42 protein-coding genes and 2 pseudogenes (1 of these 44 only partly in view) are annotated in these 57,671 nt (G+C 70.7%); 27 read left to right on the top strand and 17 right to left on the bottom strand.

The window, feature by feature from the left end:
- From IE321_RS03465 to IE321_RS03450, 4 genes are all read left to right on the top strand, one after another.
- On the top strand, positions 1–1,458 hold the 3' portion of the coding sequence (locus IE321_RS03465) for a sugar ABC transporter ATP-binding protein (protein WP_190221697.1). 105 nt of this gene lie to the left of the window's left edge; the window shows 1,458 of its 1,563 coding nt (coding positions 106–1,563); its start codon lies off the left edge, out of view; it ends in the stop codon at positions 1,456–1,458.
- Positions 1,455–2,570, top strand: a complete 1,116-nt coding sequence (locus tag IE321_RS03460; RefSeq protein ID WP_190221696.1) for an ABC transporter permease — start codon at positions 1,455–1,457, stop codon at positions 2,568–2,570. The genes IE321_RS03465 and IE321_RS03460 overlap by 4 nt, the downstream gene beginning before the upstream one ends.
- A complete protein-coding gene (gene yjfF / locus IE321_RS03455) occupies positions 2,567–3,565 on the top strand; it encodes a galactofuranose ABC transporter, permease protein YjfF (protein WP_190221695.1) in 999 nt (332 codons plus the stop codon). The genes IE321_RS03460 and yjfF overlap by 4 nt, the downstream gene beginning before the upstream one ends.
- A gap of 116 nt (positions 3,566–3,681) precedes the next feature.
- The gene (locus IE321_RS03450) at positions 3,682–4,752 is read left to right on the top strand and encodes an aldose epimerase family protein (protein ID WP_190221694.1); all 1,071 of its coding nucleotides are present in this window, start codon (positions 3,682–3,684) and stop codon (positions 4,750–4,752) included.
- A 75-nt stretch (positions 4,753–4,827) separates the two neighbouring features.
- Here the strand turns inward: IE321_RS03450 and mmsB are convergent, their stop codons facing one another.
- Genes mmsB through chvE form a run of 3 tightly spaced genes read right to left on the bottom strand, consistent with a single transcriptional unit; the run spans position 4,828 to position 8,818 of the window.
- Positions 4,828–6,072, bottom strand: a complete 1,245-nt coding sequence (mmsB, locus tag IE321_RS03445; protein WP_190221693.1) for a multiple monosaccharide ABC transporter permease — start codon at positions 6,070–6,072, stop codon at positions 4,828–4,830.
- Positions 6,069–7,712 (bottom strand): multiple monosaccharide ABC transporter ATP-binding protein, encoded by a 1,644-nt coding sequence (mmsA, locus tag IE321_RS03440; RefSeq protein WP_372470321.1) that lies wholly within the window; start codon positions 7,710–7,712, stop codon positions 6,069–6,071. The genes mmsB and mmsA overlap by 4 nt, the downstream gene beginning before the upstream one ends.
- Positions 7,709–8,818 carry a multiple monosaccharide ABC transporter substrate-binding protein gene (gene chvE / locus IE321_RS03435; protein ID WP_190221692.1) on the bottom strand — a complete coding sequence of 370 codons (1,110 nt, stop codon included), beginning with the start codon at positions 8,816–8,818 and terminating at the stop codon, positions 7,709–7,711. Before chvE ends, mmsA begins: the two co-directional genes overlap by 4 nt.
- 226 nt (positions 8,819–9,044) lie before the next feature.
- On the opposite strand from chvE, the gene IE321_RS03430 reads away from it, so the two are divergent.
- The 4 genes from IE321_RS03430 to araD all read left to right on the top strand — a co-directional run bounded on the left by IE321_RS03430 (position 9,045) and on the right by araD (position 14,542).
- On the top strand, positions 9,045–10,091 hold the full coding sequence (locus IE321_RS03430) for a LacI family DNA-binding transcriptional regulator (protein ID WP_190221691.1): 1,047 nt from the start codon (positions 9,045–9,047) through the stop codon (positions 10,089–10,091).
- Between the two features lie 412 nt (positions 10,092–10,503).
- Positions 10,504–12,210 carry a ribulokinase gene (gene araB, locus IE321_RS03425; protein WP_190221690.1) on the top strand — a complete coding sequence of 569 codons (1,707 nt, stop codon included), beginning with the start codon at positions 10,504–10,506 and terminating at the stop codon, positions 12,208–12,210.
- 65 nt (positions 12,211–12,275) lie between these two features.
- Positions 12,276–13,784, top strand: coding sequence for an L-arabinose isomerase (araA, locus tag IE321_RS03420; protein WP_190221689.1), 1,509 nt, complete (start codon positions 12,276–12,278; stop codon positions 13,782–13,784).
- Positions 13,785–13,828: 44 nt separating this feature from the next.
- Positions 13,829–14,542, top strand: coding sequence for an L-ribulose-5-phosphate 4-epimerase AraD (gene araD, locus IE321_RS03415; RefSeq protein ID WP_190221688.1), 714 nt, complete (start codon positions 13,829–13,831; stop codon positions 14,540–14,542).
- A 53-nt stretch (positions 14,543–14,595) separates the two neighbouring features.
- Here the strand turns inward: araD and IE321_RS03410 are convergent, their stop codons facing one another.
- From IE321_RS03410 to IE321_RS03390, 5 genes are all read right to left on the bottom strand, one after another.
- Entirely contained in the window at positions 14,596–15,609 is a 1,014-nt protein-coding gene (locus tag IE321_RS03410; RefSeq protein ID WP_190221687.1) for an RICIN domain-containing protein, read from the bottom strand.
- A 94-nt stretch (positions 15,610–15,703) separates the two neighbouring features.
- Entirely contained in the window at positions 15,704–17,152 is a 1,449-nt protein-coding gene (locus tag IE321_RS03405; protein ID WP_190221686.1) for an endo-1,4-beta-xylanase, read from the bottom strand.
- A 340-nt stretch (positions 17,153–17,492) separates the two neighbouring features.
- On the bottom strand, positions 17,493–18,968 hold the full coding sequence (locus IE321_RS03400; RefSeq protein ID WP_190221685.1) for a glycoside hydrolase family 43 protein: 1,476 nt from the start codon (positions 18,966–18,968) through the stop codon (positions 17,493–17,495).
- On the bottom strand, positions 18,965–21,184 hold the full coding sequence (locus tag IE321_RS03395; protein WP_190221684.1) for a beta-glucosidase: 2,220 nt from the start codon (positions 21,182–21,184) through the stop codon (positions 18,965–18,967). Before IE321_RS03395 ends, IE321_RS03400 begins: the two co-directional genes overlap by 4 nt.
- Before the next feature lie 10 nt (positions 21,185–21,194).
- Entirely contained in the window at positions 21,195–22,208 is a 1,014-nt protein-coding gene (locus IE321_RS03390) for a LacI family DNA-binding transcriptional regulator (RefSeq protein ID WP_190221683.1), read from the bottom strand.
- A 227-nt stretch (positions 22,209–22,435) separates the two neighbouring features.
- Between IE321_RS03390 and IE321_RS03385 the strand changes: the two genes are divergently transcribed.
- The 13 genes and pseudogenes from IE321_RS03385 (at position 22,436) to IE321_RS03325 (ending at position 39,279) form a co-directional block, all read left to right on the top strand.
- Entirely contained in the window at positions 22,436–23,725 is a 1,290-nt protein-coding gene (locus tag IE321_RS03385) for an extracellular solute-binding protein (protein WP_190221682.1), read from the top strand.
- On the top strand, positions 23,718–24,701 hold the full coding sequence (locus IE321_RS03380; RefSeq protein ID WP_190221681.1) for a carbohydrate ABC transporter permease: 984 nt from the start codon (positions 23,718–23,720) through the stop codon (positions 24,699–24,701). Before IE321_RS03385 ends, IE321_RS03380 begins: the two co-directional genes overlap by 8 nt.
- Positions 24,698–25,528 carry a carbohydrate ABC transporter permease gene (locus IE321_RS03375; RefSeq protein WP_190221680.1) on the top strand — a complete coding sequence of 277 codons (831 nt, stop codon included), beginning with the start codon at positions 24,698–24,700 and terminating at the stop codon, positions 25,526–25,528. The genes IE321_RS03380 and IE321_RS03375 overlap by 4 nt, the downstream gene beginning before the upstream one ends.
- A gap of 69 nt (positions 25,529–25,597) precedes the next feature.
- Positions 25,598–26,962, top strand: coding sequence for a glycoside hydrolase family 30 protein (locus tag IE321_RS03370; RefSeq protein WP_190221679.1), 1,365 nt, complete (start codon positions 25,598–25,600; stop codon positions 26,960–26,962).
- A gap of 32 nt (positions 26,963–26,994) precedes the next feature.
- Positions 26,995–28,047, top strand: coding sequence for an endo-1,4-beta-xylanase (locus tag IE321_RS03365; RefSeq protein WP_190221732.1), 1,053 nt, complete (start codon positions 26,995–26,997; stop codon positions 28,045–28,047).
- Complete coding sequence (locus tag IE321_RS03360; RefSeq protein WP_190221678.1) at positions 28,044–29,090, top strand: Gfo/Idh/MocA family protein; 1,047 nt, start codon at positions 28,044–28,046, stop codon at positions 29,088–29,090. Before IE321_RS03365 ends, IE321_RS03360 begins: the two co-directional genes overlap by 4 nt.
- Positions 29,087–29,947 carry a DUF6807 domain-containing protein gene (locus tag IE321_RS03355; RefSeq protein ID WP_190221677.1) on the top strand — a complete coding sequence of 287 codons (861 nt, stop codon included), beginning with the start codon at positions 29,087–29,089 and terminating at the stop codon, positions 29,945–29,947. Before IE321_RS03360 ends, IE321_RS03355 begins: the two co-directional genes overlap by 4 nt.
- Positions 29,941–30,660, top strand: a complete 720-nt coding sequence (locus tag IE321_RS03350) for a cupin domain-containing protein (protein ID WP_226653036.1) — start codon at positions 29,941–29,943, stop codon at positions 30,658–30,660. Before IE321_RS03355 ends, IE321_RS03350 begins: the two co-directional genes overlap by 7 nt.
- Complete coding sequence (locus IE321_RS03345; protein WP_190221676.1) at positions 30,657–32,132, top strand: non-reducing end alpha-L-arabinofuranosidase family hydrolase; 1,476 nt, start codon at positions 30,657–30,659, stop codon at positions 32,130–32,132. The genes IE321_RS03350 and IE321_RS03345 overlap by 4 nt, the downstream gene beginning before the upstream one ends.
- Positions 32,133–32,214: 82 nt before the next feature.
- Positions 32,215–32,322: pseudogene (locus IE321_RS03340) on the top strand (DUF1304 family protein); the annotation flags it as partial.
- Positions 32,323–32,421: 99 nt separating this feature from the next.
- Positions 32,422–33,972 carry a sigma-70 family RNA polymerase sigma factor gene (locus IE321_RS03335; RefSeq protein ID WP_190221675.1) on the top strand — a complete coding sequence of 517 codons (1,551 nt, stop codon included), beginning with the start codon at positions 32,422–32,424 and terminating at the stop codon, positions 33,970–33,972.
- 279 nt (positions 33,973–34,251) lie between these two features.
- Entirely contained in the window at positions 34,252–36,615 is a 2,364-nt protein-coding gene (locus tag IE321_RS03330) for a non-reducing end alpha-L-arabinofuranosidase family hydrolase (RefSeq protein ID WP_190221674.1), read from the top strand.
- A 39-nt stretch (positions 36,616–36,654) separates the two neighbouring features.
- Positions 36,655–39,279 (top strand): RICIN domain-containing protein, encoded by a 2,625-nt coding sequence (locus IE321_RS03325; RefSeq protein ID WP_190221673.1) that lies wholly within the window; start codon positions 36,655–36,657, stop codon positions 39,277–39,279.
- 117 nt (positions 39,280–39,396) lie between these two features.
- Here IE321_RS03325 and IE321_RS03320 read toward each other — a convergent pair whose 3' ends face one another.
- The gene (locus IE321_RS03320; RefSeq protein ID WP_190221672.1) at positions 39,397–40,518 is read right to left on the bottom strand and encodes a sensor histidine kinase; all 1,122 of its coding nucleotides are present in this window, start codon (positions 40,516–40,518) and stop codon (positions 39,397–39,399) included.
- On the bottom strand, positions 40,515–41,195 hold the full coding sequence (locus tag IE321_RS03315) for a response regulator (protein WP_190221671.1): 681 nt from the start codon (positions 41,193–41,195) through the stop codon (positions 40,515–40,517). The genes IE321_RS03320 and IE321_RS03315 overlap by 4 nt, the downstream gene beginning before the upstream one ends.
- A gap of 417 nt (positions 41,196–41,612) precedes the next feature.
- On the opposite strand from IE321_RS03315, the gene IE321_RS03310 reads away from it, so the two are divergent.
- Both IE321_RS03310 and IE321_RS41760 read left to right on the top strand, forming a co-directional pair.
- Positions 41,613–42,050 (top strand): hypothetical protein, encoded by a 438-nt coding sequence (locus tag IE321_RS03310; RefSeq protein ID WP_308076871.1) that lies wholly within the window; start codon positions 41,613–41,615, stop codon positions 42,048–42,050.
- 139 nt (positions 42,051–42,189) lie between these two features.
- Positions 42,190–42,527: pseudogene (locus IE321_RS41760) on the top strand (heparan-alpha-glucosaminide N-acetyltransferase domain-containing protein); the annotation flags it as partial.
- Positions 42,528–42,714: 187 nt separating this feature from the next.
- Here the strand turns inward: IE321_RS41760 and IE321_RS03305 are convergent.
- Both IE321_RS03305 and IE321_RS03300 read right to left on the bottom strand, forming a co-directional pair.
- On the bottom strand, positions 42,715–44,517 hold the full coding sequence (locus IE321_RS03305; protein ID WP_190221669.1) for an ABC transporter ATP-binding protein: 1,803 nt from the start codon (positions 44,515–44,517) through the stop codon (positions 42,715–42,717).
- Between the two features lie 26 nt (positions 44,518–44,543).
- Positions 44,544–45,404, bottom strand: coding sequence for an NAD-dependent epimerase/dehydratase family protein (locus tag IE321_RS03300; protein ID WP_190221668.1), 861 nt, complete (start codon positions 45,402–45,404; stop codon positions 44,544–44,546).
- Positions 45,405–47,296: 1,892 nt separating this feature from the next.
- Between IE321_RS03300 and IE321_RS03295 the strand changes: the two genes are divergently transcribed.
- From IE321_RS03295 to IE321_RS03280, 4 genes are all read left to right on the top strand, one after another.
- Positions 47,297–47,809: a 2Fe-2S iron-sulfur cluster-binding protein gene (locus tag IE321_RS03295; RefSeq protein WP_226653059.1), complete on the top strand. Its 513-nt coding sequence runs from the start codon at positions 47,297–47,299 to the stop codon at positions 47,807–47,809.
- Entirely contained in the window at positions 47,806–48,786 is a 981-nt protein-coding gene (locus IE321_RS03290; protein ID WP_190221667.1) for an FAD binding domain-containing protein, read from the top strand. The genes IE321_RS03295 and IE321_RS03290 overlap by 4 nt, the downstream gene beginning before the upstream one ends.
- Before the next feature lie 13 nt (positions 48,787–48,799).
- Positions 48,800–50,929 (top strand): xanthine dehydrogenase family protein molybdopterin-binding subunit, encoded by a 2,130-nt coding sequence (locus IE321_RS03285; RefSeq protein ID WP_190221666.1) that lies wholly within the window; start codon positions 48,800–48,802, stop codon positions 50,927–50,929.
- A 380-nt stretch (positions 50,930–51,309) separates the two neighbouring features.
- Positions 51,310–52,188, top strand: coding sequence for a MurR/RpiR family transcriptional regulator (locus IE321_RS03280; protein WP_190221665.1), 879 nt, complete (start codon positions 51,310–51,312; stop codon positions 52,186–52,188).
- 82 nt (positions 52,189–52,270) lie between these two features.
- Here IE321_RS03280 and IE321_RS03275 read toward each other — a convergent pair whose 3' ends face one another.
- The 5 genes from IE321_RS03275 to IE321_RS03255 all read right to left on the bottom strand — a co-directional run bounded on the left by IE321_RS03275 (position 52,271) and on the right by IE321_RS03255 (position 57,598).
- Entirely contained in the window at positions 52,271–53,560 is a 1,290-nt protein-coding gene (locus tag IE321_RS03275) for a cyanophycinase (RefSeq protein WP_190221664.1), read from the bottom strand.
- Positions 53,561–53,689: 129 nt separating this feature from the next.
- Entirely contained in the window at positions 53,690–54,907 is a 1,218-nt protein-coding gene (locus tag IE321_RS03270) for a M20 family metallopeptidase (RefSeq protein WP_190221663.1), read from the bottom strand.
- Positions 54,904–55,656 carry an amino acid ABC transporter ATP-binding protein gene (locus IE321_RS03265; protein WP_190221730.1) on the bottom strand — a complete coding sequence of 251 codons (753 nt, stop codon included), beginning with the start codon at positions 55,654–55,656 and terminating at the stop codon, positions 54,904–54,906. Before IE321_RS03265 ends, IE321_RS03270 begins: the two co-directional genes overlap by 4 nt.
- Positions 55,657–55,664: 8 nt before the next feature.
- The gene (locus IE321_RS03260; RefSeq protein WP_190221662.1) at positions 55,665–56,630 is read right to left on the bottom strand and encodes an amino acid ABC transporter permease; all 966 of its coding nucleotides are present in this window, start codon (positions 56,628–56,630) and stop codon (positions 55,665–55,667) included.
- A 2-nt stretch (positions 56,631–56,632) separates the two neighbouring features.
- Positions 56,633–57,598, bottom strand: coding sequence for an ABC transporter substrate-binding protein (locus IE321_RS03255; RefSeq protein WP_226653037.1), 966 nt, complete (start codon positions 57,596–57,598; stop codon positions 56,633–56,635).
- Between the last annotated feature and the right edge of the window lie 73 nt (positions 57,599–57,671).

Here is a 57,671-nt window from a genome sequence, read left to right as displayed (position 1 = left end):
GTGGACCTGCGCCTCTTCCCCGGCGAGGTCCACGCCCTGATGGGCGAGAACGGCGCCGGCAAGTCCACCCTCATCAAGGTGCTCACCGGCGTCCACCCACCCGACGCGGGAACGGTCTCCGTCGACGGCAGCCCCCAGGGATTCGCCGAACCACTGGAAGCGCAGCACGCCGGAATCAGCACGGTGTACCAGGAGGTGAACCTGTGCCCCAACCTCTCCGTCGCCGAGAACATCCTCATCGGCCGTGAACCGCGGCGCCTGGGGCTGGTCCACTGGTCGGCCCTCCACGAACGCGCGGCACGGCTCATCGCCGAACTGGAACTGGACCTCGACGTCCGCCTGCCGCTGAGCGCCCACTCCCTCGCCGTCCAGCAACTGGTCGCGATCGTACGGGCCGTGGACGTCAAGGCGAAGGTCCTCATCCTCGACGAGCCCACCTCCAGCCTCGACCGGGACGAAGTCGCCCAGCTGTTCACCCTGGTGCGCAGACTGCGCGACCGGGGCGTCGCGATCCTCTTCGTCACCCACTTCCTCGACCAGGTCTTCGACCTGTGCGACCGGGTGACCGTCCTGCGCAACGGGCGCCTCGAAGGCGAGTACCGGATCGACGAGCTGACACCCGTCACCCTCGTACACCGCATGGTCGGCAGTGAACTGCGCATCCTCGACGAACTGGCCGAGACGTCCCACACCGGCCCCACGGCCGGCCCCGGTTCCGGAGGCACGCCCTTCCTCAGCGCCCGTGGCCTCGCCCGGGCCGGGGCCGTCCAGCCCTACGACCTGGACATCCACCGCGGCGAGGTCATCGGCCTGGCCGGGCTCCTCGGCTCCGGACGCACCGAGGCGGCCCGGCTGCTCTTCGGAGCCGACCACGCCGACGGAGGCGAGCTGCGCATCGACGGACGGCGCGCCGTCCTGCGCTCGCCACGCGCCGCGATCGCCCACAAGATCGCCTTCTGCTCGGAGAACCGCAAGGCGGAGGGCCTCATCGGCGAACTCACCGTCCGCGAGAACATCGTGCTCGCCCTCCAAGCCGCACGCGGCTGGACCAGACCCCTTTCCCGCACCCGGCAGGACGAGATCGCCGCCCGCTGGACCGAGGTCCTCGACATCCGCCCGGCCGACCCCGAGGCGCAGGTCCGCAACCTCAGCGGGGGCAACCAGCAGAAAGTGCTGCTCGCCCGCTGGCTGCTCACCGACCCGGAGCTGCTGATCCTGGACGAACCCACCAGGGGCATCGACATCGGTGCCAAGACGGAGATCCAGAAACTGGTCACCAGCCTGGCCGCGGAAGGCACCGCGGTCCTCTTCATCTCCGCCGAACTCGAGGAAGTGCTGCGGCTGAGCCACCGCGTGGGCGTCCTGCGCGACCACCGGCTCGTCGCCACCCTCCCCAACGACACGACCCTGACGCCCGACCGGATCCTGGGCGCCATCGCCACCGGAGCCACCTCATGACACCACCCGACGACACCGGCACCGGGAAGCGCCCGGGCCGGGCGCCCGGCACCCGGCGGCTCATCGAGCACCGCCTGTTCTGGCCCGCCGCCGTGCTGGCCGCCCTGCTGCTGGGGAACGTCGTCTTCACCCATGACTTCCTCGCCGTCCGCGTCCAGAACGGACACCTGTACGGCAGCCTGATCGACATCCTGCAGTTCGGCGCCCCCCTGATCCTCGTCTCGCTCGGCATGACGCTCGTGATCGCCACCCGGGGCATCGATCTCTCGGTCGGCTCGACGGTCGCCATCGCCGGCGCCCTCGCGTGCGAGCACATCGCCACCGCGAAGGACCCGGGGAGCCTGTCCACCGTCCTGTCCGCGGTCGCGCTGGCGGTCGGCGTGGCCGCCGCGATCGGACTGCTGAACGGCTTCCTCGTCGCCCGGCTCGGCGTCCAGCCCATCGTCGCCACGCTGGTCCTCATGGTCGCCGGACGCGGCGTGGCCCAGCTGATCACCGACGGCCAGATCGTCAGCGTGTCCAGCAGCGCCTACAAGATGATCGGCGGCGGATACTGGCTCACCCTCCCCTTCGCCGTCCTCCTCGCCGCGGCCCTCGTCGCCGTCACCTCCCTCGTCACCCGGCGGACCGCGCTCGGGCTGCTCATCGAATCGGTGGGCGGCAACCCGGTCGCCAGCCGACTCGTCGGCATCCGGGCGGCCGGCCTCCTGATCATGGTCTACGTCGTCAGCGCCGTGTGCGCCGCGGTGGCCGGCCTGATGATCAGCTCCAACGTGTCCAGTGCCGACGGCAACAACGCCGGCCTGTGGATCGAACTGGACGCGATCCTCGCCGTCGTCATCGGCGGCACCGCCCTGACGGGCGGTCGCTTCTCCCTCGGTGGGACGGTCCTGGGCGCACTGATCATCCAGACCCTCTCGACCACGATCTACACCCTCGGCGTACCGCCCGAGACCACCCTCGTCTTCAAGGCCCTGGTCGTCATCGTCGTGTGTCTCGTCCAGTCGCCCGCGTTCCGCGCGCGGCTCTCACGCCGTCGCCGAACGGCCGCCCCGGACCCGGCATCCGCGGCCGGCGACCTGACGGCCCGCCGGCAGGAGGTCCACCCGTGAGCACCATCCTCACCAAGCCGCTCCACCGCCTCTCGGCACGGCACGCCTCCCGCCTGCCGCTCATGGTGACGGCCACGCTGCTGGTCGCGATGTTCTCGATCGGCTCCGTGCAGTACGAAGGCTTCTTCTCCGCGCAGGTCCTGCTCAACGTCCTGATCGACAACGGCTTCCTGCTCGTCGTGGCGATCGGCATGACGTTCGTCGTCCTCACCGGCGGGATCGACCTCTCGGTCGGCTCCATGGTGGCCCTGTCGACCATGCTGACGGCCTGGCTCGTCGAACAGAACGGCCTGCCGCTCGCCCTGGCGGTGCCGGTGGTCCTGCTGGTGGGAGCAGGAGGCGGCGCCCTCATGGGCTGGGTGATCCACGCCTTCGAGATCCAGCCCTTCATCGTCACCCTCGCGGGCATGTTCCTCGCCCGCGGCCTCTGCTACATGATCAGCACCGAGTCCATCTCCGTCACCGACCCGACGACCACCCGGATCGCCCAGACGCGGGTGCTCCTGCCCGGGGGTCTGTTCGTCTCACCCGCCGTGGTCATCGCCCTGGTCGTGCTGGTGCTCGCCTTCGTCGTCCTCCACCACACCCGCTTCGGCCGCACCGTCTACGCCCTGGGCGGCAACGAGTCCTCCGCCCGTCTCATGGGCCTGCCCGTGGGCCGCACCAAGGTCGTGGTGTACGCCGTGAGCGGCCTGTGTTCCGCCCTCGGCGGTCTGCTGCTGACCTTCTACATGCTGTCCGGCTACGCCCTGCACGCCGTCGGCATGGAACTCGACGCCATCGCCGCCGCCGTGATCGGCGGGACGCTGCTGACCGGTGGCTCCGGCTTCGTCCTGGGAACCGCCCTGGGCGTGACGGTCCTCGGTCTGATCCAGACCGTCATCAGCTTCCAGGGCACGCTCAGTTCGTGGTGGACCCGCATCGTCATCGGCGGTCTGCTGTTCGTCTTCATCCTCCTCCAACGCCTCTTCGGAAGGTCCCGCCAGGCGGAATAGCCGCCTTGCCAAGAGCGAACCCCGAGCCGTCCTCCGCGTACGAACGCGCCCAGGGAGGGGGCAGGGCCGTCCCTGCCCCCTTTCCGGCTGTCGCCTCTCGCCGACAAGGAACCTCCATGAACCCGCCACCGTCCCCCTTCGCCGGGGTCCCCCCGGTCTGCCGCCCCGATCCGTACGCCGGACAACGATGGACCTTCGGCTTCCCCGGCGGCCTCACGGCGGAGGTGCACACCCGCGGCGCCCGCCTCCACGGGCTGTGGACGCCGGACCGGGGCGGCACCTCGGCCGACATCGTCCTCGCTCCTCGCGACCCGGCCCGGACGGCCACCACCGCCCGGTACTTCGGCGCCACCGTCGGCCGCTACGCCAACCGCATCGCGCGAGGCCGGTTCTCCCTGGACGGTAAGCCGTACCAGCTGACCACGCAGGAGGAGGACGGCCACTCCCTGCACGGCGGAACCGACGGCTTCGACACCCGGCTCTGGGAAGCCGAGAGCGTACACACCCCGGAGTGGACCGGTGTGCTCCTGCGCCTCCGCAGCCCCGACGGCGACCAGGGCTTCCCGGGAAACCTGGACGTCACCGTCAGCATGCTTGTCGGACGCGACGACGAACTCGCCTTCTCCTACACGGCGGTCACCGACGAGGCGACCCTGGTCAACCTGACCAACCACGCCTACTTCAACCTCGACGGCGAGGGCGCCGGCGACATCCTCGACCACGAACTGACCGTCGACGCCCCCCACTACACACCGGTCGGCGCGGATCTCATCCCCTCCGGCGCCCACCGCGCCGTCTCCGGCACCGCGTTCGACCTCCGCCGGCCGCTCAGGATCGCCGAGGCCCTGGCCCGCCCCGGCGCGAATGGCGGGTACGACCACAACTTCGTCCTGAGCCCGCACGACAACGAAACACTGCGCCGGGCCGCCGTCCTGTACGCGCCGGCCACGGGCCGCCGCATGGAGGTGCTGACCACGGAGCCCGGACTCCAGGTCTACACCGCGGGGCAGTTCGATGGAACGGTCCTCGGCAAGAACGGTACGCACTACGGGGCGGGCGCCGGTATCGCGCTGGAGACCCAGCACTTCCCCGACTCCCCGAACCGCCCCGGTGACCCGTCCACGGTGCTGCGACCCGGCGGCGAGTACCGGTCGAGGACGGTCCTGCGGTTCGGTACCCGCGACTGATCGCGTACGGACACGTCGACATGGCTGTGCCCGCCGGGGGAGGAACCGGCGGGCACAGCCATGACCGGAGGGACGTCAGGCACCCGCCCTGCGCTTGTTCCAGACGTCGAATCCGACCGCCGCGAGCAGCACCAGGCCCTTGATGACCTGCTGCCAGTCGGTGCCCACCCCGACGAGGTTCATGCCGTTGTTGAGCACGCCGAGGACCAGGCCGCCGATGATGGCTCCCAGGACGGTCCCGACTCCACCGCTCATCGACGCCCCGCCGATGAACGCGGCGGCGATGGCCTCCAGTTCGAAGTTCACGCCCGCCTTCGGCGAGGCCGCGTTGAAGCGGGCGGCGAAGACGAGCCCGGCGAGCGCCGCGAGCATTCCCATGTTGAGGAACACCGCGAAGGTCACCTTCCTGTCCTTGACCCCGGACAGCTTGGCGGCCGGCAGGTTCCCCCCGATCGCGTACACGTGGCGGCCGATCACCGCGTTGCGCATCACGTAACCGAAGCCGACCAGCAGCGCGGCCAGGATCAGGAGGACCACGGGCGCGCCCTTGTAGCTGGCGAGCAGCAGGGTGGTGACCAGGACAGCGGCGACCAGTGCCGTCAGCTTCAGCGCGAACAGGCCCGTGGGGAGCGGCTCCAGAGCGAATTCGCGCTGCCGACGGCGGTCCCGTACCTCCTGGAAGACCACGTAGGCGACCAGTCCCAGGCCGAGGAGCAGGGTCCCGTTGTGGTAGTTGGTCTGCGGCCCCACCTCCGGCAGGAAGCCGTTGGCGACCTTCTGCAGTCCGTCCGGGAACGGGCCGAGCGTCTGACCCTTGAGGAAGATCTCCGTGAGCCCGCGGAACAGCAGCATGCCGGCGAGGGTCACGATGAACGACGGTATGCCGACGTACGCGATGAAGAAGCCCTGCAGGGCGCCGGCGGCGGCTCCCAGCAGCAGGGTGAGGAGCACCGCGACGGGCCAGGCCACATGGTGCTCGACCATGAGCACCGCCCCGATGCCACCGACCAGGGCCATCAGGGAGCCCACGGACAGGTCGATGTGCCCGGAGATGATGACGATCATCATGCCGATGGCCAGGATGAGGATGTAGCTGTTCTGCAGCACCAGGTTGGAGACGTTGCGCGGCAGCAGGAGGTCGCCCCCCGTCCAGATCTGGAAGAGGAGCACGATCAGGCCGAGTGCGAAGAGCATCCCGTACTGGCGCATGTTCCGCCGGACACCGTCCAGGAGAATTCGGACCAGCGGTGCCCCGGTGGACGGAGCCCCGCGGCCCGGGGGCGCCGGTGTGGTCGTTTGCGTGCTGACGTCGGTGCTCATGCCTGGTGTCCTTCGCTGGAGGCGGCGCCTGCGGTGACCGCCGGTGGTGCGGGGGTGTCCTGCGTCATGTGCCGCATCAGGACTTCCTGGGTGGCGTCCGCGCGGGCGACTTCGCCGGTCAGCCGGCCTGCGGCCATGGTGTAGACGCGGTCGCACATGCCGAGCAGTTCGGGCAGCTCGGAGGAGATGAGGAGGATCGCCTTGCCCTCGGCGGCGAGCCGGTCGATCACGGTGTAGATCTCGAACTTGGCTCCCACGTCGACTCCGCGGGTGGGCTCGTCGAGGATGAGGACGTCCGGCCCGGCGAGGATCCACTTGCTGAGGACGACCTTCTGCTGGTTGCCGCCGGAAAGGCGGCCGACCGGCTCGAGGACGTTCGGAGCCTTGATGTTCATGGTCCGCCGGTACCGTTCGGCCACCTTGCGCTCCTCATGCCCGTCGACGACGCCGCGGCGGGCGAGGGCGCCGAGGGACGCGAGCGAGATGTTCCGGCTCACGGAGTCCCCGAGGTTGAGCCCGTAGTGCTTGCGGTCCTCCGTGACGTACGCGATGCCGTGGGCGACCGCCTCGGGGACCGTGCGGGTCCGTACCTCGCGGCCGTCCTTGAGCACGGTGCCCTGCTCGTAGTGACCGTAGGAACGGCCGAAGACGCTCATCGCGAGTTCGGTCCGGCCGGCGCCCATGAGTCCCGCGACGCCGACGATCTCCCCGCGGCGGACCTGGAGCGAGACCCCGTCGACGGCCTTGCGGCCGCGGTCGAGGGGGTGACGTACGGTCCAGTCCCGGATCTCCAGGACAGGGGCGGCGTCGGCCGGGCCCTCGTACGGCGTGCGGTGGGGGAACCGGCTGTCGAGGTCCCGCCCCACCATGCCGCGGATGATGCGTTCCTCGGTGGTGGCGGGGTCCCTGACGTCGAGGGTCTCGATGGAGCGCCCGTCGCGCAGGATGGTGACGGAGTCGGCGATCCGGGCGATCTCGTTCAGCTTGTGCGAGATGATGATCGACGTGATGCCCTGGCTCTTCAGCTCCCGCATCAGCCGCAGCAGCTTCGCGCTGTCCTCGTCGTTGAGCGCCGCGGTGGGCTCGTCGAGGATCAGCAGGCGGACGTTCTTCGCCAGCGCCTTCGCGATCTCCACGAGCTGCTGCTTGCCGACACCGATGTCGGCGACCCGGGTCTCGGGGTGTTCGTCGAGCCCGACCCGCCTGAGCAGTTCGGAAACACGGCGCAGCGCCTCGTGCCAGTCGATGATCCCGCGCCGGGACGGCTCGTTGCCGAGGAAGACGTTCTCGGCGATCGACAGATGGGGAACGAGTGCGAGCTCCTGGTGGATGATGACGATGCCGCGCTGCTCGCTGGCCCTGATGTCCTTGAACCGGCACGGCTCGCCTTCGAAGAGGATCTCGCCCTCGTAGGTGCCGTGCGGGTGGACGCCGGACAGGACCTTCATGAGCGTCGACTTGCCGGCACCGTTCTCTCCGCACAGGGCGTGCACCTCGCCGCGCTCCACGGACAGGGTCACGTCGGACAGTGCTCTGACCCCGGGGAAGGTCTTGACGATGGACCGCATCTCGAGGACGGGGCCGGCCGGGGACGAGGCGGAGACGGGAACCTTGGGGGAGCGGGCCGGGGCGGGCGTCACCGCAGTTCCTCTGCGTCGATGTAGCCCGAGTCGACCAGGACCTTCCGGTAGTTCGTCCTGTCGACGCTGACCGGATCGAGCAGGAAGGCCGGGACCACCTTCTTGCCGTTGTCGTAGGTGGCGTCGTCGTTGATCTCGGGCTTCTTGCCGGCGAGGACGGCGGTCACCATGTCTGCGGCGACCTGCGCGAGTGCGCGTGTGTCCTTGTAGACGGTCTGCGTCTGCTGGCCCGCGATGATCGACTTCACGGAGGCGACCTCCGCGTCCTGGCCGGTGACGACCGGCAGCGGCTTGGCGGCGCTCCCGTAGTCGTCGGACTTCAGGGCGGACAGGATGCCGATGGAGATGCCGTCGTAGGGGGAGAGGACGGCGTCGACCCGGGCGGAGGCGTACGTGGAGGTCAGCAGGTCGTCCATGCGCTTCTGGGCCGTACCGCCGTCCCACCTGAGCGTGGTGACCTGGTTCAGCTGGGTCTGCCCGGAGCGCACGACCAGCTGCTTCTTGTCCATGTACGGCTTCAGCACCTTCATGGCGCCGTTGAAGAAGTACTTGGTGTTGTTGTCGTCGTTGGACCCGGCGAACAACTCGATGTTGAAGGGGCCCTTCTTCGGGCCGGCCTTCAGCCCCAGCTTCTCGACGATGTACGTGGCCTGGAGCTCGCCGACCTTCTCGTTGTCGAAGGAGGCGTAGTAGTCGACGTGCGGGGAGCCCAGGATGAGCCGGTCGTAGGAGATGACCGGGATGTGGGCGTCGGCCGCCTGCTGCAGGACGTTGGACAGGGCCTCGCCGTTGATGGCGGCCACGACCAGGGCGTCGACGCCCTGGGTGATCATGTTCTCGATCTGGGCGACCTGCTGGTCGGGGTCGTCCTCGCCGTACTGCAGGGTCGTGGCGAAGCCGGCCTTCTTCAGGCTCTCGGTCATGTTGCGGCCGTCGGCGATCCACCGCTCGGAGGACTTGGTGGGCATCGCGATGCCGATGGTGTGGTCCTTCGAGTCCTTCGACTCCTGGCTGCCGCCCTCGCTGTTCTGCCCGCAGGCTGTCAGGAGCAGGGCACAGCCGGTGGTCACGGCCAGGAGGGCGGATGCGGATCGGAACTTCTTCATGGGTTACCTGGCAATCCCGTCGTCGAGGGCGGCTCCGGCCGAGGGACGGGTTCGGCGGCGGCGCGCGACCTCGCACCACCGGGACGGCGCCGTTCCGGCTGGGTGGCCGGGACGTCGGCGCCCCGGTCGAGGTTGATTGTTAGCGCTCACAACAGCGTGATACAAGAGGCGCTAAGGTTTTTCTCGTATCGATACACAGCCGTAAGCAGGGAGAAGGGAGGCGAACGTGGCGCATCCCGCGGAAGACGTCCGCCCGCCGACGATGGCCGACGTCGCACGAGAGGCGGGGGTCTCCCACCAGACCGTCTCCCGGGTGCTGAGCGATCACCCCAACGTGCGCGCGGCCACGCGGGAACAGGTCACCCTGGCCATCGAACGGCTGGGCTACCGTCGCAACTCCGCGGCACGCGCCCTGGTGACGCGCCGCACGAGGACGCTGGGTGTCATCGCCGTCAACACCGCCCTGTACGGCCCTGCCAGCACCCTGACCGGCCTGGAGGAGGCGGCCCGGGAGCAGGGCTACCTCGTCTCGACCGTCAGCCTCCGCACCGGGGAGGGGCAGGGGCTCAAGGACGCCGTCGACCACCTCGCGTCCTGGGGTGTGGAGGGCGTCGTCGCCATCACCCCGCAACGCTCGCACGTGCAGGCGCTCGCCGAGCTGGACGCGCCCTTCCCCGTGGTCACCGTGGAGGGGGGCCACCAGCTCGACCTGCCCGGCGTCTCCCTGGATCAGGAGCTCGGCGCCCGCATGGTCACGGAACACCTGCTCGCCGCCGGGCACGAGACCGTGTGGCACGTGGCGGGTCCCGACGACTGGCTGGAGAGCGAGGCCCGCACCGCCGGCTGGCGTACCGTCCTGGAGGAGAACGGCATCCGCCCTCCGCGCGTCCTGACGGGCGACTGGAGCCCGCTGTCCGGGTACCGGGCGGGGCAGGAACTCGCAGGACTCGCCCTGGCCCGCCGCGGGGCGACACCGGTCACGGCCGTCTTCGTCGCCAACGACCAGATGGCGCTCGGCGTCCTGCGGGCGCTGCGCGAGACCGGGATCCGCACCCCCGGACAGGTCGCCGTCGCCGGCTTCGACGACATCCCGGAGGCCGAGTACTTCCCGCCGCCGCTGACGACGGTCCGCCAGGACTTCGCCGCCATCGGACGCCAAAGCATCGGACTCCTGGTGAACCACATCGAGGGCCGCGCCCGGAAGGCCGAGCACCTCCTGGTGGAACCGCAGCTCATCATGCGCGCGAGCACGCGCCCCTCGAACGAATCCTGACGCGGGGGACCGGGCTCTCGCTATGACCTCCTGACGGCCCTCACGCGGAGGCCGGTGACTGGTCTCCTGCCTGCTGTATCTGCTGTATCTGCTGTGTCGGCTGTCGGGGGCTGCCGTCTGCCGTCTGCCGTCTGCCGTCTGCCGCCTGCCGCCTGATGTCTGGCGTCCGGCGGCGCACGCGCGTCGGTCCGCCCGCGCCAGCGCTCCGTCGACCGTTCCGTCCGCTCAGCCCTCCCGCCGGGCCGGTCGAGACGCCGAAGCTGACTCTGGTAGCCAGGTGAGCGCTCACTTCAGAGCCCCTCTTCTTGCCGAAAGTTTGACAGAACTGCACGCAACTCTTGTCCAAGTCAATTGTGAGCGTTAACAATCAGGGTGCTCCTCTGGCCCTGTTCATGACGAGAGAGACCGCATCGTGACCACACACATCCCTTCCGGCCCCGCAGCCCCTCACCACCCCGAGGCATGCACCATCGGAGTCGATTTCGGCACCCTCTCGGGGCGCGCCGTCGTGGTCAGGGTCCGGGACGGCGCAGAGCTCGGTTCGGCGGTCCACGAGTACCGCCACGCGGTCATCGAGGACCGCCTCCCCTCCGCCGGCGCCCCCCTGCCCCCCGACTGGGCCCTACAGCACCCCGAGGACTGGCGCGATGTCCTGCGCACCGCCGTTCCGGCGGCGCTCGCCGACGCCGGAATCGACCCGGCCCGCGTCATCGGCATCGCCACCGACTTCACCGCCTGCACGGTTCTGCCGACCGCCCCGGACGGCACCCCGCTCGCCCTGACGCCCGAGTGGGCCGACCGACCGCACGCCTGGCCCAAACTGTGGAAGCACCACGCGGCCCAGCCCCAGGCCGACCGCATCAACGCCCTCGCTCACGCACGCGGCGAGAAGTGGATCGCACGGTACGGAGGCAAGATCTCCGCCGAGTGGCAGTACGCCAAGGCCCTGCAGGTCCTGGAAGAGGACCCGGCCGTCTACGCCGCCTGCGCCCGCTGGATCGAGGCGGCCGACTGGATCGTCTGGCAGCTGACCGGCACCGAGTCCCGCAACACCTGCACAGCCGGCTACAAAGGCATCCATCAGGACGGGACCTACCCCTCGCCCGACTTCCTCGCCGGACTACACCCGGACTTCGCCGACTTCCCCGCCACTCGCCTGGAGCATCCCCTCTCCCCGCTGGGCTCCCGTGTCGGCACCCTGAGCAGCCGGGCCGCCCACTGGACCGGTCTCCCCGAGGGCATCGCCGTCGCGGCGGGCAATGTCGACGCCCACGTGGCCGCACCCGCGGCGGGAGCCGTGGAGAACGGCCGGATGCTCGCCATCATGGGCACCTCCACCTGCCACGTACTCAACGGCGCCACACTCGCCGAAGTCCCCGGCATCTGCGGGGTCGTCGACGGAGGCGTCGTCGAGGGTGCCTACGGTTACGAGGCCGGTCAGAGCGCGGTCGGCGACATCTTCGCCTGGTGGCTCCGCCAGGGCGTCCCGGACCACTACCGCGCCGAGGCCGAGGCATCGGGCGAGGACCTCCACCAGCTCCTGACCCGCAAGGCCGCGGACCAGCCGGTCGGCGCGCACGGGCTGGTCGCCCTGGACTGGATGAACGGCAACCGCTCCACCCTGGTCGACCACCACCTCTCCGGGGTCATCGCCGGCCTCACCCTCGACACCCGGCCCGAGGACGTCTACCGGGCCCTGCTCGAATCCACCGTCTACGGCACCCGGATGATCGTCGAGACCTTCGAGAACGCCGGGATCCCGGTCGAGGAGTTCATCGTCACCGGTGGACTGAGGAAGAACACGCTGCTCATGCGGATCTACGCCGACGTGCTGCGCCGGCCCGTGTCCCTCGGCACCTCCGAGCAGGGGCCGGCGCTCGGCTCCGCCATCCACGCCGCCGTCGCCGCGGGCGCCCACCCCGACGTCCGCTCCGCCGCCGCCGTCATGGGCGGCGTCCAGCGCCATGCGTACGTGCCCGACCCCGCACGGGCGGACGCCTACGACGCGCTGTTCCAGGAGTACCGCGCCCTGCACGACCACTTCGGTACCGGAGCAGACCTCCTCCTGCACCGCCTGCGACGGATCCGCAACACCGCACGCGCCGCCACCACCGACTGACCGGGCCCGCCTCCCCCCGTAGGCCCGAACTCTCCGACCCAGCACCTCCGAGGAGCACACCCGACATGACGCTCGCCCAGCCCGACCGCGAGATCTGGTTTCTCACCGGCAGCCAGGCCCTCTACGGCGACGACACCCTGGCCCAGGTCTCCGACCAGTCCCGTGCCATCTGCGGCACCCTCGCCGGGCAGCCCCGGATGACCGTCCGCGTGGTGTGGAAGCCGGTCCTCACCGACGCGGCCGCCATCCGCGCGATCTGCCTGGAGGCCAACGCCGACGACCGCTGCATCGGCCTCATCGCCTGGATGCACACCTTCTCCCCGGCCAAGATGTGGATCGCCGGCCTCGACGCCCTGAGCAAGCCCCTGCTCCACCTGCACACCCAGGCCAACCGCCAACTGCCCTGGTCCACCATCGACATGGACTTCATGAACCTGAACCAGGCCGCCCACGGCGACCGCGAGTTCGGCTTCGTCCAGACCCGCCTCGGTGTCCCGCGCAAGACCGTGGCCGGCCACGTCTCCGCCCCCGACGTCGTCGACCGCATCGCCGGCTGGGCCCGCGCCGCCGTCGGCCGCTCCGAACTCACCACCCTCAAACTCGCCAGGTTCGGCGACAACATGCGCGACGTCGCCGTCACCGAGGGCGACAAGGTCGAGGCGCAGCTGCGGTTCGGGGTCTCGGTCAACACGTACGGCGTCAACGACCTCGTCGCCGTGGTCGACGCCACCGAAGAGGACACCGTCACCGCCCTCGTCAAGGAGTACCAGGACCTCTACGCCCTCACGCCAGAGCTGCGGCCCGGCGGCGAGCGCCACGAATCCCTGCGCTACGCCGCCCGCGTCGAAGCGGGTCTGCGCACCTTCCTCACGGAAGGCGGGTTCCGCGCCTTCACCACCAACTTCGAGGATCTCGGGGGCCTGCGCCAGCTGCCCGGCCTCGCCGTGCAGCGCCTGATGGCGGACGGCTACGGCTTCGGCGGCGAAGGGGACTGGAAGACCTCCACCCTGCTGCGCGCGCTGAAGGCGATGGCCCACGGCCTGCCCGGCGGCACCTCCTTCATGGAGGACTACACGTACGACCTCACGCCAGGCCGGGAACTCATCCTCGGCGCCCACATGCTGGAGGTCTGCCCCTCCCTCACGACGGCCACGCCCAGCTGCGAGATCCACGCGCTCGGGATCGGCGGACGCGAGGACCCGGTCCGACTCGTCTTCGACGCGGATCCCGGTCCGGCCGTCGTCGTCGGTCTCGCCGACATGGGCGACCGGTTCCGCCTCGTCGCCAACCACATCGACGTCGTCGCTCCGCCCGAGCCGCTGCCCAAGCTCCCCGTCGCCCGGGCCGTCTGGCGCCCCCGCCCCGATCTCCGCACCTCCACCGAGGCCTGGCTGACGGCCGGAGCACCGCACCACACCGTCCTGACCACCGCCCTCGGCGGCGAGGAGCTCGAAGACCTCGCCGAGATGCTGCGGACCGAACTCGCCGTCATCGACGAGGACACCACCGTCCGGACCTTCACGCGCGAACTGCGCTGGAACCAGGCGTACCACCGTCTGGCCCAGAGCCTGTGAGCACCCCCGCCACCCCATCCATCCCCACGAGGACGGAGCCCTCCGTGACCACCGCCGTCTCCAAGGAACTGCGCCGGGAGGTGCTGGAGGCCAACCTCCGCATCCCCCGGGCCGGTCTGGCCACCCTCACCTGGGGCAACGTGAGCGGAGTCGACCGGGAGGCCGGCGTCTTCGTCATCAAGCCCTCGGGTGTGGCCTACGACGTGCTGAGCGAGGAGGACCTGGTCGTCGTCTCACTGTCCGACGGAAGCGTCGTGGAGGGCCACCTGCGACCGTCCACCGACACGGAGACGCACCGCAGCCTCTACCTGGCCTTCCCGTCCATCGGAGGCGTGACCCACACGCACTCCACCCACGCCGTCGCCTTCGCCCAGGCCCGGCGTCCGATACCGGTGCTCGGCACCACCCATGCGGACACCTTCAACGGTCCCGTCCCCGTCACCGCGGCCCTCACCCCCCAGCAGTGCGCCACGGACTACGAGTACAACACCGGCCAGGTCATCGTGGACCTGTTGGGCCGTGACGACACCCGGGCCCGCGAGGTCCCCGGTGCCCTGGTCGCCCACCACGGCCCCTTCACCTGGGGCGCCGACGCCACCGCCTCCCTGGAGCACGGCATCATCTGCGAGGCGGTGGCCGAGATGGCCCTCCACACCATCGCGCTGGGCACGGTCGAGCCTCCGCAGCACCTCCTGGACCGCCACTTCACACGCAAGCACGGCCCGGACGCCTACTACGGCAATTCTCCCTCCGTCTGACCGCACGGAGGGGAGCCAGGATCATCCTGGCTCCCCTCGCTGGTGCGGGCGTGTCACTGGAACTGTGCGAAGAACCTCCAGACCTCTCCCTTGGTCCAGGTCGCGACGCCGCTCTCGCCGGAGGAGCCGTCGACCGGACCGGGGATGTGGCCTCCGTCGAACGCGGCCCATTGGACCGGGTACCCGACACGGCAGCCGGAGCAGGTGGTGGTGATGTGCGTCCGGCTGCCCGGCGCGGGTTCGCGCGGGCTCTGCGGAGTGCAGCCGTTGGCGCGGACGAACCTGTCGCGCAGGGACCGTCCCTGCACGACGTCGAGGACGGAGTCGCCGATGCCGTGGATTCCGGAGTGGGCGATGGGCTGGGTGCCGCCGCTGCACCCGCTGATCTCGCCGCCGGAGATGACCGTGACAGCCCTGGAGACGTTCGACCGGCTGCATGCGAGTGCGCAGCTCATGCCGCCGCCCCGGCTGAACCCCGTGGCGAAGCGCTGCGCCGTGTTGACACAGAGGCCGCCTTCGATGCGCCGGATCATGTCGTCGACGAAGGTGACGTCCTCACCGCCCGAGTTGGCCCAGCCGTTGCCGAGGCCCTGGGGGGCGACGAGGATCGCGCTGTTGTCCGACTGTTCCTGCTGACCGTAGTAGGACCAGGCGTTTCCGCTCGTTCCGCCCGAGGCGACTTCGCCGGCGGTTCCGCCCCGCCAGTGGAACGCGAAGATCAGCCGGTAGGGACGGGCGTTGTCGTAGCCGGCGGGAACCCTGAGGATGAAGCTGCGGCTCTTGCCGCTGCTCCGAATCGTGTGTGTACCGCTGGTCAGAGTCGGGGCGCTGCCGCAGGCTCCGCCACCGGACGACAGCTTGACCATCTGCCATTGCTGGTTGACCCCGCCCCAGTCGGTGTACTGGACGACGTTGCCGCCGTCGGCGGTGGAGGCACCCTGCACCTCCACCGCCTTGCCGCTGTTGCGGTTGACCAGGACGTACGAGGCGTTGGTGTCCACCGTCGCCGCCTCGGCGGGCGTCGGCCTCGCCACTACGAGCGTGCCGAGCGTGAGGGCCGCCACCACGACGGCTGACCGCGACCACCAGCGATGTCCTTATGGAGGGGTGGGGGCTGCCGCAGCGTAGGTCTTCATCGGTTCACCCTTTCGCCGTGGCAGGTCAGGTGCGGGTCCAGCGCTGGTTGCCGCTGTTCCAGCAGGAGTAGAGCTGGATCAGGGTGCCGTTGGCGGTGCCGCTGGCAGCGGCGTCGAGGCAGAGGCCGGACTGGACGCCGACGATGGATCCGTCGGAGTTGAGGCGCCACTTCTGGTTGTCGCCGCCCCAGCAGCTGTAGATCTGGACCTTGGCGCCGTTGCCGGTGCCGGCGGCGTCCAGACACTTGTCGCCGTAGACCCTGAGCTCACCCGCGGCGGTGTGGGCCCACTGCTGGTTGGTGCGGTTGTTGCAGTCCCACAGCTGGACCTGGGTGCCGTCGGTCGTGGCCGCACCGGGTACGTCCAGGCAGCGGCCCGAGGCGACTCCCTTGATCGGTCCGGAGCCGGGGGAGGGGGTCGGAGTGGGGTTGGGGTCGGGGGAGCCGGAGTTGAGCGCGTTGAGAACGGAGGAGTAGGCGGGCTTCTTGCTGCCGTCGCCGTTGAACAGGAGCGGCGTGTGCTCGGCTCGCCAGGAGTCGGTGTCGCGGACACCCCAGACGGTGATGCCGAGGCAGCGCGGGACGGCCAGGCAGTCGTTGGTCACGTTGGCGTAGGTCGTGCCCGAGGCGCCCTGGATGTCGAGTTCGGTGATGGCCACGTCGACGCCGAGGGCGGCGAAGCTCTGCAGGGTGGTGCGGAAGTTGCTGTTGTAGGGACTGTCGTTGTTGAAGTGGGACTGGAAGCCGACGCAGTCGATGGGCACGCCGCGCTGCTTGAAGTCCCGGACCATGGCGTACATGGCCTGGGTCTTGGCCCAGGTCCAGTTCTCGACGTTGTAGTCGTTGTAGCAGAGCTTGGCGGCCGGGTCGGCGGCGCGTGCGGCGCGGAAGGCGACCTCGATCCAGTCGTTGCCGCTGCGTTGCAGGTTGGAGTCGCGCCGGGCTCCGGAACTGCCGTCGGCGAAGGCCTCGTTCACGACGTCCCACTGGCGAATCTTGCCCTTGTAGTGGGCCATCACGCCGTTGATGTGGTTGGTCATGGCCTGGCGCAGCGCGCCGCCGCTGAGGTTCTGCATCCAGCCGGGCTGCTGGGAGTGCCAGGCCAGCGTGTGGCCCCGTACCTGCTTGCCGTTCTGCACCGCCCAGTTGTAGACGCGGTCGCCGGCGGTGAAGTTGAACTGGCCCTGCTGGGGCTCGGTGGCGTCGATCTTCATCTCGTTCTCGGCCGTCACCGAGTTGAACTCGCGGTTCGCGATCGTCGTGTACGTCGAGTCGCCGAGCCTTCCCGAGGCGATGGCGGTGCCGAAGTACCGGCCGCTCTGCGCGGCAGCGCTGCCGAGCGTGCTCTCGGCGGCGTGTGAGGCCGGCGGGGCCATCAGCACGGTGGCGGCACCGAGGACGCCGACGATCAGTGCCGCGCACAGGCCGCCGATTTTCCGGCGGACGGTGGACGGGGGAATGGGGTGTGAGCGCATGAATGGACCTCCAGGACGGAAATCACGGATGGAAGCGAGCGCGGCGGAAGGATTCCGCGGGGCGATGTCCGCGTCCGTCGAAACAGGGCGCGGATCATCAGGGCGCAGTGATTCGAGGCCGGTGCCGCGACGCGCAGGTGAAAGGGCGGCGGCGCCTCGGGATTCAGTCTGGAAACAGGTCAGGGCCATGTCAAGTGTTTCGAAGAGTTTTCGATGAGGTGACCTGTGGGGTCCTTTCTGGCGATCCGCTGAGAGAATTCTGGAGCGCGACGACGAAACGGCCCCTGTCGAAATTGTTTCGACAGGGGCCGCTTGTCTCAAAAGGAGTTCTCGGCGCGGATCACCTTTCCGTTTCGCCGATGTCACACGCCTTCGGGCGGTGCGGATACGTGACGTCGAACCACGCGAAATGGGCTTGGTTCGTGGACGGGCGGCCGTGGGAGGTGGCGTAGAGGCCGAGCTGGACGCTGGTGAACAGCGGCGTGAGGAAGGTGGCTTCGACGGTGGCCAGGTCCTGCCAGGCACCGTCGGGCGCCGCGTGGGCGAAGGTGTGGCTGAAGCCCCGGACGCGGACCCCCAGGCGAACGGGCCCCGGGGGTATGGGGACGCCCGCCAGGACTTCGGGCCCGCGGCGGAGGACGAGCCCTTCCTCGGTGCGGAGGAAGAGGAGGTGGGTGTCATCGTCGACGACTACGGCGAGGCCGGCCTGTTCGCCCGGTGCCGCGGGAGCGAAGCGCAGCTCGGTGGACACGTCGCAGTCGGGCTGTTCCTGCGGGCGGACCAGGAGGGACGGGACGGTGCGTTCGCCGAGGCGTTCGGGACGGAGCCGGAGGCGGAGCCCGTCGCCGGTGGCCCAGAACGGCGCACGTGGGGTGCGCAGGGTGCTCCAGTCGGTGGAGAGGGCGGCGAAGTCGTCGTGGAGACGGAGGCGGGGGCTGGTGTGCTCGACGGGCGAGAAGACCGGCCAACCGTCGTTCCAGGTAACCCCGCTGAGGAAGGTCTCGCGTCCGATGGCGGAGCCCGGGCGGACACCCAGGAGGACCGCCCGCCAGTCGCCGCACGGGGTCCGCACGAGGTCGGCGTGCCCGGTGCAGGTGACGGGGCCCTTCCGGGCGGGAGGCAGAACCGGATTGCCGGGGGAGCTCTCGTACGGGCCGGTCACGTGGTCGGCGCGGGCGGCCACCACGCTGTGGTCCACATCGGTGCCGCCCTCCGCGGTGAGCAGGAGATAGGTACCGTCGATCCGGTAGAGGTGCGGGGCCTCCGACCAGCGTGCGCCCGGCCGGCTTCCCGACCACAGGACGTGTTCGGGTCCCGTGAGCCGTCGTTCGCGGGGAAGGTACTCACGCGTCCAGATCTCGGTGCGGCCGGCGGCCTCGTCCAGGACGCGGGCGGCGGTGAACCAGGCCCGGCCGTCACCGTCCGGCCCGTCGTCGAAGAACAGCGAGGGGTCGAAGCCCTCTCCTTCCAGCCAGTGCGGTTCCGACCACGGCCCTGCCGGGTCGGCCGCCGTGACGACGAAATGGCCGGGGCCGTCCATCAGCGTGCAGACGAGGTGGAAGAGCCCGTCATGGTGCCGGATCGTCGGCGCGAACAGGCCGCGTGAGGGCTCGCACCCGTCGAGGTCGAGCTGGGACGGCCGGTCCAGCGCGGAGCCGAGACGTCGCCAGTTCACGAGATCGCGGCTGTGGAACAGGGGAAGCCCCGGGAACCACTCGAAGCTGGACGTCACCAGGTAGTAGTCCGCCCCTACCCGGCAGACGGACGGGTCGGGCCGGAACCCCGGCAGCACGGGATCGCCGAACGTCGCGCTCACGACACCGGCACGATCTCGACCGGGACGGACAGGACCCGGTCGGCCCCCGGGTGACGTACGGGGCCGTGCAGGGTGAAGGACCCCTGGAGCGGCAGATCGCCGCTGGACCGTCCGACGGCCACGCCGATCTCTCCGGGCTCCACTCTCCTGCGCAGGTCGATCCCGGTGAAAGAGGTCCGGTCGGCGTGGACGGAGAAGGTGATCCGGGCGGCCTCGCCCGGCCGCAGCTCGACCCTGCCGAATCCGGCGAGCCAGCGTCTCGCCCGGACGACGGACGCCTCGGGGTCCGACAGGTAGAGCTGGACCACCTCCGTCCCGGTGACCTCGCCCACGTTGCGCACGGTGACCGCGACGGAGACGGCTCCGTCCGTCGCGGCGACGGGATCCACGGAGAGATCCGAGTAGGCGAAGCTGGTCCAGCTCAGTCCGTGTCCGAAAGGGAACAGCGGCGTAGGGTCCACCGAGCTCCAGTCGGTCGGACCGCCCAACGCCGAGTGCAGGTAGGTGCCGGGCTGACCGCCGACCTGGCGGGGGAGGGAGACGGGGAGCCGCCCGCCCGGTTCTGCGGCCCCACTGATGATCCGGGCCAGCGCCGTCCCGCCCTCCTCGCCGGGGAAGAAGGCCTGGACGACGGCCGCCGCCCGGTCGGCGAGCGAGCCGAGCGCGTAGGGGCGTCCGGAGACGAGGACCAGGACGGTCGGCACCCCGGAGTCGAGGACCTCGGCGGCGAGCGCGGCCTGGTCGCCCGGCAGGTCGAGGGTCTCGGCGTCGCAGCCCTCGCCCGAGGTGCCCCGGCCGAACATGCCGGCCCGGTCGCCGAGTACCAGCACGTTCACCTCCGGGTCCTCCTCGGTGACCGTGAACCCGGCGGCGGCGAGCGCTTCGCCGAGCGTCGGGATCTCCACCCCGGGATCGCCGGGGAGTGCGACGTGGTTCGGGAAGGAGTAGCAGCCGAGGAAGGCGTGCGGATCGTCCGCGTACGGCCCGGTGACCGCGACCCGGCACGGCCGCAGCGGCAGGATGCCGTCGTTGGCGAGCAGCACCGTGGACCGCTCGGCCAGGATCCTGGCCAGCGCCCGGTTCTCCGGCGGGTCGAGGTCGACCGGCTCGGGCTTGACGGGTTCCCAGTCGGGGTCGAGCAGGCCGAGCTCGGCCTTCTGCAGCAGCACCCGCTCCACGGCCCGGTCGACGAGCGCCTCGGACAGATCTCCCGAGCGGACGAGTGCGGTCAGCGGCTCGCCGTAACAGCGGGCCGTGGGCAGCTCGATGTCGATTCCGGCGGTCAGCGCCAGCGCGCCGGCCGCGCCCCGCGATCCGGCGACGCCGTGCCGGGACTCCAGGAAGGAGACCGAGTAGTAGTCGGCGACGACGGTGCCGTCGAAGCCGAGCTCGTCCCTGAGGAGCCCGGTGAGGAGCCGCTTGTTGGCGGCGACGGGGACGCCGTCCACGTCGGTGTAACTGTTCATCACCGACCTGGCACCGCCCTCGCGCAGCGCCCGGACGAAGGGCTCGACCAGCACGTCGGCGAACTCGCGCGGCCCCACGGCGACCGGGGCCATGTTCCGGCCGCCGCGCGAGGACGAGTACCCGGCGAAGTGCTTGAGCGTCGCCACGATGCCCGCGCCCTCCAGACCCTGGACGTACGCGGTGCCGATCGCGCCGACGAGATACGGGTCCTCGCCCACGCACTCCTCGGTACGGCCCCACCGGTAGTCGCGGACCACGTCGAGCACCGGAGCGAGCCCCTGGTGGACGCCGACCCGCCGCATCCCGTCGCCGATGGCGGCGGCCATCCGCCGCACGAGCCCGGGATCGAAGGACGCGCCCCAGGCGAGCGGCCCGGGGAAGACCGTGGCCCCGAGCGTCATGAACCCGGTCAGACACTCCTCGTGCGCGAGGGCCGGAATGCCGAACCGGCCGGCCTTCGTCACCTGCGTCTGGAGCGCGGCGAGCCGCTCCATGCCGGTCTCCGCGGCGATCGGCGCCGTCCCGAACACCCGGGTGAGCTGGCCGAGACCCTGCCCGATGATGTCGTCGAGGCCGGGCGCCGGTTCGCCGGAATCGTCCTCCATCGGCGCCACCGGCGCTCCCGGATCGGACGGCAGGGCCCAGAAGCCGGCGAGTTGACCCGCCTTCTCCTCCAGCGACATCCGACTCAGCAGATCGGCGACTCGGACGGCAGCGGGCAGGAGGGGGTCACGCCAAGGCTCGGTCACGGGGGTGCTCCTAAGAACGGGGTGGGGCGGTGGAGACGCGGACCTTGAGTTCGGTCGACAGCTCCATCCGGGGGCTGACCAGGGGCTGGTCCTCCAGAAGCTGGAAGAGCGTGCGAGCCGCGAGCCGGCCCATCTCCTCCAGCGGCTGACGCACCGTCGTCAGCGGCGGCGACAGCCAGTCGCACATCGGCAGGTCGTCGAAACCGACCACGCTGAGGTCCCGCGGGATGCTCAGCCCGGCCTGCCGAGCGGCCTCGTAGACGCCCATCGCCTGCTGGTCGCTGCCCGCGAAGACGGCCGTGGGCGGCTCGGGGAGGGCGAGCAGCTCGCGCGCGCACCGGAATCCGCCTTCGTGCTGGAAGTCGCCGAACCGGATGAGGTCGCGGTCGAACTCGATCCCGGCCCGCTCCAGGGCCGTCCGGTAGCCGTCGATGCGGGCCTGGCTGCAGAGCATCTCCTTGCGCCCGCCGATCGCGGCGATCCTGCGGTGCCCCAGCTCAAGCAGGTGTTCGGTGGCGGCGAGTCCGCCGGCCCAGTTGGTCGCGCCGATACTCGGCACACCGTTGTCCGGCAGGTCGATCGGGTCGATGACGACCAGCGCCACCCCGCCCCGCTCGACCTGGGCGCGCTGCGCCGCGGTGACGGAGGCGGTGACGAGGATGACGCCGTCGCTGTGGTGCTGGACCGGCACCGCGGACCAGCTCGACGGCGTGGCCTCGCCCGGCAGGACGAGCGACACGACGGTGCCGATGCCCCGGCCGGCGCACTCGGCCTCGACGCCGCGGAGGATCTCCACCGCCCAGGCACTGTCCAGGCCGCCGATGATCAGGTCGACGAGGCCCGATCTGCGCGTCCTGTTCTGCCGTCCGGGCTGGAGGTAGTTGTGGGATCGCAGCAGAGCCTCGATCCGTCGGCGCGTCGAGGGCGCGACGTCGGAGCGGCCGTTGATCACCTTGGAGACGGTGGCCTGGGAGACCCCCGCCTCCGCGGCGATGACCGCCAGAGTCGTCCGCTGCTCGCTCAACTTCTCTCCTCTTCGACGCCGTCGGCCGGTGCGACGACAGATTTCGCAAACTTTCGAAGAGTTTCTTGGTGACGTGACGGCCTGTCAAGACCCGTGTTGCAGCGGGGTTTCCGAGATAAATCGGTGAGAAGTCTTGACCGTGCTGTCCGTCGTTCCTAGTTTATGGCACCACGTAATTCGAGAGTCTTTCGAAAAATTTTCGAGCGCATCCCCCTCATGGAGGTCCCATGGCCAGCACCACCCCGAGCCGGCGCAGCTTCCTGACGCTCGCCGGCATGGCCGCACTGTCCGTGTCCATGACGGCGGCCTGTGGGTCCGGTGGATCGGGCGGCGGGGCGGCCGACGGCAAGGTGACGTTCGACTGGTGGAACATCGCCACGACGGAGCCGGGCAAGTCCCTCTTTCCGGAGATCTCCACGGCGTTCACGAAGGCGCACCCGAAGATCGCGATCAACACGACCTCGCTGGAGAACGAGGCGTTCAAGTCCAAGCTGACCGCCACCACCTCCTCGGGCAAGCTCCCCGACGTCTACCAGACCTGGGGCGGCGGCGTGCTGCAGCAGCAGGTCGACGCGGGCCTCGTCGAGGACATCACCGACCTGCTCGACTGGTCGGGCAAGCTCACGCCGGTCTCGCTCCAGGCCTACCAGATCGACGGCCGGACCTACGGAGTCCCGTACGACATCGGCATGGTCGGCTTCTGGTACAACAAGAAGCTCTTCGCCAAGGCGGGCATCGCCGCTCCGCCCGCCACCTGGGCCGAGTTCCTCGGCGCCGTCAGGAAGCTCAAGGCCGCGGGCGTCACCCCGATCGCGCTCGCGGGCAAGGAGAAGTGGCCGGGCCACTACTACTGGGCCTACCTCGCGATGCGCGTCGCCGGCCTCCCCGCCCTCCAGAAGGCCGCGACCTCCAAGGACTTCACCGACCCCGGCTTCGTCAAGGCGGGCGCCCACCTCAAGGAGCTCGTCGACCTCCAGCCGTTCCAGCCGGGCTTCCTCGGAGCCGGGTACGCCACCCCGGGCGGCCAGGCCGCGTCCATGGGCAACGGCAAGGCCGCCATGGAGCTGATGGGCCAGTGGGGACCGTCGGTGCAGAAGGACGCGGGCGCCGACCTCGGAGCGGACCTGGGCTTCTTCCCCTTCCCGACGGTCGACGGCGGTGTGGGACAGGCGACCGAGGTGTTCGGCGGTGGCGGCGGCTTCGCGCTGCGCAAGGGCGCTCCGAAGGAGGCACTGGACTTCCTGAAGTTCTTCGTCCTCGACAACGAGTCCAAGCTCCTCGCCTCCAACGGCTACCTGCCCGTGGTCAAGGGTGCGGAGAGCCAGCTCACCGACACCAACAAGAAGGTGGTGGCCGAGGCCCTGGTCAAGGCGACGGGCTTCCAGCTCTTCCTCGACCAGGCGTACCCGCCGGCGGTCGGCCAGGAGGTCAACGACAGCGTCGCCGACCTCATAGCGGGCAAGAAGACGCCCGAGCAGGTCGCGGCCGCGATCACCGAGGCTGCGAAGAGTGCCTAGTTCCGTGTCCACCCTGACCGAGGAACGGACGGAGGAGGCCGCGCCCCCGCCGCCCAAGTCCTCATCGGGTTGCCGTCGTTGGGCGGCCTGGGCGTCCGTGGCCTGGTTCCTCGTACCGGCCCTGGTCCTCTTCCTCGTCTTCGTCCTCGCCCCGATCGTCGTCGCCGTCTGGACCGGCTTCTTCAAATGGGGCGGGATCGGCCCCATGGACGACTTCGTCGGCTTCGGGAACTACACCAAGCTCTTCGACGACCAGGTCTTCCTCGGCGACCTGGGGCGCGGACTGTACCTGATCCTCATGTCGGTCCTGGTGCAGCTGCCGTTCGCCCTGTTCACCGCGGTCCTGCTCAACCAGAAGCTCCGCGGCCGGGCCGTGTACCGGATGCTGTTCTTCGCGCCGTACATCCTCTCCGAGGTCGTCACGGCGGTCCTCTTCACGATGATCTTCCTGCCCGGCGCGGGCATGGCCGACCACCTCGCCGGCTTCTTCGGCCTGGAGGGCCTCCAGGGCAAGTGGCTCGCCGATCCCTCGACGGTCATGCCGACCCTGTTCGTCGTCATGATCTGGAAGTACTTCGGCTTCCACATGATGCTGTTCCTCGCCGGGCTGCAGAGCATCCCGTCCGAGATCCTCGAAGCCGCCTCCATCGACGGGGCCGGTGCCTGGCAGCGCTTCCGGCACATCACGCTGCCGCTGCTCGGGCCGACGATCCGGATCAGCGTGTTCCTGTCGATCATCGGGTCCATCCAGCTCTTCGACCTCGTCTGGGTCATGACCGCCGGCGGGCCCAACCACTCCTCCGAGACGATGGCCATCGCGATGTTCCAGTTCGGGTTCAAGCGGTACCAGGTCGGCTACGCCAGCGCGATCAGCGTCGTGCTGTTCATGATCAGTCTCGTTTTCTCCCTCTTCTACCAGCGGTATGTGCTCCGCCGCGATCTGACCGGGGCCGTTACCTCGGGAGGTGGCCGATGAACGCCCGCCGGACAGTACGCGGCCTGTCGCTGCACGCCGTGGTCTGGCTGATCTCCGCGTTCGTCGCCGTACCCCTGCTCTACGCGGTGATATCCGGTTTCAAGAGCACGGCGGAGCTGACGAACAACCCCTTCGGACTTCCGGAGCACTGGAAGATCGGCAATTACACCGGAATTCTCGGCGACGGAATGTTCTGGCGGCAGATCGCCAACAGCGCGGGAATCGCGATCGGTACGACGATCTGTACCGTGGTGGCCTCCGCGATGGCGGCTTTCGTTCTGGCGCGATATGCCTTCCGCGGAAGGGAGTTGTTCTATACGCTCTTCACCATCGGGCTGATGTTCCCGTTCGCGGTGGCCGTCCTGCCGCTCTTCCTCATGCTGCGGACCTTCGGTCTGCTCGACAATCCGCTCGGAGTGATCCTCCCGCAGGCGGCTTTCGGTCTTCCCATGACGATCGTGATCCTGCGCGGTTTCTTCCGGACCATCCCGGCGGAGATCGAGGAGGCCGCCACCATGGACGGCTGCGGGAAGTTCCGCTTCTTCTGGCAGATCCTGCTGCCGATGGCGCGCCCCGCGCTCGGCACGGTCTCCGTGCTCGCGGTCGTCGCGAGCTGGAACAACTTCTTCCTGCCGCTGCTGGTGTTCAACGACCCGAAGTGGCAGACGGTCCCGGTCGGCGTCCAGCAGTTCCAGGGCCAGTACTCGACCGACTTCGCGCTGGTCCTCGCGTACATCGTGCTCGCCATGGTCCCCGCCCTCGCCTTCTACGCCGTCGCGGAGCGCCAGCTGATCGGCGGCCTCACCGCCGGCGCGACCAAGGGCTGACCCGTACCGCGTGACCTCCACCCCCGAGGAGACTCTGTGAAACGCCTGACCGCCCTGACAGCCGCCACAATGTTAGCGCTCACATCACAGGCGGCTGCCGACTCCGCGCGCCCCCCGGCCCACCTCGCCCGCCTCGGCATCGACTTCCGGGCCGAACTCCAGCCCATCGACGGATTCGGCTTCTCCATGGCCTTCCAGCGCGCCGACCTGCTGCACGGCGCCCGCGGCCTCGGCCCCGCCAAGCAGCGCGAGGTCCTCGACCTGCTGCTCAGCAAGGAGAAGGGCGCGGGTCTGTCGATCCTGCGCCTGGGCATCGGATCCTCGACCGACCGGGTCTACGACCACATGCCGACGATCCTGCCCACCGACCCCGGGGGGCCGGACGCCACCCCGGAGTACGTCTGGGACGGCTGGGACGGCGGTCAGGTCTGGCTGGCCAAGGAGGCCAAGGCGTACGGCGTCAAAAGGTTCTACGCCGACGCCTGGAGCGCCCCGGCCTTCATGAAGACCAACGGCAGCGAGAACGACGGCGGCGAGCTCCTGCCCGCATGGCGTCAGGCCTACGCGAACTACCTCGTGAAGTACGCCAAGTTCTACCAGCGGGAAGGCATCGGGATCACCGACCTGGGGTTCACCAACGAACCCGACTGGACGGCGACCTACGCCTCGATGCGCTTCACCCCGCAGCAGGCCGTCGACTTCCTCAAGGTGCTCGGACCGACCGTCCGCACCTCCGGACTGAAGACGGAACTGGTCTGCTGCGACGCCGCGGGCTGGGACCGGCAGGTCGCCTTCACCGAGGCGATCGAGGCGGACCCGGAGGCCGACAAGGCCGTGCGGACCATCACCGGCCACCGCTACAGCGGTGCGACCACGGTCCCGCAGCCGACCGGCAAGCACGTGTGGATGTCCGAATGGTCACCGGACGGCACCACCTGGAACGAGAACTGGGACGACGGCAGCGGTTACGACGGTCTCACCGTCGCCGCCGACATCCAGAACACCCTGACCGTCGGCAACGCCAACGCCTACGTCTACTGGACCGGCGCGTCCCTCGGCGCGACCCGGGGGCTGATCCAGCTCGCCGACCCCGGCGACGACTACCGGGTGTCGAAGCGGTACTGGGCGCTGGCCGCCTTCAGCCGCTTCATCCGCCCCGGCGCCGTCCGCGTACCGGTCACGAACGCCGACCCGGCCCTGAGCGTCACCGCCTTCCGCAACACCGACGGCCGCCGAGTCATCGAGATCCTCAACACCGCGACCACCGAGAAGAGCGCCGAGTTCACCCTTCGCGGTGGGCACGACCGGCAGCCCGACGCCTACGTGACCGACGGGACCCGCTCGATCACCCCGGCGGACGTGGTCTCCACCCGCGGCACGACCCTCACGACCAGGCTCGCCCCGCGCGCGCTCACGACGATCGTTCTCGACTGAGCCCTCCCTCACCCGAGGAGTCACCCATGTCCATGCCCAAGCCCAGGTCCCTGTCCCGGCACCTGATCGCCCTGTCCGCGGCCGTCTGCGTCGCCGCCGGCCTCGCCGCCACCCCCGCCACCGCCGAGCCCCGCCCCCGCACGCTCGGCGAGCTGGCCAAGAAGCACCACAAGTACTTCGGCTCGGCGACCGACAACCCCGAGTTCACCGACGCCGCCTACCTGAAGCTCCTCGGCAGCGAGTTCGGGCAGACCACCCCCGGCAACGCCATGAAGTGGTACGCCACCGAACCCGAACCGGGCGTCTTCGACTTCACCGCCGGCGACGAGGTCATGGCCTTCGCCAAGGATCACCACCAGAAGGTCCGCGGCCACACGCTCGTCTGGCACAGCCAGCTCCCCGCCTGGCTCACCGAGCGCACCTGGACCGCCGAGGAACTGCGCCCCGTCCTCAAGAAGCACATCCAGACGGTGGCACGGCACTACAAGGGCAAGGTGATCCACTGGGACGTCGTCAACGAGGCCTTCAACGAGGACGGCACCTACCGCGAGTCGGTCTTCTACAAGACGCTCGGCCCCGGCTACATCGCCGACGCCCTCCGCTGGGCCCACGAGGCCGACCCGCACGCCAAGCTCTACCTCAACGACTACAACGTCGACGGCATCAACGCCAAGAGCGACGCCTACTACGAGCTCATCAAGCAGCTGAAGGCCGACGGCGTCCCGATCGAGGGCTTCGGCCTCCAGGGCCACCTGGCGCTCCAGTACGGCTACCCCGCCGGCATCAAGGAGAACATCCAGCGCTTCGCCGACCTCGGGGTCGACGTCGCGGTCACCGAGCTCGACATCCGGATGGAACTCCCCGCGACCCCTTCGAAGCTCGCCACCCAGGCCACCTGGTACGCCGACTACGTCAAGGCCTGTCTGGACGTCAAGAGGTGCGTCGGCGTCACCATCTGGGACTACACGGACAAGTACTCGTGGATTCCCGGGGTCTTCCCGAAGGAGGGCGCCGCGCTGCCCTACGACGAGAACCTTCAGCCCAAGCCCGCCTACCACGCCATCAGGAAGGTGCTGGGCGGATGATCAGGACGGCGATCGTCGGGACGGGCGGGATCGCGGGCATCTGCCACGTCCCCGCCCTTCGGGTCCAGGCGCACCGGGCCGAGATCGTGGCCGCCGTCGACGTGGACGCCGTGCGCGCGGAGGCCTTCGCGGCCGAGCACGGCATCCCCGCCGTCCACACCGACCTGCACACGATGCTCCGGGAGGAGCGCCCGGACGTCGTGCACCTGTGCACGCCTCCTTTCCTCCACGCCGAACAGGCCGTGGCCTGCCTGAACGCGGGGGCGTGGGTCTGGTGCGAGAAGCCGGTGGCGCTGTCGCTGGCCGAGCTCGACCGGATCCGCGCCGCCGAGGGCACGGCCGCCGCGGGCGCGGTGTTCCAGCACCGGTACGGCTCCGGCGCCCGGTACCTGCGCGAGCTGATCGCCGCCGGGACCCTGGGCCGCCCGCTGGTCGCCCAGTGCGTCACGACCTGGTACCGCGACGACGCCTACTACGACGTGCCGTGGCGGGGCACCTGGCGGAGCGAGGGCGGCGGCCCGACGCTCGGCCACGGCATCCATCAGATGGACCTGATGCTGTCGGTGCTCGGGCCGTGGGCCGAGGTACGCGCCATGGCCGGGCGGCTCGACCGCGACGTCGAGACGGAGGACGTCTCCACGGCCCTGGTCCGCTTCGAGAACGGAGCCATCGCGACGGTCGTCAACAGCGTCCTCTCCCCACGCGAGGAGAGCTACCTGCGCTTCGACCTCGCCGACGCCACGGTCGAACTGCGGCACCTCTACGGCTACTCCAACGCGGACTGGACGTTCACCGGCAGGAACCCCGGGGTGAAGTGGGAGCCGCCGGACGACCTGCCCAGCTCCCACACCGCCCAGCTCGCGGAGTTCCTGGACGGGTACGAGGCCGGGATCCGCCCCGACCTCGGCAGGCCCACCATGGAACTGGTCACCGCCCTGTACAAGGCCGCGGTCACCGGCCGGCCGGTCGTGCGCGGCGAGATCGACGCGAGCGACCCGTTCTACGGCGCGCTCCACGGAGGACGCCCGGAGGCGTTCCGATGACGCTCGAACTCCAGCGGGACGAGGACGCGTTGACCGTACGGGCGCGGGGCACCGAGCTCTTCCGGTACGTGCACCGACCGGTCATGGACCCCTTCGAGGCGCCGAAACCCTATCTGCATCCGGTACGCACGCTCGCCGGAGACGTGGTCACCGGATACCGGCCGCACGACCACCGCTGGCACAAGGGCGTCCAGTTCACGGCGTCATGGGTGTCGGGCCAGAACTTCTGGGGCGGCGGCACCTACCTGCGCGGCCGGGGCTACGTCGACCTGCCCAACCTCGGCACGATGCGCAGCCTCACCCTGTCCGCCGAGACGGGCCAGGGCCGCGCCGTGATCAGCGAGGACCTGGCCTGGCACACGGCGGCGGGGGAGCACTGGATCGGCGAACGCCGCACCCTGACGGTGTGCGACGTCGAGGACGGCTCCTGGGCCCTGGAGGTCACCACGGCGCTCACCAACGTCCACGACGCCGAGCTCGTGTTCGGCAGCCCCGGCACCCAGGGCAGGGAACTCGCCGGATACTCCGGCCTGTTCTGGCGTGGTCCGCGCGCCTTCACCAGCGGCGACGTGATCGGCCCCGGCATGGGCGAGCAGGGTGACTGGCTGGCCTTCGTCGGCGCGCACGACGAGGTCGACCGCTCCTCCACCCTGCTGTTCCTGGACGACCCGGACAACCCCTGCCAGTGGTTCGTCCGCAGCGAGCCCATCCCCGCGGTCAATCCGTCCCTGGCGTTCGACAAGGAGCTACCCCTCGCCCCGGGCGACACCCTGGCGCGCCGCTACCGGATCGTCGTGGCCGACGGCGCGTGGGACCTCGCGCGCCTGACCCGGTACGTCGAGGAGCACCCGTGGTGACACCGCTCCCCGGCGGCGTGGGACTCTCCGATCTGACCGTGTACGAGTGGGAGGGCGCCGACGGGCTGTGCGGTGGCACCCCCCACATGCACCTCGTCTGCTCCGAGGCGTACGTCGTGATCGGCGGGGCGGGCAGCGTCCAGACCCTCACCACCTCCGGTTTCGCCGACACGCCGCTGCGCCCCGGCGACGTCGTCGGGTTCACGCCGGGAACGATCCACCGTCTCGTCAACGCCGGAGACCTGCGTCTCGTGGTCCTCATGCAGAACAGCGGCCTGCCCGAGGCCGGCGACGCCGTCTTCACCTTCCCCGCACCCGTGCTGGCCGATCTCGACGCCTACCGGAGGGCGGCCGTCCTCAGCGGCGACCACGCCGCGGCGGCGCGCCGCCGCCGCGACCTGGCGCTCGAGGGCTTCCTGGCCCTGTGCCGCGACGGAGGGCTGCGGGAGTTCCACGCCGCGGCCCACCGGCTGAAAAGCGCACTCCTGGACGCGTGGGACGTCCGCTGGCGCGACGGCGCGCTGGCGGCGGCCCACGAAACCGGCCGTCAGCTGGAGCGGCTGAAGGCCGGAGACCTCTCCCACCTCGACCAGGGCGCGGTGTCGCGGCTTGACCGCCCGAAGGTTCCGCTCTTCGGCATGTGCGGCCGTCTCCACCCCTACACCGCCCCCGCAGACCCCCACCGCCCTCCCCTGAAGGAGCGAATCCGATGACACGTCGTCATCCACCGCTGATCCTGGGCCTCGTCCTCGCGGTCCTGGCGTCCCTGCTGCTCGGTGCCACTCTCGTCACCGCCCCGCCCGCCGCCGCGGCGACCGTCGACACCAACGCCTGGTACGTGCTGGTCAACCGCAACAGCGGCAAGGCACTGGACGTCTACAACCTGGCCACCGGCGACGGCGCCCGCATCACCCAGTGGACCAGGAACGACCAGAACCAGCAGCAGTGGCAGTTCGTCGCCTCCGGCGACGGCTACTACCGCGTCAAGTCCCGCCACTCCGGCAAGGTCCTGGACGTCCAGAACAGCTCCGCGGCCAACGGCGCCGCGATCGTCCAGTGGACCGATGCGAACGGCACCAACCAGCAGTGGCGGCTCGCCGACAGCGCGGACGGCCACATCAGGCTCGTCGCCCGCCACAGCGGCAAGGCCCTCGAGGTCCAGGGCGCCTCCACCGCCGACAACGCGAACGTCGTCCAGTACGACGACTGGGGCGGCGCCAACCAGCAGTGGCAGCTCGTCAAGGTCGCCGGCGGCACCCCCGGCACCTGTGCCCTTCCTTTGACGTACCGCTGGTCGTCGACGGGCGCGCTGGCGCAGCCCAAGGCCGGATGGGCCTCGCTGAAGGACTTCACCGTCGCTCCCCACAACGGCAAGCACCTCGTCTACGCGACGACCCACGGCACCACGGGGACGGGAGTGGGCTGGGGCTCGATGAACTTCACCCCGTTCACCGACTGGTCGCAGATGGCCTCCACCGGCCAGAACACCATGTCGAACGGCGTCGTCGCGCCCACGCTCTTCTACTTCGCGCCGAAGAACATCTGGGTGCTCGCCTACCAGTGGGGCAGGACCGCCTTCTCCTACCGGACGTCGACCGACCCCACCAACCCGAACGGCTGGTCGGCGGAGCAGGAGCTCTTCTCCGGAAGCATCGCCGGCTCGGGAACGGGCCCCATCGACCAGACGCTCATCGGCGACGGGACGAACATGTACCTGTTCTTCGCCGGTGACAACGGCAAGATCTACCGGGCGAGCATGCCGATCGGGAACTTCCCGGGCAGCTTCGGCTCGTCGTACACGACGATCATGAGCGACACGGAGAAGAACCTCTTCGAGGCGCCCCAGGTCTACAAGGTCAAGGACCAGAACCAGTACCTCATGATCGTCGAGGCCCGGGGCGCGAGCGAGCACCGCTACTTCCGCTCGTTCACGGCCACCAGCCTCAACGGCTCGTGGACGCCGCAGGCCGCTACCGAGAACAACCCCTTCGCCGGCAAGGCCAACAGCGGAGCCACCTGGACCAACGACATCAGCCACGGCGAGCTGATCCGCGCCGGTGCCGACCAGACCTTCACGATCGACCCGTGCAACCTGCGGTTCCTCTACCAGGGCCGTGATCCCAACTCCGGCGGCGATTACGGCCAGTGGGCCTACCGCCCGGGACTGCTGACGCTGCAGCGCTGACCACGTGGCGGGCTCGGTCGTCACCCGAGCCCGCCATGGTCGCGGGCCAGGGCCGCGTTGGGGGCCTGCGTCGCCTTGGCGGTTCTTCCTGGTGTGCGTGGCCGTGGCCGGCGCGTACGGTGCCGCCACGTCGAGCCGGAAGATCCTCTTCGTGCAGGCCGTTCCGGCCCTGGTGCCGGCCGCCCACTGAGCGACGCCGGCGGACGACCCGGTCTCACGTCGTATTCTTTGCCGACGTAGAGGCCGGTCGCCGTACGCCGGTGGACCGCTTTCCCTGGAGAGGGTGGGAATGGGGATCATCGACGTGGACCACGCGGAGCTGGTCCTCGCGGCGCAGGCCGGCGACGACCGGGCGCGCGAGGAGCTGATCGCCGCGTACCTGCCGCTGGTCTACAACATCGTCGGGCGAGCGCTGAGCGGCCATGCCGACGTCGACGACGTCGTCCAGGAGACCCTGCTTCGTGCGGTGCGCGACCTGCCCGCCGTACGCGCACCGGAGAGCTTCCGGTCCTGGCTCGTGTCGATCACGCTCCGCCAGATCAATACCCACCTGCACCGGAAGCACGCCTTCGCCGAACGGACCGCGGTCATCGACGAGGCGCACCGGATACCGGACGCCGGCGCGGAACCCGTGGACACGGCGATCCTGCGGCTGCATGTCTCGGACGAGCGCCGTCGCGTCGTGGAAGCCAGCCGGTGGCTCGATCCGGATCATCGGGTGCTGCTGTCGCTCTGGTGGCAGGAATGCGCCGGTTCGCTGAGCCGTGACGACATCGCCGCCGCGACCGGGCTCACGGTCGCCCACGTCGGAGTACGCCTGCAACGCATGCGCGAGCAGCTGGAACTGTGCAGGACGATCGTCGCCGCGCTGGAGGCCGACCCGCGCTGTCCGCAGTTGGACGAGGCCGTCGTCGGCTGGGACGGCCTGCGCGCATCGGTGTGGCGCAAGCGTATGGCGCGGCACACCCGTGACTGCCCGGTCTGCACGGCGCCGACGACGGAACGGGTTCCGGTCGAACTGCTCCCCCTCGGCCTCGCGACGCTGGCCGTCCCGGCCGGACTGATCTCCGCGCTCGCCGCCAAGGGCCTGCTGTCGGGTACCGCCGCGATCGCCGCCGGGCCGGTCGCGGCACACGTCGCTGTCGGCACCGCGACGGGGGGAGGTGGCCTGCCCGTCGCGCTGAGCGGCAAGCTCGCGGGGATCACCGCTCACCCGCTGGTGAGCCTCGCCACCGGCGCGGTGCTCATCGCCGGAACCGCCGTCTACGCGACCTGGCCCGAACCGGCGCCTCGGGTGCCCGCCGTCATCGCCGCCCCCACGGCGGGCACCGCCTCGCCGGTCCCGTCGCGCGCCGCGACGTCGGACGAACCGTCCCCCGTGAGTCCGTCCGCTGCCGCAGCCGCTGTTCCGCTCGGCGCGCGGTCGCTGGAGTCCGTGGACGAACCCGGCCTGTTCGTCACCCATACCGGCGACCACGCGACGCTCGGCCGGGTCTCCGCGTCCAGCGGCGCGCAGACCCGGAGCCGGGGCACCTTCACGGTCATCGCGGGGCTGGCCGACACACGGTGCGTCACCTTCCGCGCCGCGGACGGCCGGTATCTTCGCCACTACTACCTCCGGCTGCGGCTGAGCGCCGACGACGGCAGCGATCTGTTCCGTGAAGACGCGACCTTCTGTCCGCGCCCCGGGTCGGTCGCGGGGTCGGTGACCCTGCACGCGCACAACTATCCCGGCTCCGTCCTCCGCCACCGTGACGGAGGCATCTGGCTCGACGGCTCCGACGGAACACGGACCTTCGCCGGGCAGGCATCCTTCATCGTGCGCCGGACCTGGTCCTGAGAGTCGCTCATGCGCCATGCCGATTCCCACCAGGCACGGAGTCGGGTGCCTCGCACCGACTCCGCGGGGACGGCCGAACCGCGGGGCTCGGCATAACGCTTTCTGCGTGCGACACGCGTCACTGAGCGAACTTCCGGACGGCGCGACTTTTCTGTTACGAGACCGCGAGTTCGACAGCCTCCACTTCAGGGGTGACCTTCCCCCACTGGCGTATCCCCCTGAAGAGAGGCCTCCCATGACGCAGCGCACCCACCTGAACCGCGACCCGCGAGGAAAGGCATGAAGGGCCTGCACCGGCTCCGCCGCCGTCGCCGGACCTGGGCGATAGGGCTGTCGGCCGCAGCGGTGGTCGCCGGTGGCCTGACGCTCCTCCCCAACTCCGCCGGAGCCGCGGCCCTGGGTACCGAGGCGGCCCCCTCGGGCCGGTACTTCGGCACGGCTGTGGCCGCGGGCCGGCTCGGCGACTCGGCGTACACCGCCATCGCCGACCGGGAGTTCAACATGATCACCCCGGAGAACGAGATGAAGTGGGACGCCGTCGAGCCGTCCCGCGGCCGTTTCGACTTCGGTCCCGCGGACCGGATCGTCGACCGTGCCCTGGCACGCGGTCAGCGCGTCCGCGGCCACACCACGGTCTGGCACTCGCAGCTCCCCGCCTGGGTGGGCTCCCTCCGCGACGCGAAGACGCTGCGCGGCGTGATGAACCACCACATCACCACCCAGCTGACTCACTACAAGGGAAAGATCTACGCCTGGGACGTGGTCAACGAGGCGTTCGCCGACGGCGGCAGCGGCCGGCTCCGCGACTCGGTCTTCCAGAAGGTGCTGGGCGACGGCTTCATCGAGGAAGCGTTCCGCACCGCCCGCGCGGCCGACCCCTCGGCCAAGCTCTGCTACAACGACTACAACATCGAGAACTGGTCGGACGCCAAGACCCAGGGCGTCTACCGCATGGTCAAGGACTTCAAGTCCCGCGGCGTGCCCATCGACTGCGTCGGGTTCCAGAGCCATTTCGGCGCGGGCGGCCCACCGGCGAGCTTCAGGACCACCCTGGCCGCCTTCGCCTCCCTGGGGGTCGATGTCCAGATCACCGAGCTGGACATCGCCCAGGCATCACCCACCCACTACGCGAACACGGTCAGCACCTGCCTGTCCGTGGCCCGGTGTACCGGCATCACCGTGTGGGGCGTCCGAGACAGCGACTCCTGGCGGAGCGGCGAGAGCCCCCTGCTGTTCGACCGGAACGGCAAGCCCAAGCCCGCCTACACCGCCGTCATGAACGCTCTCACGTCCGGCTCCGGCACCACGCCGCCCCAGCCGACCGACCGTACCGGGGAGATCAAGGGCGTAGCCTCCGGCCGCTGTATCGACATCCCCGGATCCGCCACGGCCAACGGCACCCGGGCGCACCTGTGGGACTGCGGCGGACAGACCGGCCAGCGCTGGACCCACACCGCCGCCAAGCAGCTGAAGGTCCACGGCGACAAGTGCCTGGACGCCAAGGGCAAGGGCACCGCCAACGGCACCCCGGTGATCATCTGGGACTGCAACGGCGGCGCCAACCAACAGTGGAGCGTCAACACCGACGGCACGATCACCGGGGTCCAGTCCGGGCTGTGCCTCGACGCCGTCGGCGCGGCCACCGCGAACGGCACCACGATCCAGCTGTACACCTGCGCGTCGGTCGGCAACCAGAAGTGGACCGTCCCCTCCGCGACGGGCAGCGGCGCGTGTGCTCTTCCCTCGACGTACAAGTGGAGCTCGACGGGCGCCCTCGCCCAGCCGGCGAACGGATGGGCCGCGGTGAAGGACTTCACCCACGTCATGCTGGGCGGCAAGCACCTGGTCTACGCGTCGAGCGCATCGGGAACCTCGTACGGCTCGATGGCGTTCAGCCCCTTCACGAACTGGTCGGACATGGCGTCGGCCGGTCAGACGAAGATGAACCAGAACGCGGTGGCACCCACGCTCTTCTACTTCGCGCCCAAGAAGATCTGGGTGCTCGCGTACCAGTGGGGTGCCTCGCCCTTCAGCTACCGCACGTCCAGCGACCCCGCCAACCCCAACAGCTGGTCCGCGCCGCAGCCCCTGTTCACCGGCAGCATTCCCCGCACCGACTCCGGCACCGGCCCGATCGACCAGACCCTGATCGCAGACGGGACGAACATGTACCTGTTCTTCGCCGGTGACAACGGCAAGATCTACCGGGCGAGCATGCCGATCGGGAACTTCCCGGGCAGCTTCGGCTCGTCGTACACAACGGTCATGAGCGACACGGAGAAGAACCTCTTCGAGGCGCCCCAGGTCTACAAGGTCAAGGACCAGAACCAGTACCTCATGATCGTCGAGGCCCGGGGTGCGAACGAGCGGCGCTACTTCCGCTCGTTCACGGCCACCAGCCTCAACGGCTCGTGGACGCCGCAGGCCGCTACCGAGAACAACCCCTTCGCCGGCAAGGCCAACAGCGGAGCCACCTGGACCGACGACATCAGCCACGGTGACCTGGTCCGCAGCAACCCGGACCAGACCATGACCGTCGACCCCTGCAACCTGCAGTTCCTCTACCAGGGCAAGTCCCGCACCGCGGCTGGCCCCTACGACCGACTGCCGTACCGGCCGGGCGTCCTCACCCTGCAGCGCTGACCCGCCCGATCCACGGTTCCACAAGGAGAACACCCCCCCATGAACAACCCCACGAACGGCGCGCGCCGCGGGCGTCACCGTCGTCGCTGGAGTGCCACCGCCCTGCTGCTCGGTGTGCCCGCCGCCGTCGTCCCGTACCTCCTGTTCACCCAGGAGGACTCGCAGGCCGCGACGGTCGACGCCCACGCCTACTACCGGCTGCTCTCCGTGCGCAGCGGCAAGGCCCTGGACGTCAACGCCTTCTCCACCGCCGACGGCACCCGCATCCAGCAGTGGACCGACCAGAACACCGCCAACCAGCAGTGGCAGCTGCGGTCCACCGGCGACGGCTACTACGAGCTGGTGAACCGCAACAGCGGCAAAGTGCTGGGCATAGCCGGCGATTCGACCGCGCAGGCGGCCGCCGCCGAGCAGCAGACCGACAGCTCCTCGACCTCCCAGGAGTGGCGGATCGGCGAGGTGAGCGGTTCCGACACCGTCACCTTCACCTCCCGCAGGAGCGGCCAGGTCCTGGACGTATCCAGAGGTTCCACGGCCGACGGCGCGGCAGTCATCCAGTATCCCGGCCATGGCAGCGCCAACCAGCAGTGGAAGCTGGTGAAGACGGCCGAGGCCCCGGCCACCGGGAACGGACCGTACGTGTGGAACAACGCCCAGGTGGTCGGCGGCGGTTACGTCACCGGGCTGGTGTTCAACCCACGGGAGAAGGGGCTGCTGTACGCGCGTACCGACATGGGCGGCGCCTACCGCTGGGACAGCGCGGCCGAGCAGTGGATCCCGCTGACCGACTGGCTAGGGGAGAAGGACTGGAACCTGCTGGGCATCGACGCGGTGGCCACCGACCCCGTCGCACCCGACCGGCTCTACCTCGCAGCCGGCACCTACACCAACGAGTGGGCCGGCAACGGCGCGATCCTGCGCTCCACCGACCGGGGCCGCACCTTCCAGCGCACCGAACTCCCCTTCAAACTGGGCGGCAACGAGGACGGCCGCGGGGCCGGTGAGCGGCTCGTGATCGACCCCTCGGACAACCGCACCCTGCTGCTCGGCACCCGTAAGAACGGCCTGTGGCGCAGCACCGACCACGGCACGACATGGAGGCAGGTCACCTCGTTCCCCGTCAAGGACGGAGCGAGCAGCGGCGCGGGCATCTCCTTCGTGACGTACGGTCCGGCCGGCAGCAGGACGATCTACGTCGGTGTCGCCGACAGGTCCACGCCCCTGTACCGCTCCACCGACGGCGGCAGCACCTGGCAGGCCGTCCCCGGACAGCCCACCGGACAGCTGCCGCAGCACGGCGTGCTCTCCGGTGACGGCTCGCTGTACCTGACGTACACCAACGCACTCGGACCCAACGGCGTGACGGCGGGCTCGGTGTGGAAGCACACGCCGGTCGGAGGGGCGTGGAAGAACATCTCCCCGTCCCATGGCGACTACGGGTTCTCCGGCCTGTCCGTCGACCCGCAGAAGCCGTCCACGGTGATGGTCACCACCCTCGGCCGCTGGTGGCCCGAGGACGAGATCTACCGCACCACCGACGGCGGCACGACCTGGAAGGCACTGGCGGGCAAGTCGGTGCGGAACGCGTCCGCCGCTCCCTACGTAGGCACCCACACCGGGCACTGGATGACCGCCCTGGCCATCGACCCCTTCGACTCCGGGCACGTGCTGTACGGCACGGGCAACGGCATCTGGCGCAGCAAGGACGCCCACGCCACCGACAGCGGCGGCACCAGCCACTGGACCGCAGGGGCCCGAGGTCTTGAGGAGACCGCGCTGATGGACGCGATCGCCCCGCCCGGCGGCGCCACCGTCATCACCGCCATGGGCGACCAGGGCGGATTCCGCCATGACGACCTGACCAAGGTGCCCGCCGGGCGGCTGAACAACCCGATGATGACCAACAGCACCGACATCGACTTCGCCCAGGCCAACCCTTCGATGATGGTCCGTGTCGGCCGGGGCGGCGCGCAGGACGGTGCCTACTCCACCGACGGCGGCAGCAACTGGACCGGCTTCAAGGCGGAGCCGGTGGCCGGAGCCCAGGACGGGCATGTCGCGCTCGCGGCGGACGGCTCCGCCATCGTATGGACCCAGGCCGGCCAGGCCCCGTACCGCTCGACCGACAAGGGCGCGAGCTGGTCCAAGGTCGGCGGCCTCGGCACCGGCGCCGTCGTCGTCGCCGACCGCTCCTCGGCCAGGACCTTCTACTCGCTGTCCGGCGGCACGCTCCACACCAGCACCGACGGCGGCGCGACCTTCACCGCCCGCGCCACGAACCTGCCCGCCGGCCGGCTCACGGCCGTTCCCGGCGTCGTCGGAGACCTGTGGATCGCCGACAGCGCCAAGGGGCTGCTGCACTCCACCGACGGCGGCCGCACCTTCACCACGCGCACCACGGTGCGGTCCGCGTCCGCCCTCGGCTTCGGCAAGGCCGCACCCGGCGCCTCCTACCAGGCCCTCTACCTGATCGGTACCGTCAAGGACGTCACCGGAGTCTTCCGCTCCACCGACAAGGGCGCCACCTGGCTCCGGGTCAACGACGACGCCCACCAGTGGGGCGCCATCGGAGGTGTCGGCGTCGTCACCGGCGACCCCGACACCTACGGCCGCGTCTACGTCGGCACCAACGGACGCGGCCTCCAGTACGGCGACCCGTCCTGACCCTCCCCCCGAGCGGGGCCGCAGGCACGATGCCTGCGGCCCCGGCAGGTGCCACGACCTCCACCCGGAGGGGCGACCCGTTGCCGGCACGCCTCGCGGGCTGCTTGCGCGGCCGGCTCAGTCGGACCGGGCGGGGGCTCGTAGTTCGATCGTGTAGCCGCCCTGTGGGGTGGATTCGGCGGTGAGGGTGCCGTCGAGGAGTTCGGCGCGTTCTTTCAGGCCGATAAGGCCGTGGCGTGCGCTGGGCAGGGCGACTGACGGGCGGGTGGGGGCGGTGTTGGTCACGGTGACGCCGAAGTGGTGTGCGTCGTGCCACAGGCGTACCTCGGCGCGGGCGCCGGGGGCGTGTTTACGCACGTTGGTGAGTGCTTCCTGGACCGTACGGTAGACGGTGCGCTGAGCGGTGGTGCTGATGCCGATGGGGAGCTCCCCCACCAGGGTGGTCTCGATGCCGCTGTTGGCGATGAGCTGCCGGAGGTCGGCGAGGGTGGGCTGGGGGGTGAGTTCGGTTGCCTTGCCGCCGGAGGCGCGGAGCAGCGTGACCATGTGGCGGAGCTCGTCGAGGGTGTTCGCGCTCAGGGTGCGGATGGTGCGGGCGGCCTCGCGGGCGTCGGCGTCCTTCGCGGCGACCTGCAGGGCTCCGGCCTGGACGGCGATGAGACTGACCTGGTGGGAGACGACGTCGTGCATCTCGCGGGCCAGTTGGGCGCGTTCGCGGGCGAGGACGGTCTGGGCGTGCAGGGCCCGTTCGTGTTCCCGTGCCTCCTCGACCTCGACGAGCTGGCGGGCGACGTCGCGTCTGGCCTGCACGAGCTGGCCGAACAGCACGGGGGCGACGGCCGTGGCCAGCGTGTAGACGAACTGGACGAGGGTCCAGGTCCGGTCGCCGTCGAACGCGTCGGACAACGGCCAGACGAGGGTGTCCACCCCTGCGTTGAGCAGGGCACAGCCGGCCAGCATCGGTCGGTTGCGGGTGGACGCGGCCAGTGTGTACAGGGCGGTGATCGGCGCGACCGCGACGTCCATGAACAGGGTCATGGGCAGGGTGAGCAGGAAGACGGCGAGCGGGAAGCGCCTGCGCAGGAACAGTGCCGTGCTGCCGAGGGCCACGCAGGCCCAGACGAGAGGGGTCCCCTCGCCGTAGAGGTTGACCCAGGCGTCGAGCACGGCGAGGACGACGAGACCCCCGTCGACGGCCCAGGGGGGTACGCGGCCCCACAGCGCCCGGCCCGTGCTCATCGCCCCTTGTCCCGCGACGGGTTGTCGCCGTTCCTGCCGAGCAGTCCGGCGCGCTCGGCGAGCAGTGCGGCCTGGACACGGCCGGCGACCCGCAGTTTGTTCAGGATCGAGCTGACGTGGTCCTTGACGGTGCCCGCGCTCAGATGGATACGGGTGCCGATCTCGGCGTTGGACAGTCCTTCCGCGACCAGGACGAGGACGGCGCGCTCCCGGTCGCTGAGCAGGTTCACGCGTGCCACCTCCGCGTCCTGGGGTGCTCCCGCCCCGGGGTGACCGCGCAGCAGCGCGCGTGAGGCTTTCGGGGACATCACCACCCCGCCGGCGGCCAGGGTGCGCACGAGCTGGGCGAGCTGCTCGGGCTCGGTGTCCTTGAGCAGGAAGCCGGCGGCACCCGAGCGCAGCGCGGTGAGGATGTACTCATCGGTGTCGAAGGTGGTCAGCATGGCCACGTGCGGCGGTTCGGGCAGTTCCTGGATCTTCCGCAGGACGGTCAGGCCGTCCACGTCAGGCATGCGGATGTCGAGGAGTACGACGTCCGGCCTCTCGCGTCGGATGACGTCGGCCGCCTGAGCCCCCTCCGCGGTCGCGACGACCTCGATGCCGTCGGACGCGTTCAGGATCATCTGGAAACCGGACCGCACCAGGGCCTCGTCATCCACCACCACTACCCGGATCACCGGCGTCCCGCCTTGCACTCGTCTGCTCCGTTCAGGCCTCTCGGCGATCCGTGTCGGCACCCGCACCGGCGCGTTCACGCTCTTGTACGGTGATCGCCTGCCGCCGACAGTACGTCCGGCAGGGTACGCGGTGGCGCGACGACGGTGGAGTGTGGACATCCGGCGGGTCGGCTCCAGCCGTTCGGAGGGACGATCCGGTCCGTCGGCGGGCAGGTGCACGAAGAACGGCGGATGGCGTCCGTCGTCCTCGTCCGCTGGAGTCGGTGCATGAGCCCGCACGAGTCCGTGGGCCCCAACCCCTTCCGTACCGTTCGAGGACGACCCGTCATGCCCCGCCCGTTTCTGCGTCAGCCTGTCCGCGCTCTGCGTCGCTGTGCGGCGCGGCCCCCTGTGCTCTTCGGAGGTGTGTACGGGGCGGTGCTGGCCAGTTCCATGGTGGCCGCCCTGACGGAACAGGGCGAGACGGCGCCCGCCGACCGGTTGAACAGCGCCCAATGGCTCCTGGTGACGGCTTTCGCCTCGGCCTTGGCCCACGGCTATGCGCATCTGATGGCCCTGCGTGGCGACCGGACCCATCACGGTGTGCGCGCCGGGGTGCGGCTGTTGCTGTCCGAGTGGCCGCTGGTGGTGGCGACGGTGCCGACGCTGGGCGTGCTGCTCGGCGCCGCCTGGGGATGGTGGCCCACGGCGGACGTCGAGTGCGTGGTCTTCGCCGTGAACGTGGTGCTGCTGTTCGCCTGGGGTCTGTCCGCGGCCCGCGCCGCCGGCCGCACCTGGGGCTCCGCCGTGAGGATCGGCACGGTGGACGCCTTGCTCGGCCTCGTGGTCGTGGTGGCCAACGCCGTCATCAAGTAGGACGGTGGGCCGTCCGGGCCCGTGAGCCGCCATGGGCGCTGTTCCGCCACCCGGCGGGGCTGGTCCCGGCCGGTCGGCGGGGATCTCACCGAAGCCCGTCGGATGGTCCGCTTCCTGGCGGCGCCCTGAGATTGTCCGTATGACACAGACACAGCCACCGCAGGAGAACTCGCTTGCACTGCCCGGCACTTCGACCGAGTCCGGCAGGAAGCCCTCCGCGGGCCCCTCGACGGGACGCCTTGTCGGGGTGGACCTGGCTCGCGCGCTGGCGGTGTTCGGCATGTACATCGTCCACATCGGCCCCACCCTGTCCTCCACGCACGGCGTCGGCACCTGGGTCCGATATCTGGCCGACGGGCACTCGTCGGTCCTGTTCGCCACCCTCGCCGGGTTCTCGCTGATGCTGATCGCCGGGCGCCGTGAGCCGATGAGCGGTCCGGCGGGTCGGCAGCCAAGGACCGGATCGCGATCCGCGCGTGATCCCGCCGGCCTCCGCAGCGTGCTGGCGATCGAAAGAGCAAAGCGCCTGGTGAGGCAGGCTCTGCCGTCAGCCTCACGCATCGTCGGGTGCCGCAGATCCGACGGCTGTCCGGTGCCACTTCGCCGTGCAGCAAGGCTGCCCCCGCCATGCGGCGGGGGCAGCCGGGAGGCTCCTTCCTTCCTTTCAGCGGCCGGAGCGTTCGGCCGGGAGCAGGAGCTGGGTCGCGGCGAGCTGCGCGTACAGCTCGTCCCCGGCCACCAGCTCCTCGTGGGTGCCGATCGCGCGGACCTGGCCGGCGTCCATGACGACGATCCGGTCGGCGTCCGTCACCGTCGACAGGCGGTGTGCCACCACCAGGACGGTGGTCTCGCGTGCCGTCTCGGCGATGACGTCCCGCAGCGCCAGCTCGTTGACGGCGTCGAGTTGCGAGGTCGCCTCGTCCAGGAGCAGCAGCCGGGGCCCGCGCAGCAGTGCGCGGGCGATCGCGACGCGCTGGCGTTCGCCGCCGGACAGCTTCGAGCCGCGGTGCCCGACCAGGGTGTCCAGGCCGTGCGGGAGACGCTCGACGAGCGAGTCGAGCCTGGTCCGGGCGAGGACGGCTCGGATGTCGTCGTCCGTCGCGCCGGGCGCGCCGAAGGCCAGGTTCTCCCGGAGGGTGCCGGCCAGCACCGGCGCATCCTGTTCGACGTACCCGATGGCGGACCTCAGCTCGGCCAGCGGCCACTGACGGATGTCCTTGCCGTCTACCAGGATCCGGCCGCCGGTCGTCTCGTAGAACCGCTCGATGAGCGAGAAGACCGTCGACTTGCCCGCACCCGAGGGCCCGACGAAGGCTGTCATTCCGGCGCCCGGCACCTCGAAGTCGACCTGCTGGTGGATGTACGGCAGCCCGGGGCCATAGCGGAAGGACACGTCCTCGAAGCGGACTGACGCCGGGCGCCGTACGGCTGCCGAAGTCTGGGCCCGCACCGGCCGCGGCGTGGCCGGCAGCTCCGCCGCGAGGCGGTCCACCTCCTTGATCCGGGAGATCGCGGCCGCGCCCTCCTGGTACGCGGAGGCGGCCTCGACCAGCTTGTACACCGGCTCCATCAGGTAGAACAGGTACAGCAGGAACGCGATCAGCGTGGAGACGGGGATGTCCCCGGACGCCACTCGTGCCCCGCCGACCGCGAGCACCGCGAGGAACGCCAGCTCGACGGCGAGGTTGTCGGCCGTTCCCAGCAGGGCCTCCCACTTCGCGCCGCGCACGCCGTGACGCCACGCCCGTCGGGCCGACGCCTCGATGCGAGCGGTCTCCCGCTGCTCGGCACCGGACGCCTTCACCGTGCGGAACGCGCCGAAGGCCCGCTCCAGGCCGGTGGACATCTCCCCGACCGCGGCCTGGGAACGCTCGGCGGCCTGCCCGATCTTCGGCATCACCAGGGCGGCGCCCGCGCCGACGACGGCGACCACGACGAGGGTGACGCCGAGCAGGAAGACGTCCAGGAACGCCATCACCACGACCGCCGCGATCAGGGTGAGCGCCCCGGTCGCGGCGTTGACCACGGCCTGGGTGCTGACGGCCCGCAGGAGTGTGGTGTCGGAGGTCACCCGTGACATCAGATCGCCCGGCTGCATCCGGTCCACTGCCGTCAGCCGCAGGCGCAGCAGCCGGCCGATCAGGCTGCGGCGTGCGGCCAGGACCACCGACTCCGCCGTTCGCTCCAGGACATAGGCGCCGAACGCCTCGGCCACCGTGCTCAGCAGCACCAACACGGTCAGCGCCAACAGGATGGTGGCGAGCGTGCCACCGGACGAGAGCCGGTCGACCAGCGCCTTCGTGGCCAGCGGCTGTAGCAGCCCTCCGGCGGCCCCGACCAGCGCCAACAGCAGACCGAGTACGACGGTCCACCGGTGCGGTCGGACATACCCGTACAGCGCCCTGAGCGTCTCGCGGACGAGCAGGGACTCGGCACCCGTCGTCTCCGGGGCGGATGCGGTGTTCACAAGAATCCTCTCCTGGTGGTCTGCCGTCATGGCAGGACGAACGCCGCGTAGCGCGCGTCACGACGGTCCGCCGCACTGGCCGGTGAACCGGTGTGAGAGGGCGGGCTCGTGCTCGTGTGTACGTCGTGTCGTGCCCCAGCCTGCAAGGCGGGACGTCTCTTCGACCATCCGAAGATCGTCGGGCGGACCCCCGCCGAGTGGCTGGAAGAGGAGATCCTCCACGGGGCGCGAGATCTGATGACCGGCGCCCCTGTTGCCCTGTGAGTCGCCTGCTTCGCAGGGAGTGCGCACCGTCCGCATCCAGAGGGCCGCGGTGACTCCGCGAACGCCGTGGGGTCGGATCGACCCTTGCACGCAGCGGCGGTGCAGTGCGTCGAGGAAGCGGTGCTCAACGCCCTTGCCACCAACGAGCCCATGACCACCGCCACGGACGCAGCACGCCGGCCCTCCATGGCACGAGCCTGCGCGAGCTCGTTGTCCTGGGGCTGACCGTCCGCGACCAAGTCCAGGATCTCGCATTCTGATGTCTTCGCCACGCCGTGCGCGGCACACTCGTACCGCCCCTCGCCGTAGACGACCATCGACCCGGCGAGCAGTAGTCGCCGCACGCCCGCCTCCGCCATCTCGGCCAGCAGCACCGCCGTACCGAGGTCGTTGACCGACACGTACCCGGGTGCGTCCCCGAAGTCCTTGCCCAGGCCCACCTTGGCCGCCTGGTGGCAGACAGCGTCGACCCCGGCCAGGGCATTCCGCACCGCGGCGGGATCCCGTACGTCCTGCCCGTCCTCCGTCATGTCGAAGACCACCGGGTCGTGCCCGCGTCCGATCAGCTCGGCGACGACGTGCGAGCCGATGAAGCACGCTCCTCCGGTCACGAGTACGCGCATGCCTCCGAAGCTATGCCGCCTCGGTCCCGGCGAGGTGTCCGACGGGCCGCCCGTCACGGGTCCGTAAGAGGATCCTCGGCCTTCCCTTCCAGTCCCACGCTCAGTTCAGCAGCACAGGACGGGGACGCCTTGGACGAGATTGCTGCCGAAGCCCCGCGGTTCGAGCGCTGTTCGGATGGGCGAGCATCACCCTCCCGGTCCGACCTGGCGGTGCGTCAGGAAGGTCAGCAAACGGTCAGCATGCGTCCCGGACGTGTCCCCGCTTGCTGACCATCGACCTGCGATGCGGTGCCTGAGCATGATTCTTGGGCTGGAACGGATGGTGCGTGACATGGCCCGACAGCTCGCCCGTGGCATGGGTTCCTTCTTCAAGGACTGCGACTGCGCCAAGCCCACCCGCTGCCCCCACCCCTACTCGATCCGTTTCCGGGACGCGCTCGGCAAGCAGCGTGGTTGGTTCCAGCAGTTGCCAACGGGCATCGGACAGGTCACTCGGATAGGGCCGCTGCTTACGAGGCATGTTTCTGTAGTACCGATGGCTGCCGCCCTGCCACAGGGCGCAAACCGGCGCGACCGGGGGCGCGTTGGGATCAGACAGGAGCGAAGGGATCGAAACGGGCCCTCGAAGGCCGTCATCCGCCTCACCTGTCACAAAACACGTCTACGGCCCCAGTCGACCCGAAGCGGTCCGTTACCTAAACAGCAATGAAACACCCTTTCAGGGATAAAACACTCTTTAAGAGCCGGGCTGGATGTCCGACGCACACACCTTCCGCTACGGCAAGATCCGGGAGGTCCGCAGCTCGTACAGGTGCGGCCGACTCCCGGAGGAGGCAGCGGCGCGCGGTCTGCTCTTCACAGCCTGGGGCGAGTCTGACCGGGTGAGCAACGGGGAGAATGACGACGAGGTCCGTGTCGTGAGCTTTGTGATCGCCGAGGGCGGTCCGAAGCGTTTCGACCACGTCAGGCGAAGTAAGGACATGGGGCCGGTGCACCGGACAGTCGCAAGGTTTCCCTCCGGTCGCATGGTCACCTTCCTGACCTTCGACCGTCCCTACGGGCCCCTTGACCCCAGGCGCAGATCTGCAGGAGCGATCGGGAGGCCTGCTTCCCGTCCGAGGACTTGCCGCTCTGACGAGGCGGCGGTGTGCGGCAGGTGGCCGCGCACCGTCCATGAGGGCCTGCGGTCTGCTTAGGTCCCACCGGAGTGACCACATCGTCGAGCGGGCCATCGTGTCAGGTGGCCCGGCACACCGGCCGCGCACGCTCCGGGCCGGACGGTGGTCGCGGCCACGGCATCGTCCGGCCCGGCCACTCCTTCGGCAGACGTCCGCATGCGGCGGTACCGCACGGACCGTGGGCTGCTCGCCGTCGTCTCCGGGTGACGGCCGCCGGCGGCCCCGATCAGGTGGCCCGAGCTCCTCGGACGGGGCGGTGGCCCTCACCTGGAGCCAGTAGGACCGGCGGGGCCGGCGCACCGCTGCCTGCCTCGCCTGCCTTGTCTCCCTCGGCGTGGGCCGGGGCCGCGCGGTGGGCCTGATGCTCGCCGGCCGCACCGAGTTTCACCTGGTCGACGCCGCCGTGATGCGCCGAGGAGCGGGAGGGAAGGCGGTGGTCACGCCCCGGCGATTCGTGTCAGAGGTCGCGAGGGGGCCGAGCGGATCCAGAACGCCGGCCCGGCGCGGCGGACGGTGGGACGGCTGTCCCTCGAACGGGTGGGCTCCGGTCCGGGGGCCGGGGGAGGCGCGGCGGGCGGGGAATCCAAGCCCGGGACGGGGGTACGCGACCCCCGCCACCGACGGAAGGCGAACACCGTGGACCGCGAGGGAACGGCCGGCCGCGACGACGGTCGCGGCGAAGGACGCGACGGGCCGGAGGGGCCCACGTCGTCCGTGACCCTCCGGGTCAACGGGACCGTCCACGCCCTCCGGCTGGACAACCGCACCACCCTCCTCGACGCCCTGCGTGAGCACCTGGACCTCACCGGCGCCAAGAAGGGGTGCGACCACGGGCAGTGCGGCGCCTGCACGGTCCTGGTCGGCGGCCGCCGCGTGAACAGCTGCCTGCTCCTTGCGGTCGCCTGCGACGAGCCCGTCACCACCGTCGAGGGCCTCGCCCGGGACGGCCGGCTCCATCCGCTCCAGGAGGCCTTCGTCGCCCGCGACGCCCTCCAGTGCGGCTACTGCACCCCCGGGCAGATCTGCTCCGCCGTCGCCCTCCTCGACGAGGCCGCCGCCGGGCACCCCTCGCACGTGACGCCACCGCACGCCGCCCGCGCCGAAGGCGCCGCGGACCTCACGCGCGACGAGATCCGGGAGCGGATGAGCGGCAACCTCTGCCGCTGCGGCGCCTACCCCCACATCGTCGACGCCGTCGCCGACGCGCACCGGGAGACCGTCCGGTGAAGCCCTTCGAGCACGTGCGCGCCGAGCGCACCGAGCGGGCCCTCGCCGCCCATGCCCGCCATCCCCGCGCCCAGTACCTCGCGGGCGGCACCAACCTCGTCGACCTGATGAAGCTCGGCGTGCTCGATCCTCCGCTCCTCGTGGACATCGGCCGGCTGCCGCTCGACACCGTCGCCGAGACGTCCGACGGCGGCCTCGGCATCGGCGCCACCGTCCGCAACAGCGACCTGGCGGCCCACCCGCTCGTCCGCAGCCGCTACCCCGTCCTGTCGCAGGCCCTCCTCTCCGGTGCCTCCCCCCAGCTCCGCAACGTCGCCACCACCGGGGGCAACCTCCTCCAGCGCACCCGCTGCCCGTACTTCCAGGACGTCTCCCACCCCTGCAACAAGCGGGAACCCGGCACCGGCTGCCCCGCCCGCGACGGCGTCCACCGCGACCTCGCGGTACTCGGCCACTCGGCGCACTGCGTGGCCACCCACCCCTCGGACATGGCGGTCGCCCTCGCCGCCCTCGACGCCCGGGTGCGCCTGCTCGGCCCCGACGGCGCACGCGAGCTCCCGCTCACCGACTTCCACCGGCTGCCGGGCGACCGGCCGGAACGGGACACCGTCCTGCGTCCCGGGGAACTCGTCACCGAGGTCGTCCTCCCGCCTCCCGCCGGCACCAGCGCCTACCGGAAGGCCCGCGACCGCGCCTCGTACGCCTTCGCCCTCGCCTCCGTCGCCGCCGTCCTCGCCGTCGCGGACGGCCGCGTCCGGCACGCCGCCCTCGCCTTCGGCGGACTCGCCCACCGGCCCTGGCGCGCCCGCGCCGCCGAGGAGGTCCTGCGCGGCGCGCCCGCCGACGAGGAGACCTTCGCCCGGGCCGTGGACGCCGAACTGGCGGCCGCCCGGCCGCTGCGCGACAACGGCTTCAAGGTGCCGCTCGCCCGGGGCCTCGCCGTCCGCGTGCTCACCGACCTCGCCGCCGCCAGCTGAGGAGCCACCCCGCATGTGCCCCCCGCCGACACCCCCCGGACCGGCCGCAGGAGCCGACGTCGAGCGCCGCGACGCCCGTCACAAGGTCACCGGTACCGCCCGCTACGCCGCCGAGCACACCCCGCCCGGCTGCCTCCACGCCGCGCCCGTGCCCGCCACCGTCGCCCGGGGACGGGTCACCGCCGTGCACGCCGACGAGGTCCTGCGCCTGCCCGGCGTCCACGCCGTCCTCAGCCACGAGAACGCGCCCCGGCTCGGCGAGCCCGACGACCCGACCCTGGCCGTGCTCCAGAACGACCGCGTTCCCCACCGCGGGTGGTACGTCGCCCTCGTCGTCGCCGACACCCCGGAGAACGCCCGCGCGGCCGCCGACGCCCTCCGGATCGAGTACGCCCCCGAGGAGCACGACGCCGGACCGGCCGACGGCCACCCCCGCCTCTACACCCCGGAGGAGGCCAACGGCGGCCACCCCGCCGTCCGCGAGAGGGGTGACTTCGACGCGGCCTTCGCCACCGCGGCCGTCCACGTCGACGCGACGTACACCCTGACCGCCCTGCACAACCACCCCATGGAACCGCACGCCTCCACGGCCTGGTGGACCGGAGGCGACCTGACCGTCCACGACTCGAACCAAGGGTCCACGACCGTACGGAACGTCCTCGCCGAGCTGTTCGCCGTGCCCCGTGAGCGGGTCACCGTCGCCGCCGCCCACGTCGGCGGCGGCTTCGGCTCCAAGGGCACCCCGCGCCCCCAGGTCGTCCTCGCGGTCATGGCGGCGCGGCACACCGGACGCCCCGTCAAGCTCGCCCTGCCCCGCCGCCACCTGCCCGCCGTCGTCGGCCACCGCGCCCCCACCGTCCAGCGCGTCCGCATCGGCGCCGACGCCCACGGCGTGATCCGCGCGCTCGCCCACGACGTGACCACGCAGACCTCCACGGTCAAGGAGTTCGTGGAGCAGGCCGCCGTCCCCGCCCGCGTCATGTACACCTCCCCGCACAGCCGCACGACCCACCGCGTGGTGGCCCTCGACGTCCCCACGCCCTCGTGGATGCGCGCCCCCGGCGAGGCGTCCGGCATGTACGCCCTCGAAGCCGCCATGGACGAACTCGCCGCCGCCACCGGCCTCGACCCCGTCGAACTCCGCCTCCGCAACGAACCCGACCGGGAACCCGACAGCGGCCGGCCGTTCAGCAGCAGGAACCTCGCCGGCTGCCTCCGCGAGGGCGCCCGGCTCTTCGGCTGGGAGGACCGCGACCCCCGGCCGGGCGTGCGCCGCTCCGGCGACCGCCTCACCGGCACCGGCGTGGCCTCGGCCACCTACCCGTACCTCGTCGGCCCGTCGACGGCGACCGCCCACGCCGCACCCGACGGCACACACGTCGTGCGGCTCAACGCCACCGACATCGGGACCGGGGCGCGCACCGTCCTCGCGCAGATCGCCGCCGACGCGCTCCGCGCCCCCTTGGACTCGGTGCGGGTGGAGATCGGCAGCAGCGCCCTGCCCGACGCCCCGCTCGCGGGCGGCTCCTCGGGCACCTCGTCGTGGGGCTGGGCCGTCCACCGGGCCTGCACCACCCTCGCCGAACGGCTGCGCACCCTCACCGGCCCGCTGCCGCCCGAGGGCCTGACCGTCCGGGCCGACACCGCGCAGGAGGCGGGGAAGGAGTCGCCGTACGCCCGGCACGCCTTCGGCGCCCACTTCGCGGAGGTCGAGGTGGACGCGGTGACCGGCGAGGTACGGGTGCGGCGGCTGCTCGGCGTCTTCGCGGCCGGCCGGATCCTCAACCCGCGGACCGCCCGCTCCCAGCTCATCGGGGGCATGACCATGGGCATCGGCATGGCGCTGACCGAGGGCAGCACCCTCGACACCCGGTCCGGGGAGTTCGTGGAGCGGGACCTCGCCTCGTACCACGTTCCGGTCAACGCCGACGTGCCGTCCCTGGAGGCGCACTGGCTGGACGAGGAGGATCCCCACCTCAACCCCATGGGCAGCAAGGGGATCGGCGAGATCGGCATCGTCGGCACGGCGGCCGCCGTGGCGAACGCCGTGCACCACGCCGTGGGCGTACGCCTGCGCGACCTGCCGCTGACACCGGACCGCCTGCTCCCGCACCTCCACGGCCTGCCGGACCGGCAGGGCTGACGGATCCGCCGCGTCCCCCCGCTTCTTCACCGGTCCGTCCGGCCGAGGGGCGCAGGGGCCGGGCGCGGCGGGGATCCGTACCTCCCCGTTCCCTTCCGGCGCCTGCCCTTCAGGACACAGGGCGCACGCGTGACCCCCGGGGCGGACGTTCTCGACTCGTCGGCCGGGTGCCTTCGGCCGTCGACGTCCTCGCGGTGCGTCGCCGCGCGGGACCTCGTCGTGCGGCCTCTGCCGCGCCTTCCGGCAGGACTGGGAAGATTCCGTAATGGGCGGTACATTCGATCCCTCAAACACGCTGATCTGAAACGTGGCAAGCCGGAGGGCGCGGCCTCGACGGCCGCCGTCCGTCCCGGTCGTCCCACGCCCCAGAAGGGAAAGCCATGAGCCCCACGCTGGCCGACGAGCTCCGCAGTCGGCTCGGAGAGCTGAGCCCGGCGGAGCGCAAGGTCGCCCGGGTGCTGCTGGCGGGGTATCCGTCCGCGGTCTTCGAGACGGTCGCCACGATCGCGGAGCGGGCGGGCGTGTCGGCACCCACGGTGCTGCGGTGCGCCTCCCGGCTGGGCTACCGGGGCTTTCCCGACCTCCAGGCCGCCCTCCGCGCCGAACTCGACGCCCGCAACGCCTCGCCGATCACGCTCTACACGGCCGCGGAGACCTCGAAGCACGAGCGGACGGAGGCTCCGCAGGACGCCGCCGCCACCCTGCTCGGCGAGCGCTCCTCGCTCGTGCGGCAGGCCGTCGGCCAGACCTTCGACGAGGTGGCCGCCCACGAGTTCGAGGAGGCCGTCGGCCTCCTCGCCGACCCCCGTCGTCGCGTGCACCTGGCGGGCGGACGCTTCACGCATCTGATGGCCGAGTACCTGGGCCTGCACCTGATGCAGTTCCGCGACCAGGTGGGCTTCCTGCCGCACAAGGACGTGGAGCGGACCTCCTACCTCACGCAGATCGGCCGACGCGACGTCACCGTCCTGTTCGACTACCGGCGTTACGAGGCCGACAAGACGCTGATCGCCGAACTGGCCCGGGAGCGGGGCGGCAAGGTCATCGTGTTCACCGATCCGTGGCTCTCACCCGCGGCCGCCCACGCGGACGTCGTGCTCATCACCCAGGTCTCGTCGGACTCCCCCTACGACAGCCTCGTGCCGGCCCTCGCGGTCGTCGAGGCGCTCGTCGCCGCCGTCCTCGACCGGATCGGCGGCAGCGGCCACGAGCGCATGAAGGAAGCGGAGAGGATCGCCCGGCGCACCGGTCTGCTGTGAGCGGACCGCGTGCCGCGGTCCGGTCGGCGACGCGAACGGAGCCGGCCCAGTCCTTGGGGTCGGCTCCGTGTCGTTCGGCCGGTCAGCGCGGCGCGATGTCGATCCGCAGGTCCACGAGGGTCCGGGCGGTGCGGGCGTCGTCGGTGAACGCGGCGAAACCGGGTGCCTTGGTGAAGGTCACGGTGAACCGCGGTCCGGTCTCGTAGGTCGTCGCGGTCGCGCTGTTCTGCGCGCGGGTCGCGGCGAGCGCCCCTGCGGTGGTCCGGAAGGCGTACGGGACGCCGTCGGGGTGGGCCGCGGAGTGGAAGACGTCGGTGTCGGCGGGCACGGGCTCCGTGCCGACGGGGCGCAGCAGCTGCTTGGCCGGGTGGACGCGCGGGGTCCAGGTGCGGGCGTCGTACCGGTCGCCGTCGGAGAGGTGGCTGTACCGGGCGCGGCGCAGGGTCCAGCCGTTCGCGGTGTCGTGCGCGCGGGCGTCACGCAGGTCGAGGACGGCGACGCCGTTCGGGCCGAGGACGGTCAGCTGCTCGTGCGGGGTGCCGGGGCGGTCGACGACGAGGGCGGTGTTCTCCTCCAGGGCGTAGACGCGGTCGTGGCCGGTGTCGGAGGCGAGGCGCAGGGCCCGGCCCTCGCGCCCGTAGGCGCCGGTGTGGGTGTCGACGAGCCCCGACCGGAGGAAGCCGAAGCCGCCCTCGGGGAGGTGGCCGAGGCGCGTCGGGTCGTCGAAGTAGCCGGGTGCGCTGCCGTCCCGGAGCCCCTCGTACGATTCGCCGCCGGTGACCATGTCGGGGCCTGAGGCGATCTGGGCGCCCGCGGAGGATCCGGCGACGACGGCGCCGTGGGCGAGCTTGGCGCGGATGGCGGCGAGGACCTTGGAGTCCCGGTGCTCCTCTCCTCGCAGGAGGGTGGTGACGTAGCGGTACTGGTCGCCGCCGCCGAAGAAGAAGCCGGTCATGGACTCGACCTGTGCGACGACGGCGTCGGATTCGGCGTTGGTGACGTGGTCGAGGTCGAGGGGGATCCACTGGGCGTCCGCGGCGCCGTGGCGCTTGAACAGGTCGGCGTAGTACGTGCCGTTGCAGGCGGAGTTGCTGCAGCGCTCGGGGTCGCCGGCGTAAGGGTCCTGGCTCTCGGGAACGGAGGCGGCCGTGATGATCCCGATGCGGGCGCCGGGGCCGCCGGCCCGCTTGACGATCTCGCCGTAGACCTGGGTGTTGCTCTCCTTCAGGCCCCCGCCGATGAGCACGAGGGAGCCCGTGCGGGCCGGGGCCGGCCCGTGTCCGGCGTGGGCGGGGGAGGCGCCGGTGAGGAGGGCGACGGAGAGGGCGCCGGCGAGGACGGTGCGGCGGGCGGGCAGGGGCGGAACGCGCATGGGGGGCCTCCGGTCGGTAGAGGGGTGGTGGGGGTTCGCGTGCCTGCCGGGCGCACCGGACACGTACCGGTCCGCCCGGCTCGGCCGGTGGGGGGCGGGGAGAACAGCGGCCCCGCGCGCCGGGGCGGTTCAGCCGCTGCCGGCCTCCCCGAGGGAGGCGATCAGGTCGGCGAGGAGGGCGATGCGCCGGGGGACGCTGGTGACGTCGAGCCACTCCTGGGGGGTGTGGTCGGCGCCTCCGACGGGCCCCAGGCCGTCGAGGACGGGGACTCCCGTGCCGGCGATGAGGTTGGCGTCGCCGACTCCGCCGGTGGCGGCGGCGCCCAGCTCGACGCCGGCCGCGCGCGCGGCGCGGCACGCGTGGTCGAACATGCGCCGGGAGGCGGGTGTGTCTTCCATGGGCGGGCAGAGGTCGAGCTGCTCGACCTCGACGGTGACGCCGGGGACACCGGGTTGGTCTGCGGCTTCGCGGATGGCCCGGGTGACGCGCTGGATGTCGGCCGTCGTGGCGGCGCGGACCTCGATGCGCAGTTCCGCCTGGGGGCAGACGATGTTGGCGCGGGTTCCGGCCCGCACGACGCCGACGTTGACCGTCACGTCGTCCCAGTGGCCGTTGAGGGCCTGGATGGCGACGGTGAGGTGGGCGGCGGCGAGGGCTGCGTTGGCCCCGCGCTCGGGTTCGATGCCGGCGTGGGCGGCCCGGCCGGTGACGGTGAGGCGGAAGTCGGCGACGCCCTTGCGGGCGATGACGAGGTCGCCGTTCTCCCGGGCGCATTCGAGGCCGAGCCCGAAGTGCGCGCCGACGGCCGTCGCCTCGATCAGCGGACGGCTGGCGGGCGAGCCGATCTCCTCGTCGGGGGTGGCGAGCAGGACCAGCTCGTCGTAGGCGTCGATGCCGCACTCGCCGAGGATCTCCAGGGCCGTGAGTCCGGCGAGCAGGCCGCCCTTGTCGTCGCTGACGCCGGGGCCGTACGCCGTGGAGCCCTCGATCCGGAAGGGGCGGGCGGCCGCGGTGCCGTTCTCGAAGACGGTGTCCATGTGGCCGGCGAGGAGGATCCTGCGGCCTCCCTCCGACTCGGGCAGTCCGCCGCGCTTGCGGCCGATGAGCGCGTCGCCGGATCGATGTCCGTCGGGCGCGGCCGGGAAGCGGACGCGTTCCACGTCGAAGCCGAGCCGTGCGAGCCGGCGTTCGATCCAGTCGGCGACCCGGTCGACGCCGTCGGCGTCGTAGGAGCCGGAGTCGATGGAGACGAGCTCCTCCAGGTCGCGCAGGTAGTCGGCGCGGCGGGCGCGGGCCAGGTCCAGGAGGTCGTGGAGCCTCTCCTGGCGGCGGGTGGGGGTGCTCACAGGACCTTGGACAGGAAGGCGCGAGTGCGCTCCTGCTCCGGGGCGACGAGCACGCGGCGGGGGTCGCCGGCCTCCACGACGACTCCTTCGTCCATGAAGACGGCCGTGTCGCCGACCTCGCGGGCGAAGCCGATCTCGTGGGTGACGACGACCATGGTCATGCCGTCGGCGGCGAGCCGCCGCATGACGTCCAGGACGTCTCCGACGAGCTCGGGGTCGAGGGCGGAGGTCGGCTCGTCGAAGAGCATCAGCTTGGGCTTCATGGCGAGCGCGCGGGCGATCGCGACGCGCTGCTGCTGGCCGCCGGACAGTTCGGCGGGGTAGTGGTGCCCGCGGTCTCCCAGACCGACCTGGTCGAGGAGGGCGTGGGCCTGCTCCCGGGCGCCGGCGCGGGAGACTCCCGAGACCTTGACGGGGGCCTCCATCACGTTCTCGACCGCGGTCATGTGCGGGAAGAGGTTGAAGCGCTGGAAGACCATGCCGATGTCGCGGCGGCGGTCGGCGACCTCGCGCTCGCGCAGCTCGTGGAGCTTGTTGCCCTGCTGGCGGTAACCGACGAGCTCCCCGTCGACGGTGAGCCGGCCGCCGTCGACCTTCTCCAGGTGGTTGATGCAGCGCAGGAAGGTCGACTTGCCCGAGCCGGAAGGGCCGAGGAGGCAGCAGACCTGGCCGCGCTCCACGGTGAGGTCGATGCCCTTGAGGACCTCCAGCCTCCCGAAGTGCTTGCGTACGCCTTCGGCGCGCACCATGGGGGTGCTCATCGGTTCTGCTCCTTGCTGTTCTTGCCGAGCCGCTCCACCGCGCCGCCGAGCAGGCGCCGGAAGGGCGAGACGTGTGCGGCGCGGGTGGTCCCGCGGCCGTAGCGCCGTTCCAGCCAGGCCTGGGGCACGCTGAGGAGGGTGACGAGGGCCAGGTACCAGATGCTGGCCACGACCAGCATGGGGATGACCTGGTAGTTCTGGGCGTACACGTCCTGGATGTTCGACATCAGGTCGTGGGCGGAGATGACCGAGACGAGTGCGGTCATCTTGAGCATGTTGATGGTCTCGTTGCCCATCGGCGGGATGATCACGCGCATGGCCTGGGGCAGCACGATCCGGCGCATGGTGAGCGCGGGCCGCATGCCGAGCGAGTGCGCGGCCTCCGCCTGGCCGGGGTCGACGGACTGGATGCCGGCGCGGACGATCTCCGAGGCGTAGGCCGCCTCGTTCAGGCCGAGGGCCAGGAGGGCGGCGATCGCCGGTGTCAGCAGCGCGTTGGTCTCGGCCTGGAAGAACGTGATGTCGGTGAAGGGGACGCCGATCTTGACGTACGTGTAGAGCGCGGCGGCGTATCCCCAGAAGATGATCTGGACGAGCAGCGGGGTGCCGCGGAAGACCCAGACGAACGCGTTGGCCAGGCCGTACAGCACGGGGCTGGACGAGAGCCGCATGACGGCGATCAGCGTGCCGAGGGCCAGACCGAGCAGCATGGCGGCGGCGGTCAGCCAGAGGGTCGTCGCGAGCCCGTCGAAGATGAGGTCGGCGAAGAGGTGGTCGCCGACCACGTCCCAGTGGAGGTTGTCGTTCTTGGCGAGGGAGCCGATCAGTCCGACGAGGGCGAGGACCGAGGCGACGGCCGCGATCCAGCGCGCGTAGTTGCGGACGGGGACGATGTCGAGTTCCCGGGTGGGAGGCTGGTCCGTGGCGGTGCTGCTCTGCGGGACCTTGGTCGTGCCGGCCATCTCTAGTCCACCGCCGCGTTCTTGGTGGCTTCCTTCACCGCGATCGACGTGACGCCGTACTCGTTGTAGATCTTGACCACGGTGCCGTCGTCGATCAGGGACTGCAGCGCCTTCTGGATGGCGTCCGTCAGCTCGGGCAGCTGCTTGCTGACCGCGATGCCGTTGGGCGAGGCGTTGTAGCCGCCCGGGGCGGCGGGGTCCTCGACGAGGTCGAAGGCCTTGCCGCCGTCGGCCGTCTTGGCGACCCAGCCGGCGGCGGGCTTGGTCAGCACCTGGGCGACGACCTTGCCGGAGCGCAGCGCGAGCTGGGCGTCGGAGTCCTTGGGGAAGGTCTGGATGTCCACCTTCCCCTTGCCCGCCTTCGCGCAGGCGTCCTGGTGGGACTTCAGCAGGTCGAGCTGGTTGGTCGCGGCCTGGACGGCGACCTTCCGTCCGCACAGGTCGTCGAGGGTGGTGACCTTCGCCGGGTTGCCGTCGCCGACGAGGATGCCCGAGCCGGACTGGGAGTAGTCGACGAAGTCGACGACCTTCTGGCGCTCCTCGTTGTCCGTGATGGCGGACATCGCCACGTCGAACTTGCCGGCCTGGAGGGCGGGGACGATGCCGTCGAACTTCTGCGGGGAGAAGGCGAAGGTCACGCCGAGCTTGGCGCCGAGTGCCTGGCCGAGGTCGTAGTCCAGACCGGTCAGCTCGGTCCCGCCCTCCTTCACGTACATCTCGAAGGGCGGGTAGGGCACGTCCGTCGCGACGCGCACCTCGCCGGCCTTCTTGATCTTCTCGGGGAGCAGGTCGTGCAGCTGCTGGTCCTTCACGATCTCCACACCGCCGATGACGGCCTTGCCCGACGGGGCGGCGGGCTCGTCGCCGCCGCAGGCGGACAGGGACAGGAGCATGATCGCCGCGACGGCGGCGGCGGCCGCGGGGCGTGCGATAAGAGCGTTCATCGCCTGGAACCTCTCGGTGGTCATCTGCCGGCGGAGTCTGACCGCCAGGCACTGCTGCGAAATTACAGATGAACCACTGTGGTGGCTAGATGTAAGA

It is taken from the genome of Streptomyces hydrogenans, assembly GCF_014656075.1.
In the GTDB taxonomy this organism is placed as follows: Bacteria; Actinomycetota; Actinomycetes; order Streptomycetales; family Streptomycetaceae; genus Streptomyces; species Streptomyces hydrogenans.
Note: the sequence above shows the minus strand (reverse complement) of the source record. Positions and strands in the feature narration are given on the sequence as shown.

Coding starts and splice junctions, on each gene's coding strand:
- IE321_RS03370 (WP_190221679.1), top strand. CDS start 25,598: ATGTTAGCGCTCACATCACAGGCGGCTGCCGACTCCGCGCGCCCCCCG.
- IE321_RS03285 (WP_190221666.1), top strand. CDS start 48,800: ATGTGCCCCCCGCCGACACCCCCCGGACCGGCCGCAGGAGCCGACGTC.
- IE321_RS03260 (WP_190221662.1), bottom strand. CDS start 56,630: ATGGCCGGCACGACCAAGGTCCCGCAGAGCAGCACCGCCACGGACCAG.
- IE321_RS03385 (WP_190221682.1), top strand. CDS start 22,436: ATGGCCAGCACCACCCCGAGCCGGCGCAGCTTCCTGACGCTCGCCGGC.
- IE321_RS03360 (WP_190221678.1), top strand. CDS start 28,044: ATGATCAGGACGGCGATCGTCGGGACGGGCGGGATCGCGGGCATCTGC.
- IE321_RS03460 (WP_190221696.1), top strand. CDS start 1,455: ATGACACCACCCGACGACACCGGCACCGGGAAGCGCCCGGGCCGGGCG.
- IE321_RS03330 (WP_190221674.1), top strand. CDS start 34,252: ATGAAGGGCCTGCACCGGCTCCGCCGCCGTCGCCGGACCTGGGCGATA.
- IE321_RS03450 (WP_190221694.1), top strand. CDS start 3,682: ATGAACCCGCCACCGTCCCCCTTCGCCGGGGTCCCCCCGGTCTGCCGC.
- IE321_RS03300 (WP_190221668.1), bottom strand. CDS start 45,404: ATGCGCGTACTCGTGACCGGAGGAGCGTGCTTCATCGGCTCGCACGTC.
- IE321_RS03355 (WP_190221677.1), top strand. CDS start 29,087: ATGACGCTCGAACTCCAGCGGGACGAGGACGCGTTGACCGTACGGGCG.
- IE321_RS03345 (WP_190221676.1), top strand. CDS start 30,657: ATGACACGTCGTCATCCACCGCTGATCCTGGGCCTCGTCCTCGCGGTC.
- IE321_RS03265 (WP_190221730.1), bottom strand. CDS start 55,656: ATGGTGCGCGCCGAAGGCGTACGCAAGCACTTCGGGAGGCTGGAGGTC.
- IE321_RS03365 (WP_190221732.1), top strand. CDS start 26,995: ATGCCCAAGCCCAGGTCCCTGTCCCGGCACCTGATCGCCCTGTCCGCG.
- IE321_RS03320 (WP_190221672.1), bottom strand. CDS start 40,518: ATGAGCACGGGCCGGGCGCTGTGGGGCCGCGTACCCCCCTGGGCCGTC.
- chvE (WP_190221692.1), bottom strand. CDS start 8,818: ATGAAGAAGTTCCGATCCGCATCCGCCCTCCTGGCCGTGACCACCGGC.
- IE321_RS03255 (WP_226653037.1), bottom strand. CDS start 57,598: ATGACCACCGAGAGGTTCCAGGCGATGAACGCTCTTATCGCACGCCCC.
- araA (WP_190221689.1), top strand. CDS start 12,276: ATGACGCTCGCCCAGCCCGACCGCGAGATCTGGTTTCTCACCGGCAGC.
- IE321_RS03325 (WP_190221673.1), top strand. CDS start 36,655: ATGAACAACCCCACGAACGGCGCGCGCCGCGGGCGTCACCGTCGTCGC.
- IE321_RS03335 (WP_190221675.1), top strand. CDS start 32,422: ATGGGGATCATCGACGTGGACCACGCGGAGCTGGTCCTCGCGGCGCAG.
- IE321_RS03275 (WP_190221664.1), bottom strand. CDS start 53,560: ATGCGCGTTCCGCCCCTGCCCGCCCGCCGCACCGTCCTCGCCGGCGCC.
- IE321_RS03405 (WP_190221686.1), bottom strand. CDS start 17,152: ATGCGCTCACACCCCATTCCCCCGTCCACCGTCCGCCGGAAAATCGGC.
- IE321_RS03375 (WP_190221680.1), top strand. CDS start 24,698: ATGAACGCCCGCCGGACAGTACGCGGCCTGTCGCTGCACGCCGTGGTC.
- mmsB (WP_190221693.1), bottom strand. CDS start 6,072: ATGAGCACCGACGTCAGCACGCAAACGACCACACCGGCGCCCCCGGGC.
- IE321_RS03280 (WP_190221665.1), top strand. CDS start 51,310: ATGAGCCCCACGCTGGCCGACGAGCTCCGCAGTCGGCTCGGAGAGCTG.